Origin of the sequence: Embleya sp. NPDC056575 (assembly GCF_042793325.1) — a bacterium.
Lineage (GTDB): Bacteria > Actinomycetota > Actinomycetes > Streptomycetales > Streptomycetaceae > Embleya.
In genome coordinates, this window is the sequence record NZ_JBHTVA010000002.1 from 171826 (window position 1) to 228474 (window position 56649).

Sequence of the window (56649 nt, forward strand, 5' to 3'; positions counted from 1 at the left end):
CTTCGCGCTCATGGGCTCGACGTTCTTCTTCTCCCAGTTCTTCGTGTACGTCCAGGGCAGTTCGCTGGTGCGCGCCGGCCTGCAGACCCTGCCGGCCACGCTCGCGATGGTGATCGTCAGCCCGTTCGCGGGCAGGCTCGCCGCCCGATACGGCTTTCGCGTCGTGGTGACCGCCGGCCTGACACTGGCCGGACTCGGGCTGCTGGCGCTGGGCTTCGTGCACGCGCACACCGGCTACGGCAACGTGTGGTGGCGACTGGCGATCGTCGGTATCGGCTTCGCCCTGACCATGTCCCCGCTCACCGGCGCCGCCATCCAGGCGGTCGACCCACAGGAGGGAGGGCTTGCCGCGGGCATCAGCAGCACCACGCGCCAGATCGGCGCCGTGCTGGGTGTGGCGGTGCTCGGGGCCGTCGTGCGCACGCGGCAATCCGACGGTGCCTCGTTCGAGGCGGGCCTGAACAGCGCGTTCCTGGTGGCCGGCGTGATCACCCTGATCGGCGCCGTGTTCACCGGCCTGTGGCTGACGGCGACCACGCCCACCGACACCCCCGCGCGCCGGCAACCGGCAGGCGATCCCCGCGTGACCGCGGCCGCCGGGGCGGTCGATCCTCCCGGGGCCGGCTGACGAGGCTGTGACATGAAGCGGCCGGGGCCGTGGGGCATTCGGGTTCGTGTGGGGGCGGGCCTCATGCGCGCGAGGTCGGCGCACGGTCCGCCGGCGGTCGGGTGGTTCGCGGCATCACGACGAGGGCCACCACCGATGCGCCGGCCACGCAGCCGGCCGCCACCGCCAGGGCCGCCGCGTATCCGTCGGCGAGGGCTTGCGGGGTGGGTGTTCGGCCCTCGTCGCCGTGCGCGCCCGTCACGGCGGAGGCGATCGTGCTCAGGACCGCCAGGCCGACGGCGCCGCCGACCTGGCGGACGGTGTTGAGCAGCCCGGCCGCCACACCGCCTCGGGCGGGCGAAACACCCGCGGTGGCGGCCAACGTGATCGGCGTGAAGGCGGCGGCGGTTCCGAGCCCGAACAGCACGCCCGGGACGGCGACGGCCCACCAATAGCGGCCGTGCGCGCCGGCGGTCGCGGACGCCGCGAGCGCGGTGAGCCCCACCGCGCCCAAGGCGCAGTACGCGGAGACGGCGCGGCGTGGGCCGAGCCGAAGGCTCAGTGATCCGGCGGTTCGTGCCCCGACCATCATGCCGAGGCCGATCGGCAGGAATCCGCATCCGGCGCGCAGCGGTGTGTAACCGCGGACGTACCGCATGTGGAACGACAAGACGATCAGCGTCGCGACGAAACCCAGTGCCACCAGGAACATCACCACGTTGGCGCCGCGCACCGACCGCAACCGGAACAACCCCGGCGGCAGCAGCGGATCGGCCGCCCACCGGGCCTGATGTACGGGGAAGAGGCCGAGCAACAGCACGCCGACCACCAGCACGGCCCACACCGACGAACTCGCCCACCCCACCGCCTCGGAACGCATCACGGCGAACACCACGGCCACCAGCCCCGACGTGGCCAGGATCGCGCCGCCGACGTCGAGCCGGCCGGTCCCGCCCGATCCGCGTCGGTACGGCGCGAGTACGGCGAGGCCGACGGCCACGGCGCCCACCCCCAGCGGGACGTTCACCAGGAACACCCAGCGCCACCCGAGCCACTGGGTCAGCACCCCGCCGAGCACGGGCCCCGCCGTCGCGGCGATCCCGCCGACCGCGCTCCAGGTGCCCAACACCCGGGCCCGACGCGGCCCTTCCGCGAACGTGGCGGTGAGCACGGACAGCGTGGCGGGCATCGACAACGCCGCTCCCAGGCCCTGCGCCGCCCGGGCCGCGGACAACACCGCCGGCGAGGTGGCCAGTCCGCAGACGAGCCCGGCCGCCGTGAAGAGGGCCATCCCGACGGCGAGGCTCCGGCGCAGCCCGTACACGTCGCAGCAGCGTCCGCCGAGGAGGAGGAACCCGGCGAACGCGAGCGTGTAGGCGTTGACCACCCAGGGCAGCGCCGCGGGGGAATAGCCGAGGTCGACCCGGATGTCCGGCAGTGCCACGGACACGATCGTCGCGTCCAGGACCACCACGAACGAGACCACGCAGGCAAGTACGAGCACCAGTCGCTCCCGGCGCCGGATCGCCCGCTCGCCGATCGAGGTCGGCGGCGTACTCGTGTCGCGGACGGTTCTCATCGGCTCTCCCGAGGTGCGCGTGGCAGACCGACTCGCGGCCGGCGCGGACTTCCGCGCCCGGGGCCGGGTCGAGTGGGATCGACCTTGCCTTCTCAACCCGGGTTGAGGTCAACTGAGGCGATGAGGGACACCCCGGTCGCGGTCGGCGACGTCGCGGACCGCTTCGACCTGCCGATCTCGACGCTGCACTACTGGGAGCGCCGAGGGCTGATCACCCCGCACCGCCGCGCGGGCCGGCGCTACTACGACGCGGAACACCTGTACCGAATCGCGCTGATCCGCCTGTGGCGCGACACCGGCCTGATGTCGCTCGACGAGATAGCCGCCGTCCTGGCCGGCCGCACCGCGACACACGACTGGCGCGACACCGTCACCTCGAGGATCACCGCCATCGAGGCCCAGATGGACCAACTCGACACGGCCCGCGGCTACCTCGCGTACATGCTCGAATGCACCCGGGACAACCCGGCGGCCGACTGCCTCCAATTCCGCACCGAAGTCCCGGTCCCCGCCCCCAAACACCCACCGACCCACGACTGACCGACCGCCCCTTGCCTCGGTTTCAGCGTTTGGGGCGGTTCTCCCTGGGGTCGAGGAGTTGGGCTCGCAGGGATGTGAGCTGGTGGGAGTGTTCGACGGAGCGGGTTTCGTCGAGGGAGGCGACGGCCAGTAGGAGTGCGTCGCCGAGGACGAGTGCGGCCAGGGATTCGGTGGTGATGCCGGTCGGGGTGTGGGGGGCGTACAGGACCGCGTCCGCCGTGTCGGCCAGGCGTTCCACCAGTTCGTCGGTGACCACCACGATGCCGGCGCCGAGTACGCGGGCGCGGTCCAGCAGTACCTCCATGTCGTGCAGGAATCGCCCAGGGACGAACATCACCACCACGTCCTGGCGGCGCAGCGTGAGCAGTTCGTCGGCCAGCGCGAAACCGGTGGTGCCCACGAAGCGGGCCCGCCGGCCCATGCGGTTGAGCTTGAGCGCGAGGTGGCGGCCGGCCAGTTCGGAGGCGCCGACGCCGTACGCCAGCACCTCGCCGGCGTCGGCCAGCAGTTGGGTGGCCCGGCGGAAGGCGGTCGCGTCCAGGTTGGCCCGGCCGTGTTCCAGCCGTTCGATCGCCTCGTCGTAGACCCTGGCCCGGATGCCGTCGAGGTCCTGGCCGACCTGGGTGATCCGTTGCCGGACCCGCACCTCGGGGGCCACGTCCGTGACGAAGTCGGCGGCGATGTCGCGCTTGAGCGCGGACAGGCCGCCCAGGCCCAGGCGTTGCAGGGTGCGCACCACGGTGGCGTTGCTGACGCCGATGCTCGCGCCGAGATCCGCGGCGCTGGCGAAGAGTACCTGCTCGGGGGAGCAGTTGGTCAGGTATCTGGCCACGTTCCGCTCGGCCGGAGACAGGTCGGCCCATTGCTCGCGGATCGCCGCCCGGACTCGGGCCAGCGCCGGATTCTCCTGCGGTTGTTCGCTCACGCCTCTTGACTCCCCGGTATCAACCATTACTCTCCTCATGAAACAAGCAATACATGTTACCGCGATCTCGTAATGACTGTTACGGCAGTGCGGATCGAACCACCCGGCCCGGGACGACCCGGGACGACAAGTGTCGCCGCGACCCCCGTGACCCCCCGCACGGCGGACCCCCCATACCCCAGCACCCCAGGAGACGACGTGAGTGGCGTGTCCCTTCCGACCATCGAGATCGGCGGCGAGCCCCGGAGCCGGGGCCGCCAGTACGGCGAAGGGGCGAGCGCGCTCATCCATACCGCTGTCGACTACTACGCCGAGGCGTTCGGCGCCGCCGGCGGCCTGACCTGGAGTCAGGTGACCGCCCGCGCCGAACACTGGCTCGCCCCGTCCCGTGCCTTCGCCCCCGACCTGGTCGAGGAGATGACCGGGATCGCCGAGGGCGCCGGCCTGGACCTGCTCGACATCCTCGCCCTCAACGCCCGCGGCGAGATCATCTACGACGACACCTTCGCCGCGATGGGAGCCCCCGCCGCACCGGGCGCGTCGCCGACCCCGGAGACCCCCGACGGCTGCACCTCCTTCGCCCTGCTCGAACCGGCCTCCGGCGACGGCCACGTGTACGCCGGCCAGAACTGGGACTGGCGCCACGGCGTGCGCGAGACGGTCATGGTCGTGCGCGTGGTCCAGCCCGGCAAGCCCACCGTGGTGATGCAGGTCGAGGCGGGCCAGGTCGGCCGGCAGGGCGCCAACTCGGCCGGCCTCGCCCTCAACGCCAACGGCCTCGGCGGGCGCTTCGACCACGCCATCGGCATCCCCCAGACGCTGATCCGGCGCCGCGTACTCGACTGCGCCAACCCGGCCGAGGCGCTGGACGTGCTCTTCCGCACCCGCGCACACATCGCCAGCAACGCCCTGCTCACCCACCGCGCGGGCTTCGCGATCGACGTCGAGACCACCCCCGGCGCCAACGGCTGGATGTATCCCGACGACGGCCTGCTCGTGCACGGCAATCACTACCAGGCCTTCATGCCCACCCAGCTGGCCGCGAACTACCGCCCCTCGGCGCCGGATTCGCTGCTCCGGGTGCCGCGCGCCGAGGCCGGCCTGCGGCGCTGCCGGGACGCGGGCGACCCGGCCGCGACCCGCAAGCTGATCCACGCCGCGATGTCCGACCACCTCGGCTACCCCGAATCGTTGTGCACCCACCCGGATCCGGCCCGAGCGGCCGTCCGACAGTGGGCGACGCTCCTGTCCAGTTGCGTCGATCTGACCACGGGCGAATACCGCGTCACCGCGGGCACCCCGTGCGACCACGAGTACGAACTCCTGCCCTGGAACCTGCACGACGGCCCCGGCGGCGCCTGAACCCGCCGCTCCCGACGCCGCTCGGCCTCGCATCCCCGCACCCGCACCCGCACTCCGCACTCCGCGTCCCCGCACGCCCGCATCCCCGGAGAGTCGCATGCCCCGCATCCGTACCCGCCCCCGCACCCTCGCCGCCCTCGGCCTCGCGGCCCTGCTCGGCCTGAGCACCGCCTGCTCCAACAAGACCACCGCCGGCAACCACCCCGCGGGCGCCCCCGGCAAACCCGCCGACCTCGCGCTGACCGACACCACCGCCAAGGGCACCGGCCCCGTGGACAGCGTCAGATGGCTGCTCGCCAAGGAACCCAAGTCGCTGGACCTGGACGTGCGTTCGGACAGCGACTCGAACGCACTGCTCGCGAACGTCTGCGAACGACTGTTCCAGACCCAACCCGACCTGAGTTCGCGCCCGCACCTGGCCGACTCCGCCACCTACACCGACCCCACCACGCTGGTCCTCAAGCTGCGCGCCGGCGTCACCTTCCACGACGGTTCGCCGATGACCGCCGACGACGTGGTGTGGAGCCTGCAACGGCACGCCGCCGACGGCAGGAACGAGTCGGACGAGTTCGAGCGGGTCGCCTCCATCGAACGCACCGGCGACGCCGAGGTCACCGTACGCCTGAAGGAACCCGACGCGCTGTTCACCAAGGCACTCGCGGGCAACGCGGGCGTCGTGCTCGACCGCGAACAGGCCGAGCCCGCGGGCAAGGACTACGGCACCCCGGGCCGCACCGACGCCTGCACGGGCCCGTACACCCTCAAGGAATGGAAGGCCGGCAGCAGGATCACCCTGGAGCGCTACGACGCCTACTGGGACAAGTCCCGCAAGCCGCTGGTGCGTTCGGCCACCTTCGGCTGGGCCGACGAGAACGCCATGGTCAACAGCATGACCACCGGCGCCGCCGACGGCACCTACCTGACCACGATGAGCGCCGTCCCGCCCCTGGCCGGCAACGGCGCGCTCACCGTCTCCTACGGCTCCTCCTCCCGCGCCTGGACGCTCATCCCCACCGAGCGCGGCGGCATGAAGGACCCGCGCGTGCGGCGCGCGCTCTCGCTCGCGCTGGATCGCCAGGGCATCGCCAAGGCGGCCTTCGCCGGACTGGCCACCCCCTGGAAGACCCCCCTGGGACCGGGCGCGTGGGGCTATGAGAAGGCCACCTTCCAGGCCGGCTACGACGCCCTCCAGGGCGCCCCGGCGCAGCCCACCGCCGCCGACCTGGACGCGGCGAGGAAGCTGGTCACCGAACTGGGCCCGGCGGCCCCCACCCTCGTGATCGCCAACGACGGCACGCCCACCCGCAACCTGATCGCCAACGCGGTGGTGGACGCGGCCCACCGGATCGGCCTCAAGGCCCAGATCAAGACCATGTCCGGCGCCGACTTCACCTCCCTGTACACCGACCAGGCGCTGCGCAAGAGCGTCGACATGTTCGCCGACGACTGGTACATCTCCAAGGCCGACCCGGCCGGTTTCTACGACAACGCGCTCACCGGCTCGAACAACAACTGGGTCGGCTTCAGTTCGCCCGAGTACGACAAGGTCGTCAACGAGGCGCTGCGCACCACCGACGACGCGTCCCGGGCCAAACTGCTGGTCGAGGCCGAGCGCCGGTTCACCGCCGACGCGGTGTGGCTGCCGCTGGTCCAGGTGCCGAACGTGCTGGTCACCAGCACCAAGCTGACCGGCGCCCCCGCGTCGATGTCCAACGTCGCCTACCCGTGGCTGGCCGACCTCGGCGCCAAGGGCTGACGTCCCGCGCCGGCCCCACCGGCGCGCCCCGGCCCGTTTCCCCGCCCCCGGAGGTGTCTCCCATGCCCGCCCGCGCCCTGCGCATCACCCTTGGGCTGCTCGTCACCCTGCTCGCCGCGTCCTTCGTGATCTTCGGCGCCATCTACGCCGCCCCCGGCGACCCGGCCGCGTTCCTGGTCGGCGGCCAGGAGGACGCCACGCCGGAGAAGCTGGCCGCCGTCCGGGCCGCCTACCACCTCGACGACCCGCTGTGGGTGCAGTACGGGGACTGGATCGGCGGCGTCCTGCACGGCGACCTCGGCCGTTCGATGCAGTACCACGACCAGGTCGCGGACCTGGTGTCCTCGCGCGTGCCCACCACACTGTTCCTCGTCTCCTACTCCGCCGTGCTGTTCGTGGTGGCCGGCGTCGCCCTCGGCGTGGTGTCCGCGGTGCGCGGCGGGCGGGTCGACGCGGTGATCGTCGCGGTCACCACACTGCTCGCGTCGATCCCCAAGTTCGTCAAGGCACTGGCCCTGGTCGCCTTCCTGGGCGTGCAGTGGGGCTGGTTCCCGGTCACCGGCGCCGGCGAGGGCTTCGGCGATCGGCTCCACCATCTGACCCTGCCCGCGCTCTCCCTGGCCCTGGGCGAACTGGCCGTGGTCAGCCGGGTGACCCGGCAGAGCATGCTGGAGCAGTACGCCCAGGACCACGTCGTCGTGGCCCGCGCGGCGGGACTGTCCGAGTTCAAGGTGATCCGCCGACACGTGCTGCGCAACGCGCTCGCGCCGGTGGTGACCATGTGCGGCCTGATCACCGCGAGCCTGTTCGCGGGCACCGTGGTGGTGGAGACCGCCTTCGGGATCAGCGGTATGGGCTCGCTCCTGGTCCAGGCGATCAATACGCACGACTTCCCGGTGACTCAGGCCGTGCTGCTGCTCATGGTGCTCGCGTACATGCTCGTCACCACGCTCGTCGACCTCGTCCACCCGCTGATCGACCCGCGGGTGCGCCTCGAAGGAAGCGCCGCATGACCCTCCTCCAAGCCGCCGTGCCGTCGGTCGCCACGGCATCCCCCGAGCCGGCCAAGCCCAAGCGGACCTGGCCGATCCCGTTCCGGATCGCGGCCGGATTCCTGTTGCTGACCGCGGCGTTGGCGATCCTGGCGCCACTGGTGGCGCCGTACGAACCCGACGCGATCGACCTGAACGCCTCGCTCGCGCCGCCCGACGGCGCACACGTGCTGGGCACCGACCAGTCCGGGCGCGACCTGCTCTCCCGGGTGCTGCACGGGGCCGGCCCGAGCCTGGTGGCGCCGCTGGCGCTGCTCGCGCTCGCGTCGGTGATCGGCATCGCGCTGGGCACGCTGGCCGCCTGGCACGGCGGTTGGGTGGACGCGTTCGTCTCGCGCGTCACCGACGTGATGTTCGCGTTCCCCGGGTTGTTGTTCGTGATCCTGATCGTGTCGGTGTTCGGCGACGGGCTGACCACGGCGGTGATCGCGCTCGCGCTGGCCTACTCGCCGGTGGTGGCCAAGTACACCCGCAGCATCGCGCTCGCGGAGCGGGCCAAGCCCTACATCGACGCCTACCGGGTGCAGGGCATGGGCGGATTCGCGATTTGCGCCCGGCGGCTCGTGCCCAACCTGGCGCCGTCGCTGATCGGCTACCTGGTGCTGATGTTCGGCCAGGTGCTGATGGGCATGGCCACGCTCAGCTACCTGGGCTTCGGTGCCCAGCCGCCCAGTTCGGAATGGGGGCTGATGGTCAAGGAGGGGCAGGCCGCGCTGGTCCGGGGCGCGCTGTGGCCGGCCCTGGTCCCCGGTACCGCGATCGCCCTGGTCGTGGTGGCCTTCAACGTCGTCGGCGTGCGGATCTCCGATCGCCTGGGGGTGAGGGAACGATGACGATGGTCGACAAGACGAACGTGGCCGCCGAGAACCGGCCCGACCACGATCGCCTGCTGGACATCGAGGACCTGACGGTCGAACTGCCCGGCGTCGGCGCACGCCGCCCGGTGCTCGACGCGGTGCGCCTGCGGGTGGATCGCGGCGAAGTGGTGGGCCTGGTCGGCGAGTCCGGCTCGGGCAAGTCCACCGCCGCCAAGGCCGTGTTGCGGATGTTGCCGCGCGACGCGCGGATCCGCGGCCGGGTGGACGTGGCCGGGCGCGACGTGCTCACCCTGGACACCGGCGACCTGCGCGAACTGCGCGCCCGTCGGGTGGCGATGGTGCACCAGGATCCCCGTTCCTCGCTCAATCCGGTGCGCCGGATCGGCGACTTCCTCACCGAGCGGCTGATCCACACCCTGGGCCGGCCGAAGGCGCAGGCGTACGCCGAGGCGCTGCGGCTGCTCGAAGCGGTGGGCATCGTGCGACCGGCCGAGCGGTTGCGGCAGTTCCCGCACGAGTTGTCCGGTGGGATGCTCCAGCGGGTGGTGATCGCGGCGGCGCTCGCGGGCGACCCCGAACTGCTGCTCGCGGACGAGGCGACCAGCGCGCTGGACGTGACGACCCAGGCCGAGATCCTGGCCATCCTGCGCGAACACCGCGCCCGGCGCGGCCTGGGCCTGCTGTTCATCACGCACGACCTGCACCTGGCCGCGGCCTACTGCGACCGGGTGTACGTGATGTACGCCGGACGGGTCGTGGAGGAGCGCCCGGCCGAGCAGTTGTTCGAGGATCCTCGCCACCCGTACACGGCCGGACTCCTCGCCTGTACACCGGAGTTGGGCGATCCGCGCCCGATCCGGCCGATCCCGGGCCGGCCGCCGTCGTTGGACGACGCCTTCCCCGGCTGCCCGTTCGTCGCGCGCTGTCCGGCGGCTCAGGGCGCGTGCGAGACCTGGCGGCCGGTCGCCCGTGAACTCGACGGCGGCGGCAGCGTGATGTGCCGCCGCACCGACCTGGACCACCCTGTGGAGATGGTGCGCGCATGACCACGCCGGCTTTGGAAGTACGGGGCCTGTGCCGCGAGTTCGCGCTGCCGGGCCGACGCGGCGGCCGGACGGTCGCGGCCGACGACATCTCCTTCACCGTGCCGCCGGGCGGTTCGCTCGGCCTGGTCGGCGAGTCCGGCTCGGGCAAGACCACGATCGCGCGCATGCTGGTGGGCCTGGTCCGCCCGGACGCGGGCACCATCGCGGTGGACGGACATCCGCGCGCGTCACGCGTACGGGGCACGGCGGAACGGCTGCGTCGGGCCCGGGAGATCCAGATGGTCTTCCAGGACCCGTACGTCTCGCTGGATCCCAGGCTCACCGCCGCGCAGTGCGTGGCCGGCGTACTGCGGCTGCACGGCGAGGCGGATCGCGACAAGCGGGTGCGCGAACTGCTCGATCAGGTCGGCCTGGGCACGCGCGAGGCCGACGCGCGTCCGCATCGGCTCAGCGGCGGACAGCGGCAACGGCTGTCCATCGCCCGGGCGTTGGCGGCCCGACCGCGCGTCCTGGTGCTCGACGAGGCGGTCTCCGCGCTGGATGTGTCGATCCAGGCGCAGATCCTGCACCTGCTCACCGAGTTGCGCACGAAGACCGATGTCGCACTGGTGTTCGTCAGCCACGACCTCGCGGTGGTGCAGCAGGTCACCGACGACCTGCTGGTGCTCCATCGCGGCGTGGCGGTCGAACAGGGCCGCACCTCCGACATCCTGACCGACCCGCGGCACGCCTACACCCGACTGCTGGTCGGGTCCGCACCGCGCCCCGGCTGGGACCCGGCCTCGGTCGGGGCACTGCGCGCGGAACTCGCCGGGTGAGACACGCTGTCGCCGGCGCGTCGGTTCGAGAGGCGGGCCTCGATGCCGTCGAGGATGAAGTCGAGGCCGGTCCGGAAAGTCTCGTCGGGGTCCGGGTGCGGGCCGTCGCGGACGACCGATTCCAGCGCCGGGAATCGGCCGGTGGCGAAGACGCGTTCCAGATAGGGCCCGAAGGCGGCCTGCCACTGCCGCTTGTCCATCCCGGTGGCCCGCTCGGCGCGCCACTCGGTGATCTCGCGGCGCACCGCGCCGATCACGTACGCGTCGACCGCGTCGACGGCCGGCACCACGATGTCCAGGCCGATGTCGCCCATCGCGGCCAGCACGGCCTCCCCCCTGGCCAGCGCGTGCGGCCCGAGTCGGGGACGCCCACCGATCAGATCGGCGAACCATTCGTGCCGGTGGGCGGCCTGCCGGGTGGTTGCAGCCAGGGAGTGCAGCACCTCGCGCCAACCGTCTCCGACCGGCCGAATCTCCGCGTGAACCGCGTCGACCATCAGGTCGAGCAACTCCTCCTTGGTGGCGATGTAGCCATACAGCCGCATCGGCCCGACCCCGAGCACGGCGGCCACCTTGCGCAGCGACACCGCCTCCAGGCCGTCCGCATCCGCCAGCCCGATCGCCGCGCCCAAAATCCGCTCCCGGCTCAACGGCGCCGGCACCGGCCGACTCGGCGGCTCCTCCCGCTCCCACACCAACATGCCGCCGACGATACATCGCCTGCGTCGATACGACGTATTCCATCAATACGGCACATCATGACCAGGCATGACGGCCGGCACGCCTGCCGAAGCCGCCTCGGTCCCACGGCCGGGTACGGGAATGGCTGAGCGAACCGCGGCGGTGCGGGCCCCGGCCGGTCCGACCGGCGTGAGCGGCCGGAGGTGGGCGGATGTTCGCTCACCTCCGGCCGGGTTCGAGTCCTTTGGAGGCCCGGCCCTCCCCGTTGGGCGGGGTGCGATCCGGGTGTGGGTGCCGCATGGGGGTGGGCGGCGTGCCCGTCGGCCTGTGCTTCCGCCCCGTGTCGGATCTTCGGCCGATTTCGTCGCCTGTACCCATGTGGCCTCGCACCCGGAGTCCTCCACTCCGGCTCGAAATTGCTCGGCGGGCGGACGACGTTGTCCGTTCGCCTCGTTCCCGAAGACTGGTCGATTCGGCGTCGTCTGAAAACGCCTTTCAGGCTGGGCCGAAACCTGCTGGTCGGAGCGCCGTCGAGGACGCACACTGTCGTGGTCCTCCCGATGAGGTACGCACCGAACGGGGGGCGGCATACAGCGCGTCTCGGACGAATCGCCCCCGACCCTCGGAGTACACGAGTGCTGCGGATCCACTTCACCGCGGAGGACCTGGCCCGGACCCGACTGGCCACGACGGTCGGTGCGGCGGCCGAGACCTACCACAGCCTGGAACTGCTGCACGGTCCGCGCAGACCGCTGCCCTTCCGGGCCTGGCGCACCGAGGTGGCCGCGCGACTGGAGGCGGCGCCCGGTCCGCTCACCGCGCTGATGCCCGTCCGCGGCCCGGGCCTGGACCTGCGCACGCTGGTCGGGGACTCGCCCTCCCTCGACGAGGGCATCGAGAACCTGCTCGCGGTACCCGGCGCGCGATTACGCGCGGAACTGGCGGACCTGACCTTCGATCCCGCCTACTCGACCTGGGTGCGCGACTTTCTCGACGGCGCCCTCGAACCGCGCCGCGAGTTCGCCGAGGCGCTGCGGGCCGCCCATGCCGTGACGGTCGCGCCCTTCCACGAGCGGGTGCGCTCGCATCTGGAGGCGGCCCGCAGCCGTCACACCCGCGCCCTGCTCGACGGCGGTGTCGAGGGGCTGTTGGCCGGGTTGTACGTGCCGTTCATCCGGTGGAATCCGCCGGTCCTGGAGATCCGGCGGCGCAAGGACCACGACATCGTGCTCGGCGGCCGGGGCCTGGTGATCGCACCGACGCTCTTCGTCTGGCGGGAGTCGGCCGTGCTTTGGGACGTCCAGGACGAAGCCGCGCCGTACGTGCTGGCCGTGCCCACCGTGCGCGACCTCCAGGACGGCGCCGCGCTGTGGCGGCCCGGTACGGGCGACGACCGCGCGCTCGGCGCACTCCTGGGACAGACCCGGGCCGCCGCGCTGACCGTGATCAACGACGGTTGTACGACCACGGAGTTGGCCCGTCGGCTGAACGTCTCTGCGGCCTCCGCGAGCCAACACGCGACCGTGCTGCGCAACGCCCGGCTGATCACCACGACCCGTCTCGGCGGCGCGGTCCTGCACTCGCTGACCTCGCTGGGCCTGGAACTCCTCGGCGAAGGCCCGCCGGGCGCCCGCCACCCGGCGCGGACCTGACCCGTCGCGCGCCCCCGGGAACGTCGAGGCGGGCCGCGATTGCGCGGCGGGCGCGGGCGGGAAGGCTGCCGGTGAGCGGTTGTCGTCGTCGTGTCGGGAAGGAATCGCCCGTGATGCGCAGGGGTTCGGGTACGAGCGCCCAAAAGGGTCATCCGTTCGGTCGTCGGCCCACCGGCGGTTGGGCCGACACGATGTGGGACTGGTCGAAGTCCGGTACCCGCGACGCCGCCCGGAACCGGCTGTTACGCCGACTCCCCGGTGTCGGCCCGGCGACGGCGTACCGGTTCGGCCTGGTGGAGCGACCCCACTACGCCTACGGCGTGCGCAGGGCCACCGAATCGGCCGCGCGCCTGGGGCATCGCGGCGTGACGGTGGTGGAGTTCGGGGTGGCCGGCGGCAACGGCCTGCTGGTACTCGCCGAACACGCCCGCCACTACGCCGCCGCCACCGGCGTGGCGGTGCGCGTGGTCGGCTTCGACACCGGGGCGGGCATGCCGCCGGCCAAGGATCCCCGCGACCTGCCCTACCTGTTCGGCCCCGGCTTCTACACCATGGACCACGCCCGACTCCGCGCCCGCCTGGGCGAGACCGAACTGGTGATCGGCGACCTCGACCGCACGCTCCCCGACTACCTGGACACCCACACCCGCGAACTCCGGGAAAATCCGGTCGGGTTCGTCGCGTTGGACCTGGACCACTACACCTCGACGAGCACCGCACTCGAACTCTTCCGCAGGCCCGACCACGGCCACCTGCTGCCCAGGGTCACCTGCTACCTCGACGATCTCCCGGGCACCATCGAGCAGATCGGCGAGGCCGCCGCGATCGCCGACTTCAACGCCGCCCACCCGACCCGACCGATCGGCCGCGTCCTGGGCCTGCGCGCGTTCACCCCGTTCGACCCACCGTGGGCCGACCGGATCTACGCCCATCACCGCCTGGACCACCCCGACTACCCGACCCTGGAAGCGGGTGCCACCGGCGATCAACTCCCCCTCACCCGCTGACCGCACACCCCCGTCAAGGTCGGGGTTCGCGGGCGCTACGCCGGCTCGGCGGCCGAGTCGTCGCCGATGATCGAGTCGACGGTGATCCAGTCCGGCGGCATCGTGGACGGCGTCTTCCAGAAGATGTCGAGCTTGCGGATCAGCCCGTCGTCGTTCAGTTCCAGGTAGTTGGCGAAGCGCATCGCGAGCGGCTGCTCGCCGGCGGCGTACGTGATGGTCTCCACGGCCTCGTTGAACGCGTAGCGGCCGTCGTCGCTGAGGAACGTGAAGCGCGACCGCAGTTCGTGGGCCCGGGTGCGGCCGATCACACCGGACACGAACGCGATGTACGCGTCCTTGCCCCGGCAGGTGTCCTCCTCGTTGTCGCGCATGCCGATGCGGACGAAATCGTCGGCGAGCGTGGACGCGACGAGGTCCCAGTCGTGGCTGTCGACGCCCTTCCAGAAGTTCGCGACGGTCTTCGCCCGCTGTTCGCGGTCGCTCATGACGGCGAGTTCCTTTCGCTGGTTTGCCCGGTCCTGCACGGAACCACAGTTGCGACACTGACGCAACTATCTTGCTAAGGTGGGCCCGCCGGGCCATCCGGCACCACGTGACGCGACCGGGAAGCCCAGATGACCGACCCCACCCCCCGACCCGACCCGCGGCCCCGACTCAGCGAGGCCGCCATAGGCGGCGACTCGCCGCACGGTGCCTGGCTGCGCTCGGTCATCCCACCCCTGCGCGACCTGGTGCGCGTGTCCCGCGACGACCGCCTCGTCGAACGGGTGGGGCGCGAGGCCGGCGTACGGGTCCCCACCCACCTGGTGCTCGCCCTGACCCGCATCGGCGACTTCCAGCCGGTACGCCTGTCCGACCTTGCCGACCGGATGGAGGTCGGCCGCACCACCCTCAGCCGTCAGGTCGCCGAACTCGTCGCCGCCGGATTCGTGCGGCGCACCCCCGACCCCGACGACGCCCGCGCCGCCGCCCTCGAACTCACCGACCACGGCGAGGAGACGCTGCGCCGGATCTGGACGGCCTGGAGCGACGTCATCGCCGAAGTCACCCGCGACTGGCCCGAATCCGACCGCGAGGCCCTTCCCATACTGCTGGGCCGCCTGACCTCGGGCCTGCGAGGCCTGACCGAGAACGGACCAGGGTAAAGGCCGCCTTCCCGTTTCCGGGAAGACGGCCTTCGGCCCGCGTACTAGATCACCAGGCTCAGCAACGCCGCGACCGCGAAGCCCGCCACCGACAGCACGGTTTCGAGGACCGTCCAGGACTTGAGGGTGTCGCGCTCGGAGATGCCGAAGTACTTGGCGACCATCCAGAACCCGCCGTCGTTGACGTGGGAGGCGAAGATGGAGCCCGCGGAGATCGCCATGATGATCAGGGCGAGGTGGGCCTGCGACATGTCCTGGCCCTCGACCAGCGGCACGACGATGCCCGAGGTGGCGACGATGGCGACGGTCGCCGAACCCTGGGCGACGCGCAGGACCACCGAGATCAGCCACGCGAGGACGATGACCGGGAGGCCGACGTTGTCGAAGGTCGTCGCGAGCGCGTTCGCGATACCCGACGCCTTGAGGACCGCGCCGAAGACCCCGCCCGCGCCCACGACCAGCAGGATGTTGCCGACGGGCTTGAGCGAGGCGGTCGACACCGTCTCGAGCGACTTGCGGGACCAGCCCCGGCGGATGCCGAGCAGGTAGTACGCGAGGATCAGCGCGATCGTCAGGGCGACGAAGGGGTTGCCGAAGAACTCGATGACCGAACGCACGGTCGACGGGTCGAAGGCGATGGAGGAGAACGTCGCGCCCAGGATCAGGATGAGCGGCGTGCCGATGATGGCGAGAACCGTACCGAGCGCGACGGGCTTCTCCGGCGGCTCGATGCCCGAGGCGGCCTGCTCGGCGGCGACGGCGGCCTTCGCCTCCGCGGCGGCCTCGACCATGTCGTGCGGGACGTCGACGAAGATGCGCTTGCCGATCCACGCGGCGTACGCCCAGGCGGCCAGCACGGCGGGGATGCCCACGACGACGCCCATCAGGATGACCCAGCCGAGCGAGACGTCGAACAGCCCCGCCGCGGCCACGGGTCCGGGGTGCGGCGGCAGGAACGCGTGGGTCATCGACAGACCGGCGAGCAGCGGCATCGCGTACAACAGGATCGACTTGCCGGAGCGCTTGGCGGCGGCGTAGACGATCGGCGCCAGTACGAAGATGCCGACGTCGAAGAACACCGGGACACCGAAGATGAGGCCGGTCAGGCCCATGGCGAGCGGCGCGCGCTTTTCGCCGAAGAGGTTCAGCAGGCGGCTGCTCAGCACCTCCGCGCCGCCGGACACCTCGAGGATCGCGCCGAGCATCGTGCCCAGGCCGATGATGATCGCCACATGGCCGAGAATGCCGCCCATGCCCGACTCGATGACCGATACGGCGGCGGACTTCTGCACGGTACCGAAGAGTTCGGTGACGGACAGCCCCGCGCCGAGGCCGACGGCTATGGAGACCGCGAGCAGCGCGACGAACGGCTGGAGCCTGACCTTGATGATCAGGTAGAGAAGGAGCGCGATGCCGAGCGTCGCGACGGTCAGCAGGGCGGCCGTGCCGTCGAACAGGAGCAGCAGACCGCCGGTATGCGGTGGGGACTTCGGGGGCGGCGTCGAAGCCGGCAGCGTGGACAGCACGGAGGGGACCTCATGGATTCCGGGCGCGTGGGGCAGGGGGGACCGCGGCACGGCGCCATGGGGGAGGAGGGCGCCGTGCCGCGGGGGACAGCCGGGAACAATCGGGGCAAGGGAGGGGTCTCAGCCGAGAACGGCGAGTGCGTCGATCTCGATGAGCAGACCCGCGGGGAGGCCGACGTACACGGTGGTGCGGGCGGAGGCGGGCGCGGTCAGGCCCTGCTCCTCGAAGTACGCGTTGTAGATCTCGTTCATCTCGGCGAAGTGGCCGGTGTCGGTCAGGTAGACGCGCATCATCATCACGTCGTCCCAGCTCGCCCCGCCCTCCTCCAGGATCGCCTTGACGTTGGCGAAGGTCTGGAGGGTCTGCTCGCGCAGGGTCGGACCGGCGGGGGTGGGCGCCTGGCCCTCGACGGCCGGGAGGAACCCGACCTGGCCGGCGACCTGGAGGATGTTGCCCTTGCGCACGCCGTGGGAGAACTTGGCGGGCGGCGCGGTGTGCGTGGCGGGGGTGATCGCGGTCTTTTCGAGCTTGTCGGTCATGAGCGTGCCTTCTCGGTCGGGGCGGTGATCGGGCGCTGATCGCGCGGTCGTCGGGCGGTCATCGCGGGGGGTGGGCGGTGCCCGAGTACTCCCGCGTGATGGCGTCGGCGGTGCGGCGTACCAGCGGGAGCAGGGTCAGGAGTTCCTCGGCGGTGACGACGACATTCGGCGCGGAGACCGACATGGCGGCGACGACCAGACCGTCGGCACCGCGGACGGGGGCCGCGATGCAGTTGATGGACTCCTCGTGGCCACCGAGGTCGGTGGCCCAGCCCTGTTCGCGGACGGTCGCCAGTTCCCTGAGGAACGCGGCGGCGTTCGGTATCGAACGGGACGTGTACATGGGGTAGTCGAGCCGCTCGGCGACGGCGCGCCGTTCGGGCTCGGGCAGGTCGCCGAGGAGCAACTTGGCGACGGCGGCGACGGTGATCGCGACCGGCTTGCCGACACGCGAGTACATCCGCACCGGGTAGCGGCTCTCGACCTTGTCGATGTAGAGGACCTCGTGCTCCTCGTACACCGCGAGGTGCACGGTGTGCCCGCACTGCTCGTTGAGCGCGACCAGGTGCGGGTGCGCGATCTCGCGGACGTCGAGGTTCTCGACGGCCTCCTGGGCGAGCGCGAACAGGCGCGCGCCCAGGCGGTAGCGCTGGTCCTGCTGGCGGTAGACGAGACCGTGCTCGTGCAGGGTGCGGAGCAGGCGCAGCGCGGTGGACTTGTGGACGCCGAGGCGCTCGGCGACCTGGCCGAGGTCCGCGGGCCCCTGGGCCAGCAGCGGCAGGATGCTCAGCGCGCGGTCGACGGTCTGGCTCATGGCGTACATACCTCCTGGTCCGCCCCGGTGGCGGTGGCCGCGGTCCAGCCGGGGCCGAGACGCAGTCTGCCCCAGGCCTCGTCGTCCAGGGCCGCGAGGCGATCGGCGACGGCGCGCGGCGGCGGGACGGCGAGGTCGCCCGCGACGGTGAGGGCGGCGGCGGCCATGAGGTGCCCGTGGCGGATGCGCCGGCGTACCGGCAGGCCGCGCAGGGTCGCGGACAGGAACCCGGCCGCGAAGGCGTCGCCCGCGCCGACGGGAGCGGCGATGTCGACGGTGAGGGCCGGTACGAACACCGACGGCCCGTCGTCGGTGAAGACGGTGGCGCCCGCGCCGCCCTGCTTGACGACGACGACGCCCGGCTCGGGGAGCGCGGCCCGAATCGCGTTCGCGCCGCGGATGTTCCACGCGGCCGCGGCCTCGTCCTCGCCGACGAAGACCAGGTCGGCGCCGCGCGCCAGGTCGAGCAGGACGCCGGGGTCGGCCGCCACGCTCCGGCGCTCGTCCCAGAGGTTCACGCGGTAGTTGACGTCGAAGGACACGAGGGGCCGACCCGGCCGGCGGCGGGTCGCCTCGCCCAGGAGCGCGAGGCAGTCGTCGGAGAGGGCGGCGGTGATGCCCGAGACGTGCAGGATGCGGCCCGACCACAGGTCCCGGTCGGGTACGACGCGGGGCGACATGGCGGAGGCCGCGGAGCCGGCGCGGTAGTAGAGGACTTCCGAGACGGGTTCGGCGACGGTTGCCGCGTCGGCTTCCGCGTCGACGCCGGCCGGCGTGACCCGATCGCCGTCCCCCACGGCCCGTTCGCCCGCGGTGCGGAAGTAGATGCCGGTCGGGCGGAGCCGGTCGCGCCGCACGGCCGACGTGTCGACCCCGTACGCCGCGACCGCCTCGACGAGGTGGTCGCCGAAGCCGTCGGTGCCGACCCGGCTGAGCCAGCGCGTACGGTGCCCGGCCGCGGCCAGCGCGCACGCCACGTTGGACTCGGCGCCGCCTATGCCGCGTTCGAAGGACGGAACGTCGGCGAGGCGACCGGAGCGTGTGGGCACGAACGTGACCATGGACTCGCCGAGGCAGACGACGTCGACGGTTGCCGGTGCGGTCACGCTCACGATCGTTCGGGCTCCTGGTTCATCGGATGATCGAAGATCATCGGGCGGTCGCATCCGCCTCGTCGACGGCCGCGCGACGCCGACCATTGACCCGGCGTCGGCTCGGATGTTAGACAGCACCGAGCGATATACGCAATGGCCGTTGCACAGGATGCAACGAGACTCCGGAGGTGCCCATGGCCGTCGACAACGCCGTCGGACGGCTCGCCAGGCTCGCGGACGAGCGTGTCGACCACCGTTTCAAGGGCCTGCCACCGGACGCCGAGGGCCTGACCGTCGGCGAACTGGCCGCCGAGCGGCGCAACCTGTTCACCGGCGGCTTCACCACGCCGGTCCTGGCCCTTTCCGCGGAATCCGTCGAACACAACCTCGCGCTGATGGAGACGTACGCGCGACGGCACGGTCTCGCGTTCGCCCCGCACGGCAAGACGTCGATGGCCCCGCAGCTGTTCGCCCGCCAACTCGAGCACGGCGCGTGGGGCATCACGGTGGCCGTCCCGCACCAGGCCCGGGTCGCGCGCGCGTTCGGCGTCCCGCGCGTCTTCCTCGCCAACGAGGTGGTCGACGCGGCGGCGCTGCGCTGGGTGGCCGCCGAACTCGACGCCGACCCCGACTTCCGGTTCCTGTGCTACGTCGACTCCGTGCGCGGCGTCGTGTCGATGGACGCCGCCCTGCGCGCCGCCGGGGCCCGCCGCCCGGTCGACGTGGTCGTCGAACTCGCGGCCGGCGAGGGCGCCCGCACCGGAGCCCGGACCGAGAGCGAGTGCGCCGAGGTCGCCGACGCGGTCGCCGCCTCCCCGGTCCTGCGCCTCGTCGGCGTCGCCGGCTACGAGGGCGAGGTGCCGCGGGCCGACGGCGACCGGGTGCGTGCGTGGCTGCGCCGACTGACGTCCCTGGCCGCCGAGTTCGACAAGCGGGGCCGCTTCGAGCAACTCGACGAGATCGTGCTCAGCGCGGGCGGCAGCGCCTGGTTCGACGCGGTGGCCGACGTGTTCGCCGAGCTTCCCGCGCTGTCCCGCCCGGTCCTGAAACTGCTGCGCTCCGGAGCGTACGTCTCACACGACGACGGCCACTATCGCCACCTCACGCCGTTCAACCGGGTCCCCGACGAGGGCGCCCTCCAGCCGGCCTTCCGGCTGTGGGCCCAGGTCGTCTCCCGCCCGTCCGCGACGCAGGCGTTCGTCAACGCCGGCAAACGCGACGCCGCGTACGACCTCGACCTGCCGGAGGCACAGGTGGTGCGCTCCGCGCGCGACGGCTCGACGCGTCCCGCCGTCGGCATCGCCGTCACCGGCCTCTCCGACCAGCACGGCTGGATCACCACCGACGCCGGTGCCGAATTGGAGGTGGGCGACTGGCTCGGGATGGGCCTTTCGCACCCGTGTACGTCCTTCGACAAATGGCAGCTGATCCCGTTGGTCACCGCCGACGGCACCGTGACCGACTACATCCGCACCCTGTTCTAGGAGCCGTCGCATGGACCTCGTCATTCGTGATGCACGCGTCATCGACGGCGCCGCCGGCGCGTCCTACCGGGCCGATGTGGGTCTGGACGGCGGCCGAATCAGCGAGATCCGGCGTGCGGGCGGTCCCCGGCTGTCCGGCAGGCGCACCCTCGACGCGGGCGGCCTCGCGCTCTCGCCCGGCTTCATCGACATGCACGCGCACAGCGACCTCGCGCTGCTGCGCGACCCGGACCACTCCGCCAAGGCCGCACAGGGGGTGACGCTCGAAGTCCTCGGCCAGGACGGCCTGTCGTACGCGCCCGTCGACGACCGTACGCTCGCCGAGGTGCGCAGGTCGATCACCGGCTGGAACGGCGACGGCTCCGACATCGACTTCGACTGGCGCACCGTCGGCGGCTACCTCGACCGCCTCGACCGCAACTTCGGCGGGCAGGGCATCGCGGTCAACGCGGCCTACCTGATCCCGCAGGGCACACTGCGCATGTACGCCATGGGGTGGGACGGCCGCCCCGCGACCGACACCGAACTCGCCCGGATGAAACAGCTCGTCGCCGAGGGCATGGAGCAGGGCGCGGTGGGCATGTCGTCCGGGCTCACCTACACGCCCGGGATGTACGCGGACGACGCCGAACTCACCGAACTGTGCCGCGTCGTCGCCCGATACGACGGCTACTACTGCCCGCACCACCGCTCGTACGGAGCCGGGGCGCTGCAGGCGTACGAGGAGATGGTGCGGCTCACGAAGGCGGCCGGCTGCGCGCTCCACCTGGCCCACGCCACGATGAACTTCGGCGTGAACAAGGGTCGGGCCCCCGACCTCCTGGCCCTGCTGGACGCGGCGCTGGACGACGGCCGCGACATCTCCCTCGACACGTATCCCTACACACCCGGATGTACGACGCTCGTGGCCGTGCTGCCGAGTTGGGCGAGCGAGGGCGGGCCCGAAGCGACCCTGGCCCGGCTCCGGGACGACGCCGAGGCCGAGCGGATCCGCCACCACCTGGAGGAGATCGGCTCCGACGGCTGCCACGGTGTCCCCATCGAGTGGGACACGATCGAGATGTCCGGCATCACCGACCCGGGTCTGGAGGCGTACGTGGGCAAGACCGTCGCCCGCAGCGCCGCCGAGCGCGGCGAGCAGCCGTGGGTCACCGCCCGACGCCTGCTCATCGGCGACCGGCTCGGCTCGACGATCCTCCAGCACGTCGGGCACGAGGAGAACGTCCGGCAGATCATGCGCCACCGGGTCCACACCGGCGGCAGCGACGGCATCCTTCAGGGTGACAAGCCACACCCGCGCGCGTACGGCACCTTCCCGCAGTACCTCGGCCGCTACGTCCGCGAGCTGGGGGTGCTGAGCCTGGAGGAGTGCGTGGCGCACCTGACCTCGCGTTCGGCGGCCCGACTGGGCCTGCCCGACCGGGGTCTGGTGCGCGAGGGATACCGCGCAGACCTGGTCCTGTTCGACCCGGACACGGTCGCGGCCGGTTCGACGTTCGAAAACCCGCGCGTCCTGCCCACGGGTATCCCACACGTCCTGATCGACGGCAGGTTCGTCATCGAGGACGGCCGGCGCACGGACGTCCTCGCCGGCAAGGCGATCCGCCGAACCGGGACGTCCGCCGCCTAGCGACGATCGACCGTGTGGTCCGCGAAGGCGCCGACCCGCACCGACTGTCCACCGCCTGCGTCGGGGCGGCGCGGGTCGAGGACGGTCGCGGCGCCTTTGCCGACCGGGCGGCGGGGTCAGCCCGGGAGGGTTTCGCCGCCGATGGGGGCCAGGACTTCGCCGGAGTAGTAGCCGGACAGGCGGCCGGAGGCGAAGAAGACGTAGGACGGGGCGATCTCGTCGGGGTGTGCGGCGCGGCCCATGGGTGTCCGCTCTCCGAACGAGGCGACCTTTTCCGGCGGGAACGTGGCCGGGATGAGCGGGGTCCAGACCGGTCCGGGGGCGACGGCGTTGACCCGGATGCCGCGTTCCTGGAAGGACTGGGCCAGCGAGTAGGTGAACGCGAGGATCGCGCCCTTGGTCGCGGAGTAGTCGATCAGCGTCCTGTTTCCGCGCAGGCCGTTGATCGACGACGTGTTGATCACGCTGCCGCCCGACGGGAGGTGTGCCAGGGCGGCCTTGGTGGTCCAGAAGAAGCTGTGGATGTTCACCCGGAACGTGTGGTCCCATTGGGCGCTGTCGAGCTGTTCGAGGTCGTCGACCGGGTTCTGGGTGCCGCAGTTGTTGACGAGGATGTCGAGCCCGCCGAGGTCGGCCACGGTGCGCTCGACCATCTCCCGACAGTTGCGCTCGATGGACAGATCGGCGCGGTGGAGCACACACGTGCGCCCGGTCGCCTCCACGAGCCGTCGGGTGTGCGCGGCGTCCTCGTCCTCCTGGTCGGACAGGTACGCGACGGCGACGTGGGCGCCCTCCTTGGCGAAGGCGACCGCCACGGCACGCCCGATACCCGAGTCCCCGCCCGTGATCAACGCACGTTTGCCGTCGAGGAGCCCGCTGCCCCGGTAGTCGGCCATCTCGTCCCGAGGGGACGGCGTCATCCGCCCGGTCGTGCCCGGCGCGCGCTGCCGCTGCGGGGGAGGGGGCGGGGGAGTCTCCTTGGGCGGTTCACTCATCGCGGATCCTTTCGGGCACGACCACGGGGTGGTCGGTGGCACGGCCGTCGCCCGTACGGGCGCGCGATCCGCCCGCTACCCGCAGGGCTGCGGCCCATGCGCGGCGGGCAACGAGCGGACGCGTTCCCCGGCGCCCACCCGGTGCGATCCCGTCGGCGCGAGGATCATGGAGTTTGTCGGGGCTCCCCCGGGGCAGCCGACGACGATGAGAATGCTCCGTTTGCCCGGTGTGTATCGACCTCAGGCGGACACGAAACTCCTGGCGTCGGCGTTCGTCGAGCAGGGGTTGCATCGAGCCGATCAGGTGTTGGACGTCGGGACCGGGACCGGGGCGGTGGCGCTCGCGGCGGCGTCCGCGACGTCCGCCGGTTGTCGGGTCACGGCGATCGACATCTCCCGCCAGGCCGTGTGGGCGGCTCGCCTGAACAGCGCGTGGCGTCGCGGCCGGGTCAGCGTCCGTCGCGGCGACCTGTTGGAACCCGTGGCCGGCCGGACGTTCGACGTGGTGTTGGCGAACCCGCCGTACGTGCCCACGCAGGAGGAGAACGCCTCTCCGCGCGGGCGGGCGCGGGCCTGGGACGCCGGTACGGACGGGCGGCTGGTGCTGGATCGGCTGTGTACCCAGGTGCCGCGCCACCTGAAGCCCCGGGGCACGCTGCTGGTCGTGCACTCCGCGCTGTGCGGTGTGGGGACGACGCTGGGGCTGCTCGAAGCCGTCGGCCTGCGTGCCCGGGTGGTCGCCCGCAGCCTCGAACCGTTCGGTCCCGTCCTGTCCGCCCGGGCGGCCTTCCTGGAGGAACGCGGCCTGATCGAGCCGGGCTGCCGCGAGGAGGAGTTGGTGGTCATCCGTGGCGACTTCCCACAGTGACACCCGCAGGATCACGGTCGTCGACGGCGGGCCGATGCTGGTCGAGGGGCCCGTGGAGGTGGAGCTCGCCGACGGGAGTACGGCCTTTTCCGACCGGAGCGTAGTGGCCCTGTGCTCGTGCCGCCGCACCCGTCGCCCGCCGTGGTGCGACACCAGCCACCGAGCCCACCGGCTCCCACCGGAGCCACCATCCACCCCACCGACGGCCGGGGAGGACGGATGACCACGCCGATGCCGCCCACCCCTCGCGGGCCGCTGTCCCGCGCGGTTCTCGCGGCTCTGGCCGAACCGGCCGGAACGGGCGTACGGGCGCCGGCCGGAGCCGATCCGGACGCCGACTCCGGTGCCGACGGCTTCGGCGAGGACCTTCAGCTCGCCCTGTACGCCTGCTACGAACTGCACTATCGCGCGTTCGCGGGCGTCGATCCGCGCTGGGAATGGGACCCCGACCTCCTGCGTCTGCGCGCGCGACTGGAGAAGTCGTTCCTGTACGCACTGCGGGAGAACGTCGACGCCGATGGCGGTGTGGACGACGCCCTCGCGCCGCTGCTGATCGAGCCCCTCGACGGCACCGGGGTCAGCCGCCACCTCCTGGAGCACGGTGACCTGGAGCAGTTCCGCGAGTACGTCGTGCACCGCTCGCTCTACCACCTGAAGGAGGCCGACCCCCAGGCGTGGCTCATCCCGCGCCTGACCGGACGCGCAAAGGCGGGCGTGGTCACCGTCGAGTTCGACGAGTACGGCGGCGGCCGTGCCGAACGTATGCACGCGCGGTTGTTCGCCGACCTCATGCGCGGACTCGGGCTCGATCCGGCGTACGGCTTCTACCTCGACCGGGTGCCGGCGCCGATGCTGGCGGTGGTCAACCTCATGTCACTGTTCGGACTGCACCGGGCACACCGGGGTATGGCCGTGGGCCAGTTCGCCGCCATCGAGATCGGCTCGCCACCCGGTGCGGCCCGCCTTGCCGCGGCACTGGAACGGTTGAACGTCGCGGACCCGGCGTGCGCCCTGTTCTACACCGAACACGTCGAGGCGGACGCCGTCCACGAACAACTCATGCGCCGCGAAGTGGTGGCGGCGGTGCTGGAGCACGAACCCGACCTCGAGGACGACGTGGTCTTCGGGATCCGGGCCGGCGGCGTCGTGGAGGACCGGCTCGCCGCGCACCTGCTCACCGCCTGGAACGAGGGCCGCAGCTCCCTGCGGACACCGGAGCGGCTCGCCTCGGAGCCGGCGCACCGGGCCGCGACGAGCGCACCGTGATCACCGAACACGCGGCTCCCGGCGCACTCGTCCTCCTCGCCAACCTCCTCTCGCCTCCGGCCGCCGACCCGGCCGAGGAGGCGACCCCTCGGCGCCGGGCGGGACCGGCCGCGCCTCGGCCCGCTCGTCCCCGGAACGGGCGGACCGAAGCGCGGCACCCCGCCGGGCCCGCTCGTGGGTACGGCGGGCCCGGCGGGGGGCGTCCTCGCATGGTGGCCCGGCCGGGTTCTCGCGGGATGCAGGCGCGAGGACCCGGGTGCCGGTTCGCGAGGCCGAGAGTGCCCGTCGGGCGCCTCTTCACGGCCCAACGACACGGATGCTCAGGGGGATCGGGTGCGGGTGCGGTTCACTCGAACGCGGTATCCGCCGGCGGCGGGTTCTCGCTTTTCGGGGCGAGGGCGCGCGCGTGGTTCTCGTGTCCGCGGACCTGGATGTGGTGGTCGGTGCTCGCGATCACGACGCAGGGGTGGCCGTGGTCGGTGTTCTCGGTGTCGATGTGCAGTTCACCCTCGGTGCCGACGGCGAGTCTGGGGCCGCCGGTGAGTACCGCGTTCCACGTGAACGGGTAGTCGGTGTCGGCCGCGGGCCAGTCGTGCAGACAGACGTCCACCTCGACGCGGCCCCCACCCGGCACGTCGATGTGGCCGTGGGCGGTGAGAACGTCCATTCCCCCAGTGTGCCCCCGAGGCTGCCGGCGCGGCCCCGCGGAACCGGCGGACGTACGAATCCGGGGCGCCTGCTCGGCGCCCTCGGCGGGCGTCCGCGGCGTTTTCGAGGCCTACCCGGGCGGAGTATCGCTCGGGGTGACGGGGGTAGGCGTATGGGTGCGCCGGCAGCTCCGGTGGCCGGTGCCCGCGCGATCCGGGGTCGGCCCATCCCCCCGGTCCGACGAATGGACCGCGTGTGCGGAGGAAGTGTCGGCGGTCGGCGTACGTGGGAGCTTCACGCCGACCCCCGACCCCGACCGGGGGAGGGGTCGGCAGGGAGCCGCCAGTCGCCGGGGAGCGCGCCGGTGGCCAACCACGCCGGGCCGACGCCGTATCCGGTCCCGGTCTCGCCGATGCGATGCGTGGCCCCGGCGGCCAACACCCGCAACAGGCGGCCTTGTTCGGGCCTACAGGAGAACGCGAATCCGTGCCGGCGCGCCGCCTCCACCGCCCGCCGGACCAGAGGGGGGAGGGCGCCGGCGTCCCGGTACGCGTCGGTTCCGGTGAGCGACATGACGCCATTATGAAGCCGCGCCGGGCGCCGACGGTCGGGGGCGGTCGGTGATGCGGTGTGCCAACCAGGCCAGGGCGGGCGGCATGCGGTATTCGACGCCGTGGTGGCCGCCCTCGAACAGCTCGAAGTACACGATGTCGTCGGGGACTCCGATGTCGGTGAGCGCGTCGCGGAAGGCCAGGGCACCCAGGTCGAGGAACCATTCGTCGCGGGTGCCGGCGTCGATTCGGATGCCGCGCTGCGAGCGGAGGGCGTCGGCGTGCGCGGGGGCCATGCGTACCGGGTCCCAGGCCAGCCAGCGTTGCCACTCGCTCTCGCGCAGAGCCCCGGTGCGGGGGTCGAAGGGGAGGGTCGGGGAGCCGTCGGGGCCGGGGGAGAAGCACGCGGAGACGCCCAGGATCTCCAGGAGGTTCAGGTCTTCTTCCCCGGTGAAGGCGACGCGCGAGCGAAAGTCGGTCCACCAGCGGAGGATGTCGCCGCCGTAGGGCCGTAGTTGGCGGACCGCGGTGAGGAAGTGCGGATGGTATTGGGCCTCGGACAGCGAGTCGCCGGAGTGGGTGGCGAAGGCGCCGAACAGGTCCGGGCGGAGCATCGAGGTGATCGCGGCGCCGAGTCCGCCGCTGGACTTGCCCGCGATGGCCCGGTGCTCGCGCTCGGGGAGCGTGCGGTAGTGGGCGTCGACGTACGGCACGATCTCCTCGCACAGGTAGGAGTGGTAGCGGCCGGTGCCGGGCGAGTCGATGAACTGGCTGCCGCCGTACGTGGTCCAGGCGTCCACGAAGACCAGCACCATCCCGGGTGCCTCGCCGCGGGCGAAGATCTCGTCGATCAGTTCGGGGACCGGCTTGCGAAAGGCCGTGCGGTTGCCCCAGACCGGGAGGGTACCGGCGTAGCCGAGCAGGAGGTACGTGACGGGGTAGCGGCGTTGGGGCGCTTCGTCGTAGTCGGGTGGGGTGTAGACCCACAGCGGGCGTCGGGTCGGGTCGCCGAGGGGGTTGCCGCGCAGCAACACACTGTCGACGACGTGTTCGTCGATGCAGCCGGCGAGGGTGAAGGTCGACATGGGTTCGGACAGTACTACGATTTCAAAATATCTGAAATCATAATTTCCGGAGGATAGGGTGGCCACGTGACAGCACGGCATGCGGCGGCGGAATCGGCGCGGACACGAGACTCGATCGACCGGCACATCCTCCGTTGGGAGCGCGAAGTCCCGGGCCTGGAACCGGAATTGGAGGGCGCCGTCACCCGCATGCAGATGCTCGTGCGACACCTGCAGCAGGAGAAGGAGGCCGCCTTGGCGCGGCACGGCCTGAAGTTGTGGGAGTACGAGATCCTGTGGCGCCTGCGTTCGGCGGGCGAGCCGTACCGTATGGCGCCCACCCGCCTGGCCCGGGGGCTCGGCGTCCATCCCGCGACCCTGACCAGCCGCCTCGATCGCCTGCAGTCGGCGGGCCTGATCACGCGTGAGCACGCGGCCGAGGATCGCCGCAGTCTGCTCGTCGGCCTGACCCCCCGGGGCGCCGAGACGTGGGCGGCGGTGATCGACGACCAGCGGGCCGCCGAGGCGGGCCTGCTGGCACCCCTGACGGGCAAGCAGGTGGGCGACCTGGCCGCCCTCCTGCGGGTCGTGGTCCTCGCCGTCGAGGAGGACGGCCCGCCCCTCATGCCGGACCTCGGCTGAATCCCCGTCGAGCGGGGACGACGGAGCGGCGCGGTCACCACCGACGGTGAACCCGGCGTGTGCCTCGCTCGCGGTGCCGTGACGCCCGGGCGGACACGGCCTGCTGGGCCGGCGTATTGACCGTGGGCACGGCAGCTCCTAGGTTGTCAGACAAATTGGCTCGGTTGGTCTGATGAATACCAGGACGAGGACGGTGCACCCATGCGCAATCGATGGTCCGACGCGGACGCCGGCGACGGTCCCCTGGGGCAGTGCGCCTACGGTTCACGGCTGATCGGCGGCGAACCCACACTCGTGCTGCACGGCGGCGGCAACACCTCCGTCAAGGCCGAGATCGCCGATGTCACCGGCGCGCCGGTCGAAGTGCTCTACGTCAAGGGCAGCGGCCACGACCTGGCCTCGATCGGCCCCGAGGGGTTCGCCCCGCTGCGCCTGGCCCGGCTGCGCGAACTGCTCACCGTCAGCGCGCTCAGCGACGCCCAGATGGTCAACGAACTGCGCTGCGCGCTGCTCGACGCGTCCGCCCCCGACCCCTCCGTCGAGGCGCTGCTGCACGCGATGTTGCCGCACCGCGCGGTACAACACAGTCACGCCGACGCGATTCTGACCCTGACCAACCTCGCCGACGGCGAGGCGGTGATCCGGGACGTGTTCGGCGACGACGTCGCGATCGTCCCGTACGTGATGCCCGGCTTCGACCTCGCCGTGCGCTGCGCCGAGGTGTGGCGCGACCAGGCACACGCCGGGACCATCGGCCTCGTACTGCTCAACCACGGCCTGTTCACCTTCGGCGACGACACCCGCGAGGCGTACGAGCGCCACCTGGACCTGATCACCCGCGCCGAGCGCCGACTGGCCGAACACACCGACGCCGCGCCCGCCCCGGCCCCCGCGCCGGCGCGCCCGACGAGCGCCGAACTCGCCCTGCTGCGCCGGGAGATCAGCGAGGCGGCGGGCCGGCCGATGATCGTCGCCCGGCACGCGGACGAGGACACGGCGAGGTTCGTCGCGCGGACCGACCTGGCCGAGGTCGCCACCAGGGGCCCGGCGACCCCCGACCACGTCATCCGCACCAAGCGGGTGCCGCTGGTGGGCCGCGACGTGGCCGGCTACGCCGACCGCTACCGGGAGTACTTCGAACGCCATCACCGGCGCCGCGGCACCGAGTTGAAGCCGCTGGACCCGGCGCCGAGGATCGTCCTGGACCCCGACCTGGGCATGCTCACGGTCGGCGGCAGCGCCAAGGACACCGACGTCGCCCGCGACATCTACCGGCACACGATGGACGTGATCACCGTCGGCGAACGCCTCGGCGGCTACCGGCCCGCGTCCGAGGAACACATCTTCGACCTCGAATACTGGGACCTGGAGCAGGCCAAGCTGCGCCGCGCCGGGGCGCCGCAGGCGTTCGCCGGCGAGGTCGCGCTGGTCACCGGGGCCGCGTCGGGCATCGGCAGGGCGTGCGCACAGGCGCTGGCGGCGGCCGGCGCGAGCGTCGTCGGCTGGGACCTCGACGCCGGCGTCACGCGGACCCTGCCGGGTGCCGGATACCTCGGGCAGGTCGTCGACGTCACCGACCGCGCCGCCGTGGAGAGCGCGCTGCGGGCCGCCGTCGAGCGGTTCGGCGGCCTCGACATGGTGGTCGCGAGCGCGGGCGTGTTCAAGCCGGGCGCGCCGATCTCCGCGCTGGACGCCGACGCGTGGCGCACCTCGATGGCGGTCAACGTGGACTCCGTCGCCCTGCTGTTCCGCGAGGCCCACCCGCTGCTCGCGCTCGCGCCGCGTGGTGGCCGGGTGGTGGTGATCGCGTCCCGCAACGTGCCGGCGCCCGGGCCGGGCGCGGCGGCGTACTCGGCGTCCAAGGCGGCCGTCACGCAGTTGTCCAGGGTGGCCGCGCTGGAGTGGGCCGCCGACGGCATCAGGGTCAACGTGGTGCACCCGGACGCGGTCTTCGACACCGGCCTGTGGACCGACGAGATCCTGGCCAAGCGGGCCGCCGGCTACGGCATGACGGTCGAGGAGTACAAGCGGCGCAACCTGCTGCGTACCGAGGTGAGCAGCGCCACCGTCGCGCAGGCGGTCACCCGGCTGTGCTCCGACGACTTCGCCGCGACCACGGGCGCGCAGATCCCCGTGGACGGGGGCAGCGAACGCGTCGTGTGAGTGCCCGTCGTGCCCACGAACGGGCACGGTAGGGGGAGTTGGGCGGGTACGCGCGGAACTGCGCGCGCGTACCCGCTCGTTGCTGTGCGCTTGCGCGGTTGGGCTTTGCGAGGCCGCGCGGTCGTGCGCTCGCGGGTTCGCCCCGGACGCCGTGCGGCCGGCCCGCCGCGGCGGCGCGGTCAGGCCGTGCGTACCAGCTGGAACTCGTAGGAGCCCTCGACGAAATACGTCTTGCAGTACGCGAGCAGCCGGTGGTCGTCGTCGTAGTGCAACTGGTCGAGCAGCACGAACAGGCGGTGTTTGGCCGCGTCCGGACCCCACGCGATGTGCGCCGACGAGACCGCGTGCACCTTCGCGAGGCCGAGCGTCGGATGGATGCCCAACTCGGTTTCGAAATAGGCGAACAACGACCCGCTCAGCTCCTCCGGATCGAACGCGGCCGGCAGCAGGCCGCGCGGGATCACGTCGTAGGAGTAGGCGACCACGTCGCCGTCCGCGGTCACCCGGCGGCGCAGTTCCAGCGCCTCGGTGTCGGACGGAACGCCCATACGTTCGGCCTCGTCGGGCAGCACCTGGCGCAGCGTGCGCCGCCCGTACTCGTGCCCCGGTTCCTTGCCGCTGCGCCGGATCGACTCGGTGATCGAGCCCATGCGTTCCAGGCCGTCGCGCACCGCGGGGCGGGTGCGCACGAACGTGCCCGCGCCCTGCTGGGTGCGGATCAGGCCGAGCACGTCGAGTTCCTTGAGCGCGGTGCGCACCGTGGCCCGCGAGACCCCGAACCGCCTGCACAGATCGGCCTCGGTCGGCAACCGTGCCCCCGCGGGATGGACGCCGTCGCGGATCTCGATCTTGAGTTCCCGAACGATGTCGTCGGCCAGCGGCCGCCGTGTCTGGGTCGCCATGTCGGACATCTTGACACGCTTCGAATTGTCTGACAACTTCGGCGCACTCGGATCATGAGGACGACCCCCGGAGGCATCGACGGGTCGTCCCACGAAGAGACGGAGACGCGGCGGATGCGCACGATCGACTGGATTCCCGCCGACGACGCCGAGCGGGAACCCGGCAGGGGATTCATCAGGCTGATCGACCAGACCCTGCTGCCCGACAGCCTCGTCGAACTCGACATCCACGACCTCGACGTCCTGGTGGACGCGATCCAACGACTGGCGGTACGCGGAGCCCCCGCGCTCGGCGTGGCCGGCGCCCTGGGCGTCGCGCTCGCCGCGCAGAACCTGCCGGCCGACCGGGCCCGGCAGGCCATCGCCGAACTGCGCGAGGCCCGGCCCACGGCGGTCAACCTCGCCTACGGCGTGGATACCGCGCTCGCCGCCCTGGAGCAGGGCGGCCCGCTCGCCGCGCTGGACGCCGCGCTGCGGGTACGGGACGCGGACATCGCGGCCTGCGTCGCGATGGCCGAACGCGGTACCGACGCGCTGGCGCGGCTGGTTCCGGACCGGGCCGCGCTGACCGTACTGACCATCTGCAACACCGGCGCGCTCGCCGCCGTCGAGCACGGCACGGCGCTCGGCGTGGTGGCGAAGCTGCACCGCGACGGCCGACTCGTGCGCGCCATCGCGTGCGAGACGCGCCCGCTGCTCCAGGGTGCGCGGCTGACCGCGTGGGAACTGGGCCGCATGGGCGCGCGGTACGACGTGATCGTGGACTCGGCCGCGGCGATCACGCTGGCCCGAGGCGGCGTCGACGCGGTGCTGGTGGGGGCCGACCGGATCGCCGCCAACGGCGACACGGCGAACAAGATCGGCACGTTCGCGGTGGCCTTGGCCGCGGCCCGGGCCGGGGTGCCGTTCCTCGTGGTCGCCCCCGAGACCACGATCGACCGGGACACCCCCGACGGCGACGCGATCGAGATCGAGGACCGCGGCGGCGCCGAGGTCCGCTTCTTCCACGGTGTACGGGTCACCCCGCCCGACGCCACCGCCCTCAACCCCGCCTTCGACGTGACACCCGCCGACCTGATCACGGCGATCGTCACCGACACGCGCGTCATCGACGTCGCGGCGGGCGACACCCCTGCCGGCGACACCCCCCGTGCATGACACCCCCGCGGACCGGCCGGTCGTGGCCGAGACCACCGAGTGAGGAGAACACCATGAGATCCAAGGCCATTCGCGTGATCGGGGCCGCCGCCGTCGGAATGTCCCTGCTCGCCGCATGCTCCCAGAGCACCGACGACAACAAGGCGGAGCCCGGCGCGTCCGGCGCCGCCGGCGGCGCCGGCAACTGCGCGACGCAGCGCACCGTCGACAACGCGCGCAAACTGCCCGAGGCCAAGCCCGCCGGCCTCAAGGGCGACTTCAAGGTGGCGCTCGTCCGCCAATCCGGCGTCGGCGACTACTTCGAACAGTGGGGCGACGGCGCGACCAAGCAGATCAAGGCCGCCGGCGGCAGCGTCACCGTCTACGACGCGCGGGGCAACAACGCGACCCAGGTCAGCCAGCTCGACCAGGCCATCAACGCCAAGCCCGACGTGATCATCGTGGACCACGGCCTCGCCGACTCGGTCAACCCCAAGATCGACGACGCGATCGCCAAGGGCATCCCGGTCGTCGTCTACGACGTGGCGATCTCCAACTGCAAGGCCACCTACATCTCGCAGGACGACGCCTCGATCGCCGACAAGATCCTCGGCTACATGAAGCAGGACAACCCCTCGGGCGGCAAGCTCGCCTACGTCAACGTGTCCGGCATCGCGCCGCTCGACTCCCGCGACAAGGTGTACCAGCAGTTCCTCAAGGACAACCCGACGTTCACCCAGAAGGCGCGCTTCGGCAAGTACACCGAGTCGGTGGCCGCCGACACCGCGACCGAGGGCACCGCGGCGCTGTCCGCCGCCCCGGACACCACGCTCGCGTTCGCCGCCTACGACGAACTCGCCAAGGGCACGCTGATCGCGCTGCGCCAGAACGGCATGACGAACAAGGTGAAGGTCTACGGCGTGGACGTCTCCACCGCCGACATCCAGCTGATGACCGAGGCCGGCAGCCCGTGGCGGGCCACCGCCGCCACCGACCCGGCGAACGTGGGCGCGGTCGTGGCCCGGGCCTCGATAGCGGCGGCCGGGAAGGTCGACCTGCCGCAGAAGATGACCATCCCCGCGACGCTGATCACCCAGGACACGCTCAAGGCGAACGGCGTGACGAACATGGACACGCTGCGCAAGGCGCTGCCCGAACTGGCCACCCCGGACGTGCTCGGGGCGCCGTGGATCACCCCGATCCGGCCGGGCGCCTGACCCACCCTCGCTCGAAACCGGAAAGGAGGCCCCGTGCAGCCCCGACAAGAAGACCGACGCGAAGACCGCCGAGACCGCCACCGGGACACCGTCCTCGAAGTGCGGGACATCTCGAAGAGCTACGGCCCGAACCGGGTGCTGCGCGGGGTCGGCCTCCGCATCGGCGAGGGTGACATCTACGGCCTGATGGGTGCCAACGGCGCGGGCAAGTCCACGCTCATCAAGATTCTTTCGGGCGCGGAATCCCCGGACGGCGGCGAGATCCTGCGCGACGGCGAGGTCGTGGTCTTCCCCGACCCGCTCGCCGCCCAGCGCAGCGGCATCGGCACCGTGCACCAGAACCCCAACGACGGGGTGATCCTCGACATGACCGTCGCGGAGAACCTGGCCCTGGACCGGCTCGGCGACCGATCCTCGCCCATCCTGTTCAGCCGGCGCCGGACCGAGGCCCAGGCCGTCGAGGTCGCGGCCACCCTGGGCCTGCGCTTCGACCGGCAGACGTTGCGCTCGCCGGTGCGCGACGTGGGCGTCTCCGAGCGGCAACTCCTGGTCCTGGCCCGGGCGTTGTCCCGCAAACCCAGGCTGCTGATCCTGGACGAGCCGACCTCGGCGTTGTCCGCGGAGGAGAGCGCGCGCCTGTTCGACCTGGTGCGCGCGCTCGCCGCGGACGGCATGACCGTCCTGTTCGTCACCCACAAACTCGCCGAGATCGACCAGCTGTGCGACCGCGTCGGCGTCCTGCGCGACGGGGCCATGCAGGGCGAGTTCGAGCCCATACCCGGGCGGGGGTTCGACTGGACGACCGTACTGACCGCCCTGTTCGACCGTACCCCCGCCGAGTCCGAGCGAGCCGAACTCCCCCCGGGGGAGTCGGTATTGGCGCTCGAAGGGGTCCGCCTACAAGAGGACGACCCGCACCACCTCGACCTCGAACTGCACCGCGGCCAGGTCACCGTGCTGCTCGGTCTGCTCGGCAGTGGCAAGACCGAACTGCTCGAATGGATCTTCGGCGCCACGTCGATCGGCGCGGGCCGGCGAACCCTCGACGGTCGCCCCTTCGACCCCGGGTATCCCGGCGCCGCGATCAAACGCGGCGTCTACCTCGTCCCCGAATCCCGCCACGAACAGGCGATCATCCCCGGCTGGCCGATCCGCTCCCAACTCACCCTGCCCTTCGTGAGCACATTCACCCGGGGCACCCTGATGCGCACCGGCGCCGAACGCCGGGCCACCGCGACGATGATGCGCGACCTGGGCGTGGTGGCCGCCGGCCCCGACGCGCCGATCGAGACCCTGTCCGGCGGAAACCAGCAGAAGGTGGTCATCGGCCGCTGGCTGCTCGGCGAACCGCGGGTACTGCTGCTCGACGAACCGTTCCGCGGCGTCGACATCAACGCCCGCCACGACATCGGCGCCACCGTGCGCGAACTCGCCGCGACCGCCGCGGTCCTGGTCGCCACCTCCGACGTGGACGAGGCCCTGGAGGTCGGCGACCGCATCGTGGTGCTCGACCGCGGCCGGATCACCGCCGACCTCGCCCTGAGCGACGCCGGCCGCGAACGCCTCATCGCGGCGATGAGCGTACGCCGTACCCCGTCACCACCGCCCTCGGAGGCAGCGCCGAGCGCAGCCGGAAAGGAAAGCCACGCATGAATCTGCGCGACTCGACATCGACCGCGCGGCGGACCCCACTTCCGGCCGCGTTCCCGGCCGCGCTCGGCGACTTCGTGGTCCGCTACGGGATCATCCTCGTGGGCGTCACGCTCTACATCGCGTTCTCCGCCACCACGACGGGCTTCGGCACCTGGGACAACACGGTGTCGATCCTGCAGATCCAGGCGGTCGCGGCGATCGCCGCGCTCGGGATGACGCTGACCGCCATCGTCGGCGACCTGGACCTGTCGGTCGGCGCGGTCACCGGCCTGTCGGTCACGGTGGCCGCCGAGGCGATGATCCACTACGAACTCACCGGCCCGAGCGCGATCGTCATCTGCCTCCTGGTCGGCCTGCTCGTCGGATGTGTCAACGCCACCCTGATCGTGTTCCTGAACATCCCGCCGCTGCTCGCCACCCTCGGCACCATGTTCACCATCCAGGGCCTCAAACGCTGGCTCGTCGACGGCCAGACCCTGACCACCGGCATGAAGCTCGGCGACGGCACCGTGGTCAAGGGCAGGTTCACCGACGACTTCACCGCCATCGACGGCGACAAGCTGTTCGGCATCCCCTACTCCGTCTACCTCTTCCTCGTCATCGCGCTGCTGTTGTGGGTCTTCCTGCAACGCACCCGCCACGGACGGGTGTTCTACGCCGTCGGCGGCAACGAGGAGGCCGCGCGCCTGGCCGGCACCCGGGTCAAGCGCTACAAGTTCGCCGCCTACGCCATCTCCGGCGTACTCGCCGCGACCGCCGGCATCATCCTGGCCTCGCGCCTGCGGCAGGGTGATGTCACCGCGGGCGACTCCTCGCTGCTCGACGCGGTCGCCATGACCCTGGTCGGCTACGCGGTCCTGGGCGCCAAGAAGCCCAACGCGCTCGGCACGTTCGTCGGCGCGGTGTTCATCGGGCTGATCCTCCAGGGCCTCACCATGCGCGGACTGCCCTACTACACACAGGACTTGATCAAGGGGCTGGTGCTCATCTTCGCCCTGCTGATGTCCTTCTCGCTGCGCCGCGGCCGGCGCCGCCGGGCCGCCGCGGCGACACCCGGCTCCGACTCTTCGGTCGGAGCCGACCCCGAAGTCCCCACCACCGCACCGGCGATCGCGGAGCGCACCCATGGCTGACCGGATCCTGACCTCCGCCGAGGTCCCCGCCTACATCGCCGAACGCGCCACGCTGCGCGCCCTGATCGACCCGACGACGCTCACCGTCGCCGAGGTCGGCGACGGCAACCTCAACCTCGTCTTCGTCTGCGCCGACGCCGCGGGCCGACGGCTGGTGCTGAAGCAGGCGCTGCCGTATGTACGCCTCGTCGGCCCGGAATGGCCGATGACCGAACAGCGTGCGGTGCGGGAGGCCGCCGCCCTGCGGATCCACGGCGCACTGTCCGAACACGTCTGCGGCCTCCTCGACTTCGACCCCGACGGGTATGTGCTCGCGCTCGAAGACCTGTCCGACCACGAGGTGTTTCGCACCCGGCTCAACGCCGGCGGAGCACACGAGGGCGTCGCCGAACGACTCGCCGAATACCTCGCCGACGTCGCGTTCGGCACCTCGGTCGGCAGTCTCACCGAGGCCGAGTTCCGTACCCGCGCCGCCGCCGCGATCAATCCGGAACTGTGCGAGATCACCGAGGATCTGGTGTTCACCGAGCCCTTCCTGGGCGCCGAACGCAACTCGGTACGCCCGGCGCTCGACGCGCTCTACGCCGAACTGCGGGCGGATCGGGCGTGGTCGGCCGCCGCGATGGCGATGAAACACACGTTCCTCACCACGCAGGAAACCCTGCTGCACGGCGACCTGCACACCGGCAGCGTCTTCGTTCGCGGCAACGCGCGGCACGGCGACCTGTCGGTGCGGGCGTTCGACCCCGAGTTCGCGTGCTACGGGCCGATCGGGTTCGACCTCGGCATGTTGTGGGCCAACCTGCTCTTCGCGGGCACCCGGGCCGCCGCGCTGGGCGAACAGGAGCGTGCCGAGGCCCTGTTCGGGGCACTCACGACGAGCTGGGACACGTTCACGGCACGGCTGCGCGCACACTGGCCGGGGCGGCGCGCGCCGGAGCGCTACCCCGACGCCTACCTCGACGGGCGGTTGCCGGCCATCCTCGCCGACGCGTTCGGCTTCGCGGGTTGCGAGGCGGCCCGGCGTACCGTGGGGCTGGCCAAGGTCAGCGACCTGGAGACGCTGGACGACGAGCGGTACGCCGTCGTCGGCGCCGCGATGTTGCGGTTGTCCCGAACCCTGCTCGTGGACCGGGCCACGCTGACCCCGGCGCGGGTCGCCGAGGCCGCGTCCGCGCTGTCGGGCGGCGCGGGACGCGGGCCCCGATGACGGCGGGGCACATCCTCGCGGCCCTGGTCGACGCCGGCCGGCAGTGCGTGGACAGCGGCCTCGTCCTGGCGAGCGGCGGCAACCTGTCCGCCCGGCTGCCCGGCACCGACACCTTCGTGGTGACGGCTGCCGGCAGTCGGCTCGACCGGCTGACCGAACGGGACTTCGCGATCGTGCGCCTCGACGGGGAGCCGTTCGTGGGCGGTGCGGGTTCGGCGGCACCGTCCAGCGAATGGCGCCTGCACCAACACACCTACCTGGCCCGACCCGACGTCGAGGCGGTGGTGCACGTACACCCGGAATACGCGGTGCTCGTCGACGCCATGGGCGAGCGCATCCGCCAACTCACCCTCGACCACATCGCGTACGCCCCCGTGATCGAACGTGTGCCGTTCCACCCCAACGGCTCCCTCGAACTGGCCGAAGCCGCGGCGACGGCGACCCGCCGCGGCGACTGCGTAATCCTGGCCCACCACGGCTGCTCCACGGTGGGCACATCCCCCCAGGACGCACTGCGCAAAGCCCAGAACCTGGAAAGCGCGGCCCGCTACACATACCGCCTACTCACCCTGGGCAACCAAACCACCGAATTCCCCCGAACCGCCCGCACCTCGGCAACCCGACACCACTGACACCCCGACATCCGGTGCCGAAACCGGAATGGCGCGGATCAACCGGGGGTGTGCCAGGGGCCGATGCCTACGCGGCCTGTGGTGCCGAGGTCGATTCCGCCCGGGACGGCTATCTGTTGGCGGGCTTGGCCGGGGAGTGGCTCGATGTCGAAATAGCGGGCGTCTTGGCCGGGGCCGGCCGCGTCGGTGACGGTGTTGCGCCAGACGACCACGGAGATCGCCCGCTCGCCGGGGCGCAGCGTCAGTGGTCGGGCCTTGGCTCGGAGGCTCTCCATCGTGGTGATCGACGCCGCTCCCGGGTCGATTTCGATCTCGAGTGCGGTTCGGTCGGCGTCCAGGACGCGGAGGCTCGGATATCCGGTCACGGTGTGGGGTGTACCGCCGCAGTTGACCATCGTCAGCGTCATCGCGCGCAGCCCCATCGCCGCGTCGGGCTCCTCACCCGTGACTCGCACCCCGGACTCCGGGCAACCGGTGGGCGGGGTCGGGGTGTTCGGCTCCGTCGGCATGCTCCGGGGTGAGAGCGCGGACGGCGATCCGGCCCTGCCGGCGTGTGCGGTCGACCCCGACGTGTCTCCGCATCCGCCCACACCCACCACGACCGCCGACACGAGCAGGCCGTAACCCCATGCCGGCCGGCCACGCCACGCTGTGATCATTCGGCGATCATCCCATGTTCCGGGGCGACGGCGGTGGCGGCGACGGGCCGGGCGCGTCCGGCCGGCAACAACCCTTCGCCCTTCGGTACATGGTTGCGATGCACTGTAGCGGGCAATACAGTGTATCGATATGAGACACCGCATCGCCGTTGTCGGGAGCGGCCCAGCCGGCCTTACCTTCGCCCGCGTCCTACACCGCCATGGCCACCCCGTCACCATCCTCGAACGTGATTCCGCTCCCGACGCGCGCCCCCCGGGCGGCACGCTGGACCTGCGCGAGGGGATGGGCCAACTCGCGCTGGACAGGGCCGGGTTGTCGGCGGAGTTTCGGGCGCTGTCTCGTCCCGAGGGGCAGGCCATGCGCATCCTGGACCCGGACGGGGCCGTCCTGCGCGACTGGCGACCCCGTCCGGACGACCGGGCCAACCCCGAGATCGACCGCAAGCAACTCCGTGACCTGCTGCTCGGTCCTCTCGACGTCCGGTGGGGGAGCGGCGTGGCGCGGGTGGTGCCGGGGACTCGGGAGGGCGTACTGGTCCATTTCGCGGACGGGCGCCAGGAGACGTTCGACCTCGTGATCGGCGCCGACGGTGCCTGGTCCCGGGTCCGCCCGGCGGTCTCGCCGGTGACGCCGCACTACACCGGCATCACCATGGTCGAGACCTCCCTCGACGACGTCGACGCCCGCCACCCCGACCTGGCCGCGATGATCGGCGACGGCTCCATGGCCGTGTACGGCGTGAACCGAGGTCTTGTCGCCCAACGCAACAGCGGCGGCCACGTCAAGGTGTACGCGCAGTTCCGCGCGCCGCTGGACCGGTACACGAACCGGGAACCGGCCGACGTCGAGGCCGTGCGATCAAGCCTGTTGGCCCTGTTCGACGGCTGGGCCCCTCCCGTACTCGACCTTCTCCGCCACGGCACCGATTTCGTCCGGCGCCCGCTCCACGTGCTGCCCGAGTCCCACACCTGGGCCCACGTCGGCGGGGTGACGCTCCTGGGTGATGCCGCCCATCTGATGCCGCCGTTGGGGGCGGGCGCGAACCTGGCGATGCTGGATGGCGCCGAACTCGCCGAGTCCATCGCCACCGGCTCCGGGGATCCGGACGAGGCGGTGCGCGCGTTCGAGGAACGGATGTGGGTACGGGCCGCCAGGTGGGCGAAGATCACGACGGCCGGCCTGGACCGCCTCGTGAGCGCGAACCCCGCCGACGCCATCGCCCTGTTCGACGAGGTCCAGTCGTCCTGACCACTTCGCCGGCGGGATCAGGATCGGCCCGGCACCGGCTGTGCGGCGCCGTAGGCCGCGGCCATGGGGGAGTTCCCGTCGGTCACGAAGCTCCTGATGCCCGTGAGGTAGGCGTCGCGGTCGACCAGTCCGTCGCGGTCGGTGTCGAGGGCGTCGAATGCCGCGGCGGCGTCGGTTTCGGCGTTGCCCCCGGCCATACGCAGGCGCAGGAACTCGGCGCGGTCCAGGCGTCCGTCGGCGTCGGCGTCGGCGATGTCGAACAGGGACCCCAGCGCGGGTCGGCAGGAGCGTTCGAACGCGTCGTGTCCGACCCACGTGCGGTATTCCTCGAACGTCACGCGCCCGTCGCGGTCGGCGTCCATGTCCTGGAACACCGCCTCGTGAGCCGCCCGCGACGCCGCCACGACCGGATGGTCGGCGTCGCGGCCGACGGCGGAGGCGACGCGGTCCACCCGTGAAAGATATTCCTCGTGGGTGATGGCGCCGTCGCCGTCGACGTCCAACATGGCGAAGATGCGGTGCTGCGGTGAGTCGGACACTGCGTTTCCTCCGGGGTGCTCCGCGGTTGTGCAACCGCAAGATACCCGGAAGATGCCAAAATGCTCATAGGCAGAATAAGTAATATATAGGGCCTATGCATTGCCTGTCGGCGGGCCGGCGGGTGCGGTGCCGAAGGGGTTGTCGATGATGTATCGCCACAGCCCGTCGGGACCTCGGCGGGCGACGTCGGTGGCGGTTCCTTCGATGTGGACGCGGTTGCCATCGGAGGAGGTGCCGTCGATCGTCCAGTCGACGATGAGCAGCGCGAGGTCGTCGACCGTGTAGCAGTGCCGCACTTGCACGGCGATGGGGAGGCCCAGGCCGAGGAACTCGGCGTTGGCGGCGTGCAGGGCGTCGCCGCGAACTTCGGTTCCGGGTGCGGGAACGAACACCGCGGCCGCTTCGTAGACCCGGGCCAGGATGTCGGAGCGCCCGGTGTTGAACGCGGCTTCGAATACCTTCGGGTGACGGACGGGGTCGTCCGTGAGCCGGACGTCGGCGTGGGGCATGTCGGGGCGGAGAGTCATGTACGCCAGCCAAGCCGGTCCGCGCGCAGGTCACCAAACGGGAACCCACGCGGTACGGCGACCGCGTGCGAGACTCGGCCCCATGCGAACGACCGACCGCACCGCGGCCTGGGACCCGGATCTCGTCCCCGACGAACGCGGCCGCACCGCCCGGCCGACACCGGACTGCCCGGTCGAAGTGGCGCTCGCCGCCGTCGCCGGTCGCTGGACCACCCTCGTCCTGCGCGAACTGATGCACGGGCCGCGGTCGTTCGGCGAACTCCGCGAGCAACTGCCGGACTTGACGGCCAAGGTCCTCACCGAACGCCTGCGCACCCTCGAAGGCCGCGGCCTGGTCGAGCACGTCCGAATCGCCGGCTTCCCGCCTCGTGGTCGCTACGACCTCACCGGTATGGGGATGGCGTTGCGACCGCTCCTGCTGGAGCTGTACCGCACCGGCTCCGCCCTCCTGGCCGGGGCCGAACCCCACTGACCCCGCGGGGTTCGCCGACCCGCGGGCCGCCGCGGAACTCGAACCTTCCGGATGGGCCGGGTCGACGGCCTCGCCTCCGCCAACGCCGAAGCGCTCTTCCGCCGATTCGGGCACGCCGCCCCGGATTGTCGGCGTGAGGGTGGGCCCGATCGGTGTGAGACTGGGCGAGGAAGGGGTGGTCCTCGTGCCGGACACACCGCGCGTGTTCTCCGTTCCCGACGGCGCCGTCGACGAGAATCGCCTGGAAGAGCTGATCATCGAGGCGCAGACCGCACTGCCGGTCGAGTTGCCCACGCTGGCGAATCGGTGTGCCGACCTCCTCGGCCTGGACACCGCGTCGATCTACCTCGTCGACCTGCAACAACGTCTGCTCGTGCCACTCGACGAGGCCGCGGAGTCGTTGCGGGTGAACGGCACGTCGGCCGGATGGGCGTACCGCACGGTCTCCCCCCGGGTCGCCGAGGTCGACGACGGCCTGATCCTCTGGATGCCCCTGGTCGACGGTGCGGAGCGGCTGGGCGTACTGGGAGTGGGGACCGCCGCGCTCGACGCGGTGCGCATGCGTCGCAGCCGGATACTGGCCCATCTGCTCGCCATGCTGATCACCTCCAAGCGGGCCTACAGCGACTGGCTCGCCGCCCGTACCCGCACCGAGTCCATGGGCGCGCCCGCCGAGATGTTGCGGGCCTTCCTGCCCCCGCGCACGATCGGCAGCAGGCGGTGCGTGTCGACCGCGGTCCTGGAACCGGCGTACGACATCGCGGGTGACGCCTTCGACCATTCGGTGGTCAAGAACATCCTGCACACCATGATCCTGGACGCCATGGGTCACGATCTGACCGCCGGACTGACCTCGTCGGTCGCCATGGCGGCGGCGCGCAACGCCCGCCGAAACGGGGCCGAGCTGCCCGACATCGTCGGCTCCGTCGACCGGGCGCTCGCCCAATGGCTGCCCGACCACTTCTGTACCGGCGTGCTGTGTCGGCTCGACGCGGAGACCGGAGTGCTGCACTGGGTCAATTGTGGTCATCCTCCGCCGCTGCTCATCCGTGCCGAGCGGGTGCTCCCCGGGGTGCTGGACCGGCCCCCGCAACCGCCGATCGGCCTGGCCGGTTCGCTCGCCCCGACGGCCCGGCAGGTGCACGAGGCGACCTTGGAACCGGGCGATTGTGTCCTGCTCTACACCGACGGCGTCGTGGAGGCCCGCGACGCGAACGGCGCGGAGTTCGGCCTCGACCGGTTCACCGACTTCATCATCAGCTCCTCCTCCGCGGGGCAGCGCCCGGAAGAGGTATTGCGGCTGCTCATCCACGCCATCCTCGACTACCAGAGCAACCCGCTGCGCGACGACGCGACCATCCTGCTCTTCGAATGGAGTCCGCAGCCCCGGTGACGCGGAACGGCACGCCGCGACCGCGACCGGATCAGGGTCATCCCGTCCCGCACGTGCGTCGGTAGGACCGTCCCGGGATCAGCTGCCGCCATTCCTCCCGGGTCAGGTCGCGGGCGAGCGTGGCGCACAGATCGGCCGCCGTGCGGGTGGGGTCGGTGTCCCACAGGCGCACGACGTGGTCGTCGCCGCCGCTGGCCAGGGTGTGACCGTCGGGCCCGAAGGCCACGGTGCGGACCTGCCCGGTGTGGCCCGTCAGGGTGGCCATACGGGTGTGGTCGGCGACGTCCCAGATCACCACGGACGTGTCCGCGTCGGCCGTGGCCAGGAAGCGGCCGTCGGGACTGAAGGTCAGCGAGATCGTGGCGCCGGCGGTGTTCAGGAGCGTGGCCCGCCGGGTCCGTCGGGCAGGGTCCCACAGCTGCACGGTCTGATCGATGCCGGCGGTGGCCAGGGTGCGGCCGTCGGGACTGAAGGCCACCGCGCGCACCTGCCCGGTGTGTCCGGTGAGCACGGCCGTACGGACCCACCGGGTCGTATCCCACAGGGTGACGCGCCCGTCGTAGTTGGCGGTGGCCAGGGTGTGGCCGTCGGGGCTGAACGCGATCGCGTTGACGCCGCTGCCCTCCGCACCGGTGTCCACGACCAGTCGGGTCAGGGGCGTGTGTCGCACGGCGTCCCGCACGATGACCGTCTTGTCGACGCTCGCGGTGGCGATCATGCGGCCGTCCGGGCTGAAGGCCACGTCCGTCACCCGTTCGTCGTGGCCGATCAGCCGCACCGGCGGGGCGTCGCCCGCGAGGTCGAAGAGCGTGAGGACCTGCTCGTTGGGGTCGGGTGGTTGGGCGGGGCCGTTGGTGCTGTCCGGGGACACGCCCGCCGCGGTGGCCAGGGTCCGACCGTCGGGACTGAAGGCGACGCCCCGGATCGCGCTCGTCCCGGGGGCGAGCGCGCGTGGGCCGGAGCCGCGAGCGAGGTCCCACAGCAGCGTTGCCCGATCGGTGCCGCTCGTGGCCAGGGTGCGGCCGTCCGGGCTGAACGCGATGTCGTTGACCCGGTCCGAGTGCCCGTCGAGCGGACGCCTGGTGGGATCCCACAGGGAAACCGTGCCGCTTTCGCCCGCCGCGGCCAACCGGTCACCACGCGGATGGAAGGCGATGCCGTAGATGTTGGAGCCGTGCCCGACGAAGGTGGCCCCGAGGGTATGCCGCGCCGTGTCCCACAGCTTGATCATGTGGTCCTGGCCGGCGCTCGCGAGCGTGCGGCCGTCGGGGCTGAAGGCCACCGCCCTGACCTCCGCGTCGTGGCCGCGCAGGACGGCCACACTCGTGCCGCGGGCGATGTCCCACAGCTGCGCGGTGCGATCCCGGCTGCCCGTGGCCAGCAGTGTTCCGTCGGGACTGAACGCCACGGAGTCGACGGAGGCGGTATGGCCGGTCAACACGGTCAGCGGAGCGCCGTCCCGCGCGCGCCACAGCCGAGCAGTGCGGTCCGCGCCGGACGTGGCGATCGTGCGGCCGTCCGGGCTGAACTCCACCGCCCACACCCGGCCGTCGTGCCCGGTCAGGGTCAGCCGGCGCTGCCCGCTCTCCACATCCCACACCGCGGTGGTGCCGTTGTCCCCGGCCGCCGCCACGGTGCCGCCGTCGGCGCCGAACGCGACGCCCTTGATCGAGGCCCCGTAGCCGGTCATGGTCGCACGCGGCCTGCGCCGCGCCACATCCCACACCACGACCCGGCCGTCGTCCCCACCCGTGGCCATCGACCGCCCGTCCCGGCTGAAGGCCACCGCCCGCAACCAGCCCGGATGATCGGTCAGCGTCGCCAGGCGCACGCGGCGGACCGAATCCCACAGCACCACCTTCCCGTCCCGCCCGACACTGGCCAGGGTGCCGTCCGGGCTGTACGCGAGGTCCGACACCGCGTCGACATGACCCGTCAACTCGGCCTGGTAGAAGCGGCGTGTGGACATGCTCAGCAGCGCGCCACGCGCCTCCGAGGTATGCGCGGTGCGATACGCCTCCACACTCAGCAGCATCGCCGTCCCGGGCCGGGAATCCGCCAGGTTCAGCGCCTGCGCGGCCAACTGGCGCGACAGCGCGGTGTCCCGGGACCGAAGCGCACTGCGGCGCTGCTCCAGCGCCACCCCGCCGACGACCGTCACCGCGACCAGCAGCAGCGCCAGGCCCGCCGCGAGATACCGCAGACGACGGGTGCGCCGGGCGGCCACCATCCGCGCGCGGTCCTCGGCGGCGATGCTCGCGGCAAGGAAGTCCTCTTCCAGTTCGGTCAGTTCGTCGCGATGTCGATCCCGCTCGGTCCACTCCCGAGCCGCCGCCAGCCGGGTTCCCCGGTACAGCGTGCCCGGGTCGCGCGCGAAGTCGGCCCAGACGCCGGCCGCCTCCGTCAGCCGTCGGTGGGTGAGGATTCCCTCGCGGTCCTCGTCGATCCAGGCCCGCAGCCGGGGCCAGGCGGTGATCAGCGCCTCGTGGACAAGCTCGACGTTCTCCCCGTCGAGGGTGACCAGGCGGGCCTGCACGAGCTGTTCCAGGATCGACGCGACGCCCTGCGCCGGCCCTGTCCCCGGCGCGGCCGCGCCCGTGCCGACGGCCTCCAACTCGGCCCGGGCGACCGGGCGCCGGGTGTCCTGCGCTCCCTCGCCCGGCGTGATCAGCCGCAGCAACACCCGGCGGACCGAGACGAGTTCGTCGGCCGTGAGCCGGGAGCACACCTGCTCCGCGGTGGCCGCGATCGCCCCGTGGACGCCACCCGCGGCCTCGTACGCCTCCACCGACAGGGTTCGGGCGCGACGCCTGCGCCAGATCTCCCGCATCACGTGCGACAGCAGCGGCAGTCCGCCCGGCTCGCCCCGCACCTCCTCCACCAGCCGTGCGGTCAGGGCTCGTTCGACGATCAGGCCGTGCGCCCGGGCGGGCCCGACGATGGCCCGACGCAGTTCGGCGGGCGTCATCGGGCCCACCAGGAGGGTGGTTTCGCGCAACGCTTCGGCGAGTTGCCGGTGTTCGGCGCAGCGGCCGTAGAAGTCGGCGCGCACCGCGATGACGACGCGTACTCCGCCCTCGGGCCGTCGCACGGCCGCGATCAGGCCGTTCAGGAACTCGGTGCGTTCGGCCCGGTACCGGCAGAGCGTGAAGATCTCCTCGAACTGGTCGACGATCACGACGATGTCGCCGGTGTGCCCATCACCGTCTTCGCCGCCCCCGTCCCCGTCGCCCCGAGGGGCGAACGCGCCGAGTACGTCGGCGGGATGCGACCCGGGGGTACGGATCCGGATCTCGGCGGGACGCCCGAACGGGGCGGCGCGGCCCGGGGCGCCGCCGGATTGCCGCAGCCTCGGTATCAGCCCCGCGCGCAGCAGCGAGGACTTGCCGCTGCCCGAAGCTCCGACGAGCGCGGCCAGCCGACGGGTGCGCACCAGGTCGAGAACGTCGTCGATCAGTCGATCCCGGCCGAAGAACCGCTCCGAGTCCTCGATCTCGAACCGGGCGAGGCCCGGATAGGGCGACGGGACGTCGTCGAGCGGTCGGGAATCCTCGTCCGCCGCCTCCTGTCGGCGCCGCTTCCACGCGTCCGGGTCCCCGCCGCACGCGGCCGCATAGGCCAGTGCGACCTTCAGCGTCGGCAACTGCTCGCCGGCCGCCGCACGGGACAACACCGTGACCGAAACGCCGGTTCGCCGGGACATCTCGCGATACGTCGGGCTGCCCGCGTCGGCCCGTAATCGCCGGAGTTCGTGGGCGAAGCGCTGCACCGGCCCGGCACCCGGGTCCAGTGGTTTCTCCGGACGTCCCGCCACCGGTTCCCCTCCCATGAGCGTCGCCGAAGGGACACCGAATCCCACACCACCCGAAACGGTACCCGCGTGCCGCCGGCCCCGACCAGTGGCGCGTTCGGCCGGATATCGAAGATCACTCCGGGAAATCCGTTGATCCCGACGATTGTTTCGGGCGCCCGACCTGCCTGCGCAACAATTTTCCGCCCCGAAGGCTTGGATGTGTCCCCGGCCGCACGATCACCGGACCGCGCCGGGGCACGGACGTGTTCGATACGAACGGGGGATCATGGAAACGGTATTCGACAAAAAGGCGTTCCTCCGGGACGGCAACCCGGCCCCGGAGCCACCCGCCCACGGCGCGCGCGTGTCGATCGTGACCCGGGGGATCGTCCGGATATCCGCGATCTCGCACGGGTCGCGGGCATGCCGGCGCACACCGGCGGCGATCCGCCGCTCGGATCCCGAGGTGTACCTGCTCGCCCTGCTCCGCCACGGCCGCCAGGGCGTCGAACAGGCCCACAACCAGGCTTCGTTGGGGCCCGGCGACCTCGTCCTGGTGGACAGCTCCCGTCCCTTCGACGCCGGTGTCGAGGCCCCGGACACGGCGTCCGGGTCGGTGGTGCTGCAGTTCCCGAAACGAGTGTTGCCCGTGCCGGAGTCCAAGGTCGCGCGATTGTTGGCGACCCCCCTGTGCGGCACGCGCGGAGTCGGCCGGCTCCTGGCCCGGTTCATGACCGACGTGGCCGACGAGCCCGGGCTCTACACACCCGATGACCACGCCCGGCTGGGCCACATCGCGCTCGACCTGGCCGCGGCCGTGGTGGCCCACCACACCGACGGCGAGGGTGTGTCGGCGTCGAACTCCTCGCAGCACGTCCTGTTCCTGCGGATCACCTCGTTCGTCGACCGTCACCTGCACGTACCCGAACTGAGCCCCGCGGTGATCGCGGCGGCCCACCGGATCTCGACCCGCTACCTGCAGCGGATCTTCCGGACGCACGGCACGTCGCCGAGCGCCTACGTCCGCCACCGGCGCCTGGACCGCTGCCGACGGGACCTGGCCGACCCCGCCATGGCGCACCTGCCCGTGCACGCCGTCGCCGCCCGCTGGGGGTTCACCCGGCCCGCCGAGTTCAACCGGGTCTTCCGCACCGCCACGGGCATGCCGCCCGGCGCGTACCGCGTCGCCGCCGGGAGCAACGCCGAGGACCTCCCCACGATCGGCACACAACCGCGTCCGCCGACGCCCGTCGGCCCGTCGGGCCCGGGGTTCCGGCGCGGCGGCTCGCCCGCACGACCCGCGGTCACGACGCGGCAGCGCAGCCTCCGAACGGCGTAGGTCCGGCGCGGGCGGCCTACGCGACCGGGTCGGCCTGTAAAGGCCGAGGCGTCGAGCCCGTCGATGGCCTCGGACACCGACGGGTACCGGCCGTCCCGCCGAGTTCGCCGTGGACTTCGTGGTAGAGGCTCAGGCCGTTGATCGGCAGCCGGCCGGTGTGTGGTGGTTTCATCGTCGTTCCCTGTCGACGTCCGGGTTCGGGCCGTACAGTCGGGCGATGTCGGGTGAGCCGAGCCACTTGGAGTAGGTGGGCGACTTCGGCCAACCCTCGGGTGAATCCTGCCATTCCTCCTGCCGACCCCACGGCAGGATGTCGATCAACGGGAAGGTGTGGCTGAGTTGTTCGGTACCGCGACCGGCGGTGTGCCAGGTGCGGTAGACCGTGTCGCCGTCGCGGAGGAACACGTTCACCGCGAAGCCCCCACCGGGCGGCGCGCCCACGTCGGCGCCGAACGGGCTTTCCGCCGACGAGTACCACTCCATCGTGTTGCCGACCTCGCCCCGGTAGGCGAGCGCTTCGTCGATGGGCCCGTTGGTCACGACGACGAAGCGGGCGTCGTAGTTGTCGAGGAAGTCGAGCCGGACGTACTGCGACGTCAGTCCGGTACAGCCGCCGCACTGCCACCGCGCGCCCTCGGACCACATGTGGTGGTAGGTGATGAGTTGGGAGCGCCCGTCGAATACGTCGACCAGCCGGATCGGGCCGTCCGGACCGATCAGCGTGTAGTCCGCGAGCTCGACCATCGGCAGCCTGCGGCGCTGTGCGGCGATGGCGTCGAGTTCGCGGGTGGCGGCCTTCTCCCGCGCACGCAGGTCGTCGAGCGCGGCCTGCCACTCCTGTTGCTCGACGACCGGGGGCAGGGCGCCGGTGCTCTGGTAGGTCATGGTTCCTCCCGGGTCGGATGAAGCTGCTCCGAGGTGTGGACCGGAAACGTCGGCGAAACTCATCGGTGCCGGGCGGCCCGCGGCACTGTCACGCTGTGCGACGCTCGGCGCCGATCGGTGCCGGGCCGCGATCCCACTCGTCGCGCCCGGGGTCGGGTATCGGCCATCCGGACCGGAGCAAGCGCACAAACGCCCTGTATGAAGCGAATTGCCACAAGGCCGAAAAACGGCTGGTCCATCACGCGCCGTGTGGATTCAATTACGGCTCATGCCCCATCCGACTACGGAGAGAGGCTGAAGATTGACGACTCATCGCGGCGTCGATCCTCGACGGCAACCCTCGCCCGTCACGGGGTCCCGGCCGTCGGTCGTGGTGCTCGACGCTCCGGGGGCGGGATACGCCGAGGGCGCCGAACTGGAAGGGGAGGTCATCGGCCCCCACGGCGACGTGCGGCCGCTGATCGTGCCGGCGCATCGGCGCGACCTGCTCTTCGACATGGAGGCCGACTACGTCATCCTGTGGCACCGGGTCGCACTGGACGCCGAGTTCTTCGAGAAATCCGCCGGCTGCCGGGCCGTGGTCTGCGCCAGCGTCGGCTACGACCATGTCGACGTCGACGCCGCCCGGGCACACGGCGTCCCCGTCTACCACGTTCCCCATTACGGCACCGAGGAGGTCGCCGACCACACGCTGGCGCTGTTCCTCGCCCTGGAACGACGCCTCGGCGAACTGCGCGACCATGTGGCGAACGGCGGATGGGACTGGCGGGCCATCGGCGATCCACGACGGCTGCGGGGACTGGTCTGGGGTGTGGTGGGTCTCGGACGCATCGGGCTCGCGGTGGCCCGGCGGGCCGAGGCGTTCGGGCTCCGGGTCGTGTTCTTCGACCCGTACAACCATCCCGGGATCGAGAAGGCGCTCGCCGTGGAGCGGCGCCACGACCTGGACCGGCTGCTCGCGGAATCCGACGTCGTCAGCCTGCACGTACCGCTCACCGCGGACACCCGCCATCTGCTGGACGCCGACCGGCTGCACCGCATGCGGCGACGGTCCGTCCTGATCAACACCGCGCGCGGCGGGCTGATCGACCTCTCGGCGCTCGAAGGCGCGCTGGCCGAGGAGCGACCCGCGCGGGTGGGCCTGGACGTCGTCGACGGCGAGCCGGACATCCCCCACTGGCTGCGGAACCACCCCAGGGCCCTGATCAGTCCCCACGCCGCGTTCTACTCCTCCTCGTCCCTCACGGAACTGCGCACGCGTGCCGCCGAAGCCGTTCGCCAGATGATCGGAGGGGAGCCGATCACCTCGGCTGTCCCGGTGTCGTGAACCAGGCATGAACCACGTATGAGCCACGCCCGAGCCACGCCCGAGCAACGCCCGAGCAACGCCCGACCCCATGCGCGTCACTCCACTCCGAGGAGAGCAGGATGACCACCGACGCAGTCCGGTGCGCCGAGGACGGGGAGTCCACCCCGGACGAGGAATGGACCGACTGGAAGTGGCAGCAGCGCAACGCGATCCGCACGGCCGGACAGTTCCGGACCCGCTTTCCCGGGTGTGACCAGGAGATCCTGGATCGGATCACCCGGCACAACCTCTCCAGGCGTTTCCAGGTGACGCCCTACTACCTGAGCCTGGTCGCCACCGACCCGACCACGTGCGGACCGGCGCTCGACGACCCGCTGTGGAAACAGGTCGCCCCGCAGCGGTTCGACGGCGACGGCGGCGACGAACCGTACGGCTACGACGGCAAGACCGAGAACTGGGAACTCCCGCACGAGATGGTCACGCCCATCGCGCAGCACAAGTACGACAACCGCCTGATCGTGCGGTACGCGAACGTGTGCCACGCCTACTGCCAGTTCTGCTACGAGGCGCTGCGCACGCTCGACAAGGACTCGGCGAAGGCGAGCTTCGACCGCGACCACTGGCGGGCCACCCTGGACTACCTACGCGCGCACCCGGGGGTCGAGGAGATCATCCTGAGCGGGGGCGAGCCGCTCATGCACGCCAACGGCCGGATCGACCAGGTGCTGGGTGAGGTGTCGGCCGCCCGGCCGGATCTGCTGGTGCGCGTCCACACCCGGGCCCTGACGTTCAACCCCTACCGGATCGACGACGAACTCGCCGCGATCCTGGCCCGGCACGGCGTCGTCTCGATCGGGCTGCACGTCACCCACCCCAGGGAGCTGACGCCGGAGTTCGACGTCGCGGTCAAGAAGTTGCAGGCGGGGGTGCCCATCATCTTCGCGAACGTCCCGCTCCTCGGCGGTGTCAACGACTCTCCGGAGACCATGCGGGAGTTGTGCATGGGTCTGTACCGACGAGGCGTGCACGCGGGCTACCTCTACCACTTCATGCCGCACAGCCCCGAGTCCGAGTGTTTCCGCATCCCGGTGCAGCGCGGGGTGGAGATCATGCGGTCGCTCAAACGCCGGATCTCCAATCCCGCCGTCCCCGAGTACGTGCTGCCGCACGCCACGGGCAAGTACACGGTTCCGCTGGTGGACGTCGGCTCCACCGACGGCCTGCCCCGACACGTCCTGGACGACGAGGGTTTCCGGGTGTTGGAAATGGTCAACTGGCAGGGGGACCATGTGCGTTATCCCGACCCGGAGGTGGTGTGACGGCGATCCGCCGGCGTGAGCGTGTCGCCTCCCTGGCCGCCGCCCGGCTGGAGAAGACCGTGTCCGCCGACGCGGTGCGGCACAACCTCGGGGTGCTGCGCGCGGCGGCCGGAGGCCGGCGCGTCATGGCCGTGGTCAAGGGCGACGCGTATGGGTTCGGCGCAGCCGACCTCGCCCGCCTCCTGGTCGCCGCGCGGGTGGACGCGCTGGCCGTGGACACCGTCGCCCAGGGGGCCGAGCTTCGGGACGCCGGCATCGAGGTCCCGATTCTGGTGATGGACGTGGATGTAGCGGACAACGCCGCCGCCTGCGCGCGCCTTCGGCTCATGCCGGCGGTCGCCACGGCGGAGCAGGTCCGGCGGCACGGCACGGTGTCGCGGGATCCGGGCGGCGCGCCGGGCGAGGTGTGGCTGCGCACCAATGTCGGGTTCAACCGGTTCGGGCCGCGCGAGGACGAGGGGTTCGGTGCCGTACTGGACGCGCTGCACGAGGCGCGTGACGCCGTGCGGCCGGCGGGGGTGTTCGCGCACCTGTCCAGTGCCGGTCGGGACGAGGGGGAGACCGCGGCGCAGGCCGATGCGTTCCGGGCCCGGCTGGCCTCGGCCCGCGCCGTGCTGGGGCCTCGGTTGGCGGCCTCGCTCGCGGCGACGCACGGACTGCTGCACCCCGACGCGCTGCGCGGGACGGACTGGGTGCGGCCGGGGCTGGGTCTGTACGGGCTGCTCCAGGCCGACGATCGGGTACGCGCGACCCCGGCGGGTGCGCGTCTCGACGGGCTTCGGCCCGCGGTCTCCGTGCGTGCCCGGGTCCTGGACGTGGTCACCGTGACCCGCTCGGAGGGGCTCGGATACGACCGGTCCGCGTCGGTCGCTCCCGGCCGGCGCCTGGGCTCGGTCGCCATCGGCTTCTCGCACGGGATGGCCGGACCGGTCGCGGCGCCGCGCGGGCTGCTGCGCGGGCGAAGCTGCGCGATGGTCGGCCGGCCCGGCATGGACTGCACCCAATTCGATGTGACGGACGTGCCGGGCGCCCGGCCCGGGGACTGGATGACCTTCATCGGGCCGGAGCACGACGGCGGCGGGCCGGCGCGCACCGCCCGAGATCTCGGCGCGGAGTTGGGGCTGAGCCTGTACGAACTCCTCGCGACCCTGCGGATGCCCGTGCGCGTCGAGGATTCCCGGCCGTGCCGGGACGGCACCGAGGCTTTCGAGGACTGACCACCGCCCCCGTAGTGAACGTGGAGGACAAACATGGTCGAGGACCCGGGTATGGAACGGATTCCGCCGCGCGAAGGTGTGCGGCGGCCGGCCTCGGACGTTCCGGAGGGCTCGGTGGAGAGCCTGCTCGACGCCGCCCTGGACGGTCCGGTCGAACCGCTCGAACTCGACGCCGGTCATCGCCGCCTGCTGGCCGCACTCGGCGAAGCCCAGGAACGCGGGCGCGTCCACGGCGACGCGGCGGCTCTGCTCGACGTACACCGCAGCGCGTACACCGTGTACGAGGGGCTGCTCGGCCACCCGCTGGGCATCGCCGTCCACGAACGCACCGCCTGGTTCAACGCGTTCCGCCTGCTGTACGAGGACGAGGTGCTGCGTGCGGACACCGCCGAGATCCAGGACCGCCTGCCGTCCCCGCAGGACGCCACCAGTGCCGACTTCGTGCGGGACTGGTTCGTCACCGAGGCCAAGGAACGCAACGAACTCGACCGCCTTGTGGAGACCTGCCTGGAAGAGCGGGCCACGATCGACCAGTTGGCCCTGTTCATCCGGGCCGACGGGTATCTCAACTACCGCTTCTTCGACGCGCTGGTCCTGGCCCAGCCGCACTTCATGGAGACGGTCAAGCACGAGATCAGCCGTCATCTGTGGGACGAGTGCGGCGCGGGCGAACGACACCGGGCGCACACCCTCCAGTTCACCCGCAGCCTGCAGACCCTCGGGCTGACCCTGCCGACCGTGCCGCCGTGGGAGGACTGGCGTCCCTACGCCGGGCACAACCTGTACTTCGTGCTGGCCTGCAACCGCCGGAACCACTTCAAGGCGCTGGGCAGCCTGGCCATGCCGGAACTGTTCGACGTGGACCGCGACGCCTCGGTGATCCGCGGCCTGGAACGGCACGGCTACGGCGCGGCCGAGGACTTCGAGTTCTTCCACAACCACGTGGAGGGCGACGCGGAGCACGGGCCCGAGTGGCTGGACGGTGTCGTACTGCCGATCGTCGAGGCCGAACCCGAGGCCGGCATCGAGTTGATCACGGGCGGAGCGCTTCGGATGCTCGCCATGCGCCGATACAACGAGTACCTCGCCACACTGCTCGGGGTGGGGCCGACCGCCGAGCCGAAGCCGTGAGCCCGGCGGCGGAGAATCCGTTTCCGTCGCTGGAGATGACGGAACGGGCCACGGGTCTGCGCGCCCGCGAACGATTGAGCACCAACGAGAACGAGTTCGGCCCGTCGGCCGAGGTGATCCGGGCGATCCACACTGCGGCCGCGCAGGCGCATCGCTACCCCGACTGCGAGCACTTCGCGCTGCGCGAACGGTTGGCCGCGGGGCTGCGGACCGGCCGGGACACCGTCATGGTGGGCCCGGGTGTGGACGGGCTGCTCGCCATGACGACGCGGGCATTCCTCGGCGCCGGCCGGACGGCGGTGACCAGCGAGTCCACCTATCCGACGTTCGGCTACTTCGCCCGGGCCGCCGGATCCGACGTGCACACGGTGCCCTACCGGGCGGACGCGCCCGACCCGCGGGCGCTGGCGCGGCGCGCGCACGAGTGCCGTGCCGACGTCGTCTACCTCGCGGATCCCGACAACCCCGGCGGCGGTTCGCACGGCGCGGCGGCGGTGCTGGCCCTGGCCGAGGCCTTGCCGGCGGCGACGCTGCTCGTGGTCGACGGCGCCTACGCCGAGTACCAGAGTCCGGCCGAGCGGTTGAGCGCCCGACAGGTCACGGGCACAAGGATGTTGTGGCTGCGGACGTTCTCCAAGGCGCATGCCCTGGCCGGGCTGCGGATCGGGTACGCGGTCGGGGACCGGTCGCTGCTCGACGCTCTGGCCCGCGGCGCCGAGCACTACGTGGTGGGCCGGGTGGCCGAGGCGGCGGCGCTGGCCTCGCTCGACGCCGAGGCGCACCTGGCGCGCGTCGTCGAGCGGACCGCGGAGGGGCGAGCGCACTACACGGCCGCCCTGGGCCGACTGGGCCTGAGCGTATTGCCCGGAACGACCAACTTCGTCACCGTGCGGCCGGCCGATCCGGCGACGGGCGAACACCTCGTCGAGGCGCTCGCGGCGCGGGGGATCTTCGTCCGGCACCTGAAGATCCCCGACCTGACGGGCTGCCTGCGGATCACCATCGGGCCGGCCGATCAGCGGGCGAGGGTGCTGGACGCGATCGCGCGGTGCCTGGAGGAGCGGGTTGCGGCGACTGCTTCCTAGCGCGGCGAACGGCCCTCCCCGAACCGCTTTTTGCGCACAGCCCTCTTGGAATCGTTCCCTGCGAACAGCGCGCTTTCGGCACAGCCGTCCTCGAACAGTCCTCTGCGAAGGAGAACCCGTGCCCCTGTCACCCTCCGAACCGGCGGCGCAGATCGCCGAATCGGTATGCCCCGGCCACCCGGACAAGGTCGCCGACCAGGTGTCGGACAGCGTGTTGGACGCGTACGTCGCCGCGGATCCCCGCGCCCGCGTCAACTGCGAAGTACTGGTCACCCGGGGCGTCGTGGTGGTCACCGGACAGATCACCTCCACCGCCGATGTGGACGTCGAGGCCGTGGTCCGCGGTGTGCTGGCGGACGTCGGCTACCACGAGCCGGCGCGGCACGGCCTGAGCGCGAACACCAGTGGGATACAGCTGCTGCTGGACCGCCAGTCACCCGAGATCGCCCACCGCGTCGACCTGGGCGGGGCGGGCGATTCGGGCATCGTCTACGGCTACGCGACCGACGAGACACCCGAACACATGCCACTGGGCTGTGTTCTCGCGCACGACATCGCCCGCCGGGTCGCCGGCACCCGCGACGACGACGGCGCCCGACTCCTGGGACCGGACGGCAAGGTCCAGGTCCAGTTGACCGGCGAACCGGCGACCGGCGGGGAGGAAACGCTCCGAGCCGTGGTCGTGGTCTCGGCGCAACACCCGCAGACGCTCTCGCTGGACGACCTGACCGAGATGGTGACCGAGAAGCTCGTCGTGCCCGCGCTGCGGGACCGCGGCGTGCAGCCCGATCGGGTCTACGTGAACCCGGCGGGCACGTTCGTGGTGGGCGGTCCGTCCGCCGACGCCGGGCTCACGGGACGCAAGCTCATGGTGGACTCCTACGGCGGCCTGGTGCGACACGGGGGCGGCTGCTGTTCGGGCAAGGACGCCACCAAAGTCGACCGTTCGGGTGCCTACGTGGCCAGATACCTGGCGACCAACCTGGTCGCGGCGGGACTGGCCCGGCGCTGCCGGGTCGGGCTCGGATACGCCATCGGGCATCCCACACCCGTATGGGTGAACGTGGATTTCGCCGGTACCGGCGTCGTGGACGCGGCGGAGGTGGCCCAGGCGTTGCCGGACCTCGTGGACCTGCGGGTGGAGGCGGTGATCGAACGCCTGGAACTGCGCACGGCACGGTTCGGGCCGACCGCCACCTACGGCCACTACGGCCGTCCCGACCAGGACTTCACCTGGGACCGGACGGGATTGGTACCGGAGATACGGGAGCGTTTCGACCGCACCGGATGAGGCGGCCGGTGCTCGGCGGTCGCCGTACGAACCGGGTGGCCGGGTACTGCGGTCGGGTGTATGTCCACGTATGCCCGGCCGCCCGCGCCCCGCGTTGTGGAAGGCTGTCAGCCGCGTCGCGCTGGTCGGCCGCTTTCGCGGTGGTCGGCTTTCGACCCAACGCGCGACGCTTCGTCGTGCTCCATTGAACCCAAGGTGTGTTCCATGTCCATCGCATCCGCGGCACACGTGCTTTCACCGGCCGAACTGCGTAGCGTCTTCGAGCAGGACAAACAGGAAGAGC

General features: G+C 71.7%; 53 protein-coding genes (2 of these 53 cut by a window edge). 35 read left to right on the forward strand and 18 right to left on the reverse strand.

The window, feature by feature from the left end:
- Positions 1 to 628: the 3' end of an MFS transporter gene (locus ACFRCG_RS02030; RefSeq protein ID WP_380027719.1), read on the forward strand. 845 nt of this gene lie to the left of the window's left edge; only the last 628 of its 1473 coding nucleotides appear in the window; the start codon falls outside the window, past its left edge; it ends in the stop codon at positions 626 to 628.
- A 61-nt stretch (positions 629 to 689) separates the two neighbouring features.
- Here ACFRCG_RS02030 and ACFRCG_RS02035 read toward each other — a convergent pair whose 3' ends face one another.
- Positions 690 to 2186: an MFS transporter gene (locus ACFRCG_RS02035; RefSeq protein WP_380027721.1), complete on the reverse strand. Its 1497-nt coding sequence runs from the start codon at positions 2184 to 2186 to the stop codon at positions 690 to 692.
- 120 nt (positions 2187 to 2306) lie between these two features.
- Between ACFRCG_RS02035 and ACFRCG_RS02040 the strand changes: the two genes are divergently transcribed.
- Complete coding sequence (locus tag ACFRCG_RS02040) at positions 2307 to 2726, forward strand: MerR family transcriptional regulator (protein WP_380027723.1); 420 nt, start codon at positions 2307 to 2309, stop codon at positions 2724 to 2726.
- A 22-nt stretch (positions 2727 to 2748) separates the two neighbouring features.
- Here ACFRCG_RS02040 and ACFRCG_RS02045 read toward each other — a convergent pair whose 3' ends face one another.
- A complete protein-coding gene (locus tag ACFRCG_RS02045) occupies positions 2749 to 3651 on the reverse strand; it encodes a MurR/RpiR family transcriptional regulator (RefSeq protein WP_380027724.1) in 903 nt (300 codons plus the stop codon).
- A 198-nt stretch (positions 3652 to 3849) separates the two neighbouring features.
- Between ACFRCG_RS02045 and ACFRCG_RS02050 the strand changes: the two genes are divergently transcribed.
- From ACFRCG_RS02050 to ACFRCG_RS02075, 6 genes are all read left to right on the forward strand, one after another.
- Entirely contained in the window at positions 3850 to 5013 is a 1164-nt protein-coding gene (locus ACFRCG_RS02050) for a C45 family autoproteolytic acyltransferase/hydolase (protein ID WP_380027726.1), read from the forward strand.
- Between the two features lie 97 nt (positions 5014 to 5110).
- Positions 5111 to 6769, forward strand: a complete 1659-nt coding sequence (locus tag ACFRCG_RS02055) for an ABC transporter substrate-binding protein (protein ID WP_380027728.1) — start codon at positions 5111 to 5113, stop codon at positions 6767 to 6769.
- Positions 6770 to 6831: 62 nt separating this feature from the next.
- A complete protein-coding gene (locus tag ACFRCG_RS02060; protein WP_380027730.1) occupies positions 6832 to 7782 on the forward strand; it encodes an ABC transporter permease in 951 nt (316 codons plus the stop codon).
- Positions 7779 to 8654 (forward strand): ABC transporter permease, encoded by an 876-nt coding sequence (locus ACFRCG_RS02065; protein ID WP_380027732.1) that lies wholly within the window; start codon positions 7779 to 7781, stop codon positions 8652 to 8654. The genes ACFRCG_RS02060 and ACFRCG_RS02065 overlap by 4 nt, the downstream gene beginning before the upstream one ends.
- A complete protein-coding gene (locus tag ACFRCG_RS02070) occupies positions 8651 to 9685 on the forward strand; it encodes an ABC transporter ATP-binding protein (RefSeq protein WP_380027734.1) in 1035 nt (344 codons plus the stop codon). The genes ACFRCG_RS02065 and ACFRCG_RS02070 overlap by 4 nt, the downstream gene beginning before the upstream one ends.
- Positions 9682 to 10503, forward strand: coding sequence for an ABC transporter ATP-binding protein (locus ACFRCG_RS02075; RefSeq protein ID WP_380027736.1), 822 nt, complete (start codon positions 9682 to 9684; stop codon positions 10501 to 10503). The genes ACFRCG_RS02070 and ACFRCG_RS02075 overlap by 4 nt, the downstream gene beginning before the upstream one ends.
- On the opposite strand, the gene ACFRCG_RS02080 is transcribed toward ACFRCG_RS02075, so the two are convergent.
- Positions 10416 to 11204 carry a TetR/AcrR family transcriptional regulator gene (locus ACFRCG_RS02080; RefSeq protein ID WP_380027738.1) on the reverse strand — a complete coding sequence of 263 codons (789 nt, stop codon included), beginning with the start codon at positions 11202 to 11204 and terminating at the stop codon, positions 10416 to 10418. The two genes, ACFRCG_RS02075 and ACFRCG_RS02080, sit on opposite strands and share 88 nt — an antisense overlap.
- 615 nt (positions 11205 to 11819) lie before the next feature.
- On the opposite strand from ACFRCG_RS02080, the gene ACFRCG_RS02085 reads away from it, so the two are divergent.
- The gene (locus ACFRCG_RS02085) at positions 11820 to 12836 is read left to right on the forward strand and encodes an ArsR/SmtB family transcription factor (RefSeq protein WP_380027740.1); all 1017 of its coding nucleotides are present in this window, start codon (positions 11820 to 11822) and stop codon (positions 12834 to 12836) included.
- 113 nt (positions 12837 to 12949) lie between these two features.
- A complete protein-coding gene (locus ACFRCG_RS02090; protein WP_380027951.1) occupies positions 12950 to 13843 on the forward strand; it encodes a hypothetical protein in 894 nt (297 codons plus the stop codon).
- Positions 13844 to 13878: 35 nt separating this feature from the next.
- Here the strand turns inward: ACFRCG_RS02090 and ACFRCG_RS02095 are convergent, their stop codons facing one another.
- Positions 13879 to 14328: a nuclear transport factor 2 family protein gene (locus ACFRCG_RS02095; protein WP_380027742.1), complete on the reverse strand. Its 450-nt coding sequence runs from the start codon at positions 14326 to 14328 to the stop codon at positions 13879 to 13881.
- Between the two features lie 129 nt (positions 14329 to 14457).
- Here ACFRCG_RS02095 and ACFRCG_RS02100 point away from each other — a divergent pair, with 129 nt between their 5' ends.
- Entirely contained in the window at positions 14458 to 14988 is a 531-nt protein-coding gene (locus tag ACFRCG_RS02100) for a MarR family winged helix-turn-helix transcriptional regulator (RefSeq protein ID WP_380027744.1), read from the forward strand.
- A 44-nt stretch (positions 14989 to 15032) separates the two neighbouring features.
- Here the strand turns inward: ACFRCG_RS02100 and ACFRCG_RS02105 are convergent, their stop codons facing one another.
- The 4 genes from ACFRCG_RS02105 to ACFRCG_RS02120 all read right to left on the reverse strand — a co-directional run bounded on the left by ACFRCG_RS02105 (position 15033) and on the right by ACFRCG_RS02120 (position 18929).
- Positions 15033 to 16511 carry a GntP family permease gene (locus tag ACFRCG_RS02105; protein WP_380027953.1) on the reverse strand — a complete coding sequence of 493 codons (1479 nt, stop codon included), beginning with the start codon at positions 16509 to 16511 and terminating at the stop codon, positions 15033 to 15035.
- A 123-nt stretch (positions 16512 to 16634) separates the two neighbouring features.
- Complete coding sequence (locus ACFRCG_RS02110; protein ID WP_380006176.1) at positions 16635 to 17054, reverse strand: RidA family protein; 420 nt, start codon at positions 17052 to 17054, stop codon at positions 16635 to 16637.
- A gap of 58 nt (positions 17055 to 17112) precedes the next feature.
- Positions 17113 to 17868, reverse strand: a complete 756-nt coding sequence (locus ACFRCG_RS02115; protein WP_380027747.1) for an IclR family transcriptional regulator — start codon at positions 17866 to 17868, stop codon at positions 17113 to 17115.
- Positions 17865 to 18929, reverse strand: a complete 1065-nt coding sequence (locus tag ACFRCG_RS02120) for a sugar kinase (protein WP_380027955.1) — start codon at positions 18927 to 18929, stop codon at positions 17865 to 17867. Before ACFRCG_RS02120 ends, ACFRCG_RS02115 begins: the two co-directional genes overlap by 4 nt.
- Before the next feature lie 227 nt (positions 18930 to 19156).
- On the opposite strand from ACFRCG_RS02120, the gene ACFRCG_RS02125 reads away from it, so the two are divergent.
- Both ACFRCG_RS02125 and ACFRCG_RS02130 read left to right on the forward strand, forming a co-directional pair.
- Positions 19157 to 20446, forward strand: a complete 1290-nt coding sequence (locus tag ACFRCG_RS02125; protein ID WP_380027750.1) for an amino acid deaminase — start codon at positions 19157 to 19159, stop codon at positions 20444 to 20446.
- 10 nt (positions 20447 to 20456) lie between these two features.
- Positions 20457 to 22076, forward strand: a complete 1620-nt coding sequence (locus ACFRCG_RS02130) for an amidohydrolase family protein (protein ID WP_380027753.1) — start codon at positions 20457 to 20459, stop codon at positions 22074 to 22076.
- Positions 22077 to 22192: 116 nt separating this feature from the next.
- Here ACFRCG_RS02130 and ACFRCG_RS02135 read toward each other — a convergent pair whose 3' ends face one another.
- Positions 22193 to 23071 (reverse strand): SDR family oxidoreductase, encoded by an 879-nt coding sequence (locus ACFRCG_RS02135; protein ID WP_380027755.1) that lies wholly within the window; start codon positions 23069 to 23071, stop codon positions 22193 to 22195.
- 211 nt (positions 23072 to 23282) lie between these two features.
- On the opposite strand from ACFRCG_RS02135, the gene ACFRCG_RS02140 reads away from it, so the two are divergent.
- From ACFRCG_RS02140 to ACFRCG_RS02150, 3 genes are read left to right on the forward strand one after another with little or no spacing between them, the layout of a single operon-like run.
- Complete coding sequence (locus ACFRCG_RS02140; RefSeq protein WP_380027757.1) at positions 23283 to 23939, forward strand: HemK2/MTQ2 family protein methyltransferase; 657 nt, start codon at positions 23283 to 23285, stop codon at positions 23937 to 23939.
- Between the two features lie 34 nt (positions 23940 to 23973).
- On the forward strand, positions 23974 to 24162 hold the full coding sequence (locus ACFRCG_RS02145) for a CDGSH iron-sulfur domain-containing protein (protein ID WP_380027957.1): 189 nt from the start codon (positions 23974 to 23976) through the stop codon (positions 24160 to 24162).
- Positions 24159 to 25205, forward strand: a complete 1047-nt coding sequence (locus tag ACFRCG_RS02150) for an iron-containing redox enzyme family protein (RefSeq protein WP_380027759.1) — start codon at positions 24159 to 24161, stop codon at positions 25203 to 25205. The genes ACFRCG_RS02145 and ACFRCG_RS02150 overlap by 4 nt, the downstream gene beginning before the upstream one ends.
- Positions 25206 to 25551: 346 nt before the next feature.
- Here the strand turns inward: ACFRCG_RS02150 and ACFRCG_RS02155 are convergent, their stop codons facing one another.
- The 3 genes from ACFRCG_RS02155 to ACFRCG_RS02165 all read right to left on the reverse strand — a co-directional run bounded on the left by ACFRCG_RS02155 (position 25552) and on the right by ACFRCG_RS02165 (position 27489).
- Entirely contained in the window at positions 25552 to 25872 is a 321-nt protein-coding gene (locus ACFRCG_RS02155; protein WP_380027761.1) for a hypothetical protein, read from the reverse strand.
- Between the two features lie 275 nt (positions 25873 to 26147).
- Positions 26148 to 26426, reverse strand: a complete 279-nt coding sequence (locus ACFRCG_RS02160; RefSeq protein ID WP_380027763.1) for a hypothetical protein — start codon at positions 26424 to 26426, stop codon at positions 26148 to 26150.
- 7 nt (positions 26427 to 26433) lie between these two features.
- Complete coding sequence (locus tag ACFRCG_RS02165; protein ID WP_380027766.1) at positions 26434 to 27489, reverse strand: alpha/beta hydrolase; 1056 nt, start codon at positions 27487 to 27489, stop codon at positions 26434 to 26436.
- 66 nt (positions 27490 to 27555) lie between these two features.
- On the opposite strand from ACFRCG_RS02165, the gene ACFRCG_RS02170 reads away from it, so the two are divergent.
- Positions 27556 to 28110, forward strand: coding sequence for a MarR family winged helix-turn-helix transcriptional regulator (locus ACFRCG_RS02170; protein ID WP_380027768.1), 555 nt, complete (start codon positions 27556 to 27558; stop codon positions 28108 to 28110).
- 201 nt (positions 28111 to 28311) lie between these two features.
- Positions 28312 to 30273: a bifunctional aldolase/short-chain dehydrogenase gene (locus tag ACFRCG_RS02175; RefSeq protein ID WP_380027770.1), complete on the forward strand. Its 1962-nt coding sequence runs from the start codon at positions 28312 to 28314 to the stop codon at positions 30271 to 30273.
- 179 nt (positions 30274 to 30452) lie between these two features.
- On the opposite strand, the gene ACFRCG_RS02180 is transcribed toward ACFRCG_RS02175, so the two are convergent.
- Positions 30453 to 31175 (reverse strand): GntR family transcriptional regulator, encoded by a 723-nt coding sequence (locus ACFRCG_RS02180; RefSeq protein WP_078982397.1) that lies wholly within the window; start codon positions 31173 to 31175, stop codon positions 30453 to 30455.
- 114 nt (positions 31176 to 31289) lie between these two features.
- Between ACFRCG_RS02180 and mtnA the strand changes: the two genes are divergently transcribed.
- The 6 genes from mtnA to ACFRCG_RS02210 all read left to right on the forward strand — a co-directional run bounded on the left by mtnA (position 31290) and on the right by ACFRCG_RS02210 (position 38157).
- Complete coding sequence (gene mtnA, locus ACFRCG_RS02185) at positions 31290 to 32333, forward strand: S-methyl-5-thioribose-1-phosphate isomerase (protein WP_380027772.1); 1044 nt, start codon at positions 31290 to 31292, stop codon at positions 32331 to 32333.
- A 53-nt stretch (positions 32334 to 32386) separates the two neighbouring features.
- The gene (locus ACFRCG_RS02190; RefSeq protein WP_380027774.1) at positions 32387 to 33529 is read left to right on the forward strand and encodes a sugar ABC transporter substrate-binding protein; all 1143 of its coding nucleotides are present in this window, start codon (positions 32387 to 32389) and stop codon (positions 33527 to 33529) included.
- Between the two features lie 99 nt (positions 33530 to 33628).
- On the forward strand, positions 33629 to 35182 hold the full coding sequence (locus tag ACFRCG_RS02195) for a sugar ABC transporter ATP-binding protein (RefSeq protein WP_380027776.1): 1554 nt from the start codon (positions 33629 to 33631) through the stop codon (positions 35180 to 35182).
- Positions 35179 to 36315, forward strand: a complete 1137-nt coding sequence (locus ACFRCG_RS02200) for an ABC transporter permease (protein WP_380027778.1) — start codon at positions 35179 to 35181, stop codon at positions 36313 to 36315. The genes ACFRCG_RS02195 and ACFRCG_RS02200 overlap by 4 nt, the downstream gene beginning before the upstream one ends.
- On the forward strand, positions 36308 to 37525 hold the full coding sequence (mtnK, locus tag ACFRCG_RS02205; RefSeq protein WP_380027780.1) for an S-methyl-5-thioribose kinase: 1218 nt from the start codon (positions 36308 to 36310) through the stop codon (positions 37523 to 37525). The genes ACFRCG_RS02200 and mtnK overlap by 8 nt, the downstream gene beginning before the upstream one ends.
- A complete protein-coding gene (locus ACFRCG_RS02210) occupies positions 37522 to 38157 on the forward strand; it encodes a class II aldolase/adducin family protein (protein WP_380027782.1) in 636 nt (211 codons plus the stop codon). The genes mtnK and ACFRCG_RS02210 overlap by 4 nt, the downstream gene beginning before the upstream one ends.
- A gap of 38 nt (positions 38158 to 38195) precedes the next feature.
- Here the strand turns inward: ACFRCG_RS02210 and ACFRCG_RS02215 are convergent, their stop codons facing one another.
- The gene (locus ACFRCG_RS02215; RefSeq protein ID WP_380027784.1) at positions 38196 to 39035 is read right to left on the reverse strand and encodes a DUF4232 domain-containing protein; all 840 of its coding nucleotides are present in this window, start codon (positions 39033 to 39035) and stop codon (positions 38196 to 38198) included.
- On the opposite strand from ACFRCG_RS02215, the gene ACFRCG_RS02220 reads away from it, so the two are divergent.
- The gene (locus ACFRCG_RS02220) at positions 38947 to 40065 is read left to right on the forward strand and encodes an FAD-dependent oxidoreductase (RefSeq protein ID WP_380027785.1); all 1119 of its coding nucleotides are present in this window, start codon (positions 38947 to 38949) and stop codon (positions 40063 to 40065) included. The two genes, ACFRCG_RS02215 and ACFRCG_RS02220, sit on opposite strands and share 89 nt — an antisense overlap.
- Positions 40066 to 40082: 17 nt before the next feature.
- Here the strand turns inward: ACFRCG_RS02220 and ACFRCG_RS02225 are convergent, their stop codons facing one another.
- Complete coding sequence (locus tag ACFRCG_RS02225) at positions 40083 to 40604, reverse strand: EF-hand domain-containing protein (protein ID WP_380027787.1); 522 nt, start codon at positions 40602 to 40604, stop codon at positions 40083 to 40085.
- 93 nt (positions 40605 to 40697) lie between these two features.
- Positions 40698 to 41132, reverse strand: coding sequence for a YybH family protein (locus ACFRCG_RS02230; RefSeq protein ID WP_380027789.1), 435 nt, complete (start codon positions 41130 to 41132; stop codon positions 40698 to 40700).
- Between the two features lie 82 nt (positions 41133 to 41214).
- On the opposite strand from ACFRCG_RS02230, the gene ACFRCG_RS02235 reads away from it, so the two are divergent.
- Positions 41215 to 41604: a winged helix-turn-helix transcriptional regulator gene (locus tag ACFRCG_RS02235; protein WP_380027791.1), complete on the forward strand. Its 390-nt coding sequence runs from the start codon at positions 41215 to 41217 to the stop codon at positions 41602 to 41604.
- A gap of 154 nt (positions 41605 to 41758) precedes the next feature.
- The gene (locus ACFRCG_RS02240) at positions 41759 to 42997 is read left to right on the forward strand and encodes a PP2C family protein-serine/threonine phosphatase (protein WP_380027793.1); all 1239 of its coding nucleotides are present in this window, start codon (positions 41759 to 41761) and stop codon (positions 42995 to 42997) included.
- A 37-nt stretch (positions 42998 to 43034) separates the two neighbouring features.
- Here the strand turns inward: ACFRCG_RS02240 and ACFRCG_RS02245 are convergent, their stop codons facing one another.
- A complete protein-coding gene (locus ACFRCG_RS02245) occupies positions 43035 to 46811 on the reverse strand; it encodes a hypothetical protein (protein WP_380027795.1) in 3777 nt (1258 codons plus the stop codon).
- A gap of 265 nt (positions 46812 to 47076) precedes the next feature.
- Here ACFRCG_RS02245 and ACFRCG_RS02250 point away from each other — a divergent pair, with 265 nt between their 5' ends.
- The gene (locus ACFRCG_RS02250; protein ID WP_380027798.1) at positions 47077 to 48129 is read left to right on the forward strand and encodes a helix-turn-helix domain-containing protein; all 1053 of its coding nucleotides are present in this window, start codon (positions 47077 to 47079) and stop codon (positions 48127 to 48129) included.
- Positions 48130 to 48297: 168 nt separating this feature from the next.
- Here the strand turns inward: ACFRCG_RS02250 and ACFRCG_RS02255 are convergent, their stop codons facing one another.
- Entirely contained in the window at positions 48298 to 49014 is a 717-nt protein-coding gene (locus ACFRCG_RS02255) for a DUF899 domain-containing protein (RefSeq protein ID WP_380027801.1), read from the reverse strand.
- Positions 49015 to 49384: 370 nt separating this feature from the next.
- Between ACFRCG_RS02255 and ACFRCG_RS02260 the strand changes: the two genes are divergently transcribed.
- The 7 genes from ACFRCG_RS02260 to ACFRCG_RS02290 form a co-directional block, all read left to right on the forward strand.
- Complete coding sequence (locus ACFRCG_RS02260; protein ID WP_380027803.1) at positions 49385 to 50341, forward strand: C-terminal binding protein; 957 nt, start codon at positions 49385 to 49387, stop codon at positions 50339 to 50341.
- 101 nt (positions 50342 to 50442) lie between these two features.
- On the forward strand, positions 50443 to 51642 hold the full coding sequence (locus ACFRCG_RS02265; RefSeq protein WP_380027805.1) for a KamA family radical SAM protein: 1200 nt from the start codon (positions 50443 to 50445) through the stop codon (positions 51640 to 51642).
- Positions 51639 to 52859, forward strand: coding sequence for an alanine racemase (locus tag ACFRCG_RS02270; protein WP_380027807.1), 1221 nt, complete (start codon positions 51639 to 51641; stop codon positions 52857 to 52859). The genes ACFRCG_RS02265 and ACFRCG_RS02270 overlap by 4 nt, the downstream gene beginning before the upstream one ends.
- A gap of 51 nt (positions 52860 to 52910) precedes the next feature.
- Positions 52911 to 53990: an iron-containing redox enzyme family protein gene (locus ACFRCG_RS02275; protein ID WP_380027810.1), complete on the forward strand. Its 1080-nt coding sequence runs from the start codon at positions 52911 to 52913 to the stop codon at positions 53988 to 53990.
- Between the two features lie 35 nt (positions 53991 to 54025).
- Positions 54026 to 55075 (forward strand): pyridoxal phosphate-dependent aminotransferase, encoded by a 1050-nt coding sequence (locus ACFRCG_RS02280; RefSeq protein WP_380027813.1) that lies wholly within the window; start codon positions 54026 to 54028, stop codon positions 55073 to 55075.
- 118 nt (positions 55076 to 55193) lie between these two features.
- Complete coding sequence (metK, locus tag ACFRCG_RS02285; protein ID WP_380027815.1) at positions 55194 to 56366, forward strand: methionine adenosyltransferase; 1173 nt, start codon at positions 55194 to 55196, stop codon at positions 56364 to 56366.
- A gap of 204 nt (positions 56367 to 56570) precedes the next feature.
- Positions 56571 to 56649, forward strand: the beginning of a protein-coding gene (locus ACFRCG_RS02290; protein WP_380027817.1) for a glutamate-cysteine ligase family protein. The gene runs 1292 nt beyond the window's last position; the window shows 79 of its 1371 coding nt (coding positions 1-79); its start codon is at positions 56571 to 56573; the stop codon falls past the right edge of the window.

Bases quoted from the DNA above. Each gene is read 5' to 3' on its own strand.
- ACFRCG_RS02035 (WP_380027721.1), bottom strand. From the start codon at position 2,186: ATGAGAACCGTCCGCGACACGAGTACGCCGCCGACCTCGATCGGCGAG.
- ACFRCG_RS02040 (WP_380027723.1), top strand. From the start codon at position 2,307: ATGAGGGACACCCCGGTCGCGGTCGGCGACGTCGCGGACCGCTTCGAC.
- ACFRCG_RS02055 (WP_380027728.1), top strand. From the start codon at position 5,111: ATGCCCCGCATCCGTACCCGCCCCCGCACCCTCGCCGCCCTCGGCCTC.
- ACFRCG_RS02060 (WP_380027730.1), top strand. From the start codon at position 6,832: ATGCCCGCCCGCGCCCTGCGCATCACCCTTGGGCTGCTCGTCACCCTG.
- ACFRCG_RS02065 (WP_380027732.1), top strand. From the start codon at position 7,779: ATGACCCTCCTCCAAGCCGCCGTGCCGTCGGTCGCCACGGCATCCCCC.
- ACFRCG_RS02070 (WP_380027734.1), top strand. From the start codon at position 8,651: ATGACGATGGTCGACAAGACGAACGTGGCCGCCGAGAACCGGCCCGAC.
- ACFRCG_RS02075 (WP_380027736.1), top strand. From the start codon at position 9,682: ATGACCACGCCGGCTTTGGAAGTACGGGGCCTGTGCCGCGAGTTCGCG.
- ACFRCG_RS02080 (WP_380027738.1), bottom strand. From the start codon at position 11,204: ATGTTGGTGTGGGAGCGGGAGGAGCCGCCGAGTCGGCCGGTGCCGGCG.
- ACFRCG_RS02090 (WP_380027951.1), top strand. From the start codon at position 12,950: ATGCGCAGGGGTTCGGGTACGAGCGCCCAAAAGGGTCATCCGTTCGGT.
- ACFRCG_RS02095 (WP_380027742.1), bottom strand. From the start codon at position 14,328: ATGAGCGACCGCGAACAGCGGGCGAAGACCGTCGCGAACTTCTGGAAG.
- ACFRCG_RS02100 (WP_380027744.1), top strand. From the start codon at position 14,458: ATGACCGACCCCACCCCCCGACCCGACCCGCGGCCCCGACTCAGCGAG.
- ACFRCG_RS02110 (WP_380006176.1), bottom strand. From the start codon at position 17,054: ATGACCGACAAGCTCGAAAAGACCGCGATCACCCCCGCCACGCACACC.
- ACFRCG_RS02115 (WP_380027747.1), bottom strand. From the start codon at position 17,868: ATGAGCCAGACCGTCGACCGCGCGCTGAGCATCCTGCCGCTGCTGGCC.
- ACFRCG_RS02120 (WP_380027955.1), bottom strand. From the start codon at position 18,929: ATGGTCACGTTCGTGCCCACACGCTCCGGTCGCCTCGCCGACGTTCCG.
- ACFRCG_RS02125 (WP_380027750.1), top strand. From the start codon at position 19,157: ATGGCCGTCGACAACGCCGTCGGACGGCTCGCCAGGCTCGCGGACGAG.
- ACFRCG_RS02130 (WP_380027753.1), top strand. From the start codon at position 20,457: ATGGACCTCGTCATTCGTGATGCACGCGTCATCGACGGCGCCGCCGGC.
- ACFRCG_RS02135 (WP_380027755.1), bottom strand. From the start codon at position 23,071: ATGAGTGAACCGCCCAAGGAGACTCCCCCGCCCCCTCCCCCGCAGCGG.
- ACFRCG_RS02140 (WP_380027757.1), top strand. From the start codon at position 23,283: ATGCTCCGTTTGCCCGGTGTGTATCGACCTCAGGCGGACACGAAACTC.
- ACFRCG_RS02145 (WP_380027957.1), top strand. From the start codon at position 23,974: ATGCTGGTCGAGGGGCCCGTGGAGGTGGAGCTCGCCGACGGGAGTACG.
- ACFRCG_RS02150 (WP_380027759.1), top strand. From the start codon at position 24,159: ATGACCACGCCGATGCCGCCCACCCCTCGCGGGCCGCTGTCCCGCGCG.
- ACFRCG_RS02155 (WP_380027761.1), bottom strand. From the start codon at position 25,872: ATGGACGTTCTCACCGCCCACGGCCACATCGACGTGCCGGGTGGGGGC.
- ACFRCG_RS02160 (WP_380027763.1), bottom strand. From the start codon at position 26,426: ATGTCGCTCACCGGAACCGACGCGTACCGGGACGCCGGCGCCCTCCCC.
- ACFRCG_RS02165 (WP_380027766.1), bottom strand. From the start codon at position 27,489: ATGTCGACCTTCACCCTCGCCGGCTGCATCGACGAACACGTCGTCGAC.
- ACFRCG_RS02175 (WP_380027770.1), top strand. From the start codon at position 28,312: ATGCGCAATCGATGGTCCGACGCGGACGCCGGCGACGGTCCCCTGGGG.
- ACFRCG_RS02180 (WP_078982397.1), bottom strand. From the start codon at position 31,175: ATGGCGACCCAGACACGGCGGCCGCTGGCCGACGACATCGTTCGGGAA.
- mtnA (WP_380027772.1), top strand. From the start codon at position 31,290: ATGCGCACGATCGACTGGATTCCCGCCGACGACGCCGAGCGGGAACCC.
- ACFRCG_RS02190 (WP_380027774.1), top strand. From the start codon at position 32,387: ATGAGATCCAAGGCCATTCGCGTGATCGGGGCCGCCGCCGTCGGAATG.
- ACFRCG_RS02200 (WP_380027778.1), top strand. From the start codon at position 35,179: ATGAATCTGCGCGACTCGACATCGACCGCGCGGCGGACCCCACTTCCG.
- mtnK (WP_380027780.1), top strand. From the start codon at position 36,308: ATGGCTGACCGGATCCTGACCTCCGCCGAGGTCCCCGCCTACATCGCC.
- ACFRCG_RS02210 (WP_380027782.1), top strand. From the start codon at position 37,522: ATGACGGCGGGGCACATCCTCGCGGCCCTGGTCGACGCCGGCCGGCAG.
- ACFRCG_RS02220 (WP_380027785.1), top strand. From the start codon at position 38,947: ATGAGACACCGCATCGCCGTTGTCGGGAGCGGCCCAGCCGGCCTTACC.
- ACFRCG_RS02215 (WP_380027784.1), bottom strand. From the start codon at position 39,035: ATGGTGACGGGGTGGCCATGGCGGTGTAGGACGCGGGCGAAGGTAAGG.
- ACFRCG_RS02230 (WP_380027789.1), bottom strand. From the start codon at position 41,132: ATGACTCTCCGCCCCGACATGCCCCACGCCGACGTCCGGCTCACGGAC.
- ACFRCG_RS02235 (WP_380027791.1), top strand. From the start codon at position 41,215: ATGCGAACGACCGACCGCACCGCGGCCTGGGACCCGGATCTCGTCCCC.
- ACFRCG_RS02250 (WP_380027798.1), top strand. From the start codon at position 47,077: ATGGAAACGGTATTCGACAAAAAGGCGTTCCTCCGGGACGGCAACCCG.
- ACFRCG_RS02255 (WP_380027801.1), bottom strand. From the start codon at position 49,014: ATGACCTACCAGAGCACCGGCGCCCTGCCCCCGGTCGTCGAGCAACAG.
- ACFRCG_RS02265 (WP_380027805.1), top strand. From the start codon at position 50,443: ATGACCACCGACGCAGTCCGGTGCGCCGAGGACGGGGAGTCCACCCCG.
- ACFRCG_RS02275 (WP_380027810.1), top strand. From the start codon at position 52,911: ATGGAACGGATTCCGCCGCGCGAAGGTGTGCGGCGGCCGGCCTCGGAC.
- ACFRCG_RS02280 (WP_380027813.1), top strand. From the start codon at position 54,026: ATGACGGAACGGGCCACGGGTCTGCGCGCCCGCGAACGATTGAGCACC.